Annotated in this window: 52 protein-coding genes, 1 riboswitch and 2 other annotated features; of the genes, 19 read left to right on the top strand and 33 right to left on the bottom strand. The window is 32.5% G+C overall.

Features of this window, described 5'->3' with window-relative positions; genetic code table 11:
• Positions 1-190: 190 nt before the first annotated feature.
• The 15 genes from LQ668_RS08095 to hutP form a co-directional block, all read right to left on the bottom strand.
• Complete coding sequence (locus tag LQ668_RS08095; RefSeq protein WP_078357209.1) at positions 191-1,477, bottom strand: adenylosuccinate synthase; 1,287 nt, start codon at positions 1,475-1,477, stop codon at positions 191-193.
• Positions 1,478-1,762: 285 nt separating this feature from the next.
• Entirely contained in the window at positions 1,763-3,163 is a 1,401-nt protein-coding gene (gene dnaB, locus LQ668_RS08100; RefSeq protein ID WP_174221873.1) for a replicative DNA helicase, read from the bottom strand.
• A gap of 99 nt (positions 3,164-3,262) precedes the next feature.
• Positions 3,263-3,709: a 50S ribosomal protein L9 gene (gene rplI / locus LQ668_RS08105; RefSeq protein ID WP_078357207.1), complete on the bottom strand. Its 447-nt coding sequence runs from the start codon at positions 3,707-3,709 to the stop codon at positions 3,263-3,265.
• Complete coding sequence (locus tag LQ668_RS08110; protein ID WP_115336937.1) at positions 3,709-5,673, bottom strand: DHH family phosphoesterase; 1,965 nt, start codon at positions 5,671-5,673, stop codon at positions 3,709-3,711. Before LQ668_RS08110 ends, rplI begins: the two co-directional genes overlap by 1 nt.
• Before the next feature lie 14 nt (positions 5,674-5,687).
• Positions 5,688-6,605 (bottom strand): DUF2232 domain-containing protein, encoded by a 918-nt coding sequence (locus tag LQ668_RS08115; protein WP_239732741.1) that lies wholly within the window; start codon positions 6,603-6,605, stop codon positions 5,688-5,690.
• 81 nt (positions 6,606-6,686) lie between these two features.
• Entirely contained in the window at positions 6,687-7,658 is a 972-nt protein-coding gene (metX, locus tag LQ668_RS08120) for a homoserine O-acetyltransferase MetX (RefSeq protein ID WP_239710572.1), read from the bottom strand.
• Positions 7,659-7,725: 67 nt separating this feature from the next.
• A riboswitch (SAM riboswitch) is annotated at positions 7,726-7,827 on the bottom strand.
• A 66-nt stretch (positions 7,828-7,893) separates the two neighbouring features.
• A complete protein-coding gene (locus LQ668_RS08125; RefSeq protein ID WP_078357204.1) occupies positions 7,894-8,220 on the bottom strand; it encodes an AzlD domain-containing protein in 327 nt (108 codons plus the stop codon).
• Positions 8,217-8,912, bottom strand: a complete 696-nt coding sequence (locus LQ668_RS08130; protein WP_078357203.1) for an AzlC family ABC transporter permease — start codon at positions 8,910-8,912, stop codon at positions 8,217-8,219. Before LQ668_RS08130 ends, LQ668_RS08125 begins: the two co-directional genes overlap by 4 nt.
• Before the next feature lie 646 nt (positions 8,913-9,558).
• Positions 9,559-10,074, bottom strand: a complete 516-nt coding sequence (locus LQ668_RS08135; RefSeq protein WP_078357202.1) for a YceI family protein — start codon at positions 10,072-10,074, stop codon at positions 9,559-9,561.
• Between the two features lie 124 nt (positions 10,075-10,198).
• Positions 10,199-11,476 (bottom strand): serine--tRNA ligase, encoded by a 1,278-nt coding sequence (gene serS / locus LQ668_RS08140; RefSeq protein WP_078357201.1) that lies wholly within the window; start codon positions 11,474-11,476, stop codon positions 10,199-10,201.
• A gap of 64 nt (positions 11,477-11,540) precedes the next feature.
• Positions 11,541-11,729: a binding site (T-box leader), on the bottom strand.
• A gap of 54 nt (positions 11,730-11,783) precedes the next feature.
• Complete coding sequence (gene hutI, locus LQ668_RS08145; RefSeq protein WP_239775971.1) at positions 11,784-13,025, bottom strand: imidazolonepropionase; 1,242 nt, start codon at positions 13,023-13,025, stop codon at positions 11,784-11,786.
• The gene (hutU, locus tag LQ668_RS08150; protein ID WP_239775972.1) at positions 13,018-14,685 is read right to left on the bottom strand and encodes a urocanate hydratase; all 1,668 of its coding nucleotides are present in this window, start codon (positions 14,683-14,685) and stop codon (positions 13,018-13,020) included. Before hutU ends, hutI begins: the two co-directional genes overlap by 8 nt.
• Positions 14,686-14,702: 17 nt before the next feature.
• Entirely contained in the window at positions 14,703-16,016 is a 1,314-nt protein-coding gene (locus LQ668_RS08155) for a YjiH family protein (protein ID WP_239749735.1), read from the bottom strand.
• 24 nt (positions 16,017-16,040) lie between these two features.
• Positions 16,041-17,525 carry a histidine ammonia-lyase gene (hutH, locus tag LQ668_RS08160; protein ID WP_239749734.1) on the bottom strand — a complete coding sequence of 495 codons (1,485 nt, stop codon included), beginning with the start codon at positions 17,523-17,525 and terminating at the stop codon, positions 16,041-16,043.
• Between the two features lie 94 nt (positions 17,526-17,619).
• A complete protein-coding gene (gene hutP / locus LQ668_RS08165) occupies positions 17,620-18,057 on the bottom strand; it encodes a hut operon transcriptional regulator HutP (RefSeq protein ID WP_078357196.1) in 438 nt (145 codons plus the stop codon).
• Positions 18,058-18,279: 222 nt separating this feature from the next.
• Here hutP and LQ668_RS08170 point away from each other — a divergent pair, with 222 nt between their 5' ends.
• Positions 18,280-19,089, top strand: a complete 810-nt coding sequence (locus LQ668_RS08170) for an NAD(P)H-hydrate dehydratase (protein WP_078357195.1) — start codon at positions 18,280-18,282, stop codon at positions 19,087-19,089.
• A gap of 82 nt (positions 19,090-19,171) precedes the next feature.
• On the opposite strand, the gene gyrA is transcribed toward LQ668_RS08170, so the two are convergent.
• The 11 genes from gyrA to dnaA all read right to left on the bottom strand — a co-directional run bounded on the left by gyrA (position 19,172) and on the right by dnaA (position 31,723).
• The gene (gyrA, locus tag LQ668_RS08175; protein WP_239775973.1) at positions 19,172-21,769 is read right to left on the bottom strand and encodes a DNA gyrase subunit A; all 2,598 of its coding nucleotides are present in this window, start codon (positions 21,767-21,769) and stop codon (positions 19,172-19,174) included.
• Between the two features lie 33 nt (positions 21,770-21,802).
• Positions 21,803-23,725, bottom strand: coding sequence for a DNA topoisomerase (ATP-hydrolyzing) subunit B (gene gyrB, locus LQ668_RS08180; RefSeq protein WP_078357193.1), 1,923 nt, complete (start codon positions 23,723-23,725; stop codon positions 21,803-21,805).
• A 22-nt stretch (positions 23,726-23,747) separates the two neighbouring features.
• The gene (recF, locus tag LQ668_RS08185) at positions 23,748-24,863 is read right to left on the bottom strand and encodes a DNA replication/repair protein RecF (RefSeq protein WP_078357192.1); all 1,116 of its coding nucleotides are present in this window, start codon (positions 24,861-24,863) and stop codon (positions 23,748-23,750) included.
• A 3-nt stretch (positions 24,864-24,866) separates the two neighbouring features.
• Entirely contained in the window at positions 24,867-25,097 is a 231-nt protein-coding gene (gene yaaA, locus LQ668_RS08190) for a S4 domain-containing protein YaaA (protein WP_239701244.1), read from the bottom strand.
• 192 nt (positions 25,098-25,289) lie between these two features.
• Positions 25,290-25,703, bottom strand: a complete 414-nt coding sequence (locus tag LQ668_RS08195; protein ID WP_239701242.1) for a disulfide oxidoreductase — start codon at positions 25,701-25,703, stop codon at positions 25,290-25,292.
• 15 nt (positions 25,704-25,718) lie between these two features.
• On the bottom strand, positions 25,719-26,450 hold the full coding sequence (locus LQ668_RS08200; protein WP_107509107.1) for a DsbA family protein: 732 nt from the start codon (positions 26,448-26,450) through the stop codon (positions 25,719-25,721).
• 126 nt (positions 26,451-26,576) lie between these two features.
• A complete protein-coding gene (locus LQ668_RS08205; protein WP_078357188.1) occupies positions 26,577-27,821 on the bottom strand; it encodes an ABC transporter permease in 1,245 nt (414 codons plus the stop codon).
• Positions 27,814-28,713: an ABC transporter ATP-binding protein gene (locus LQ668_RS08210; RefSeq protein ID WP_115336933.1), complete on the bottom strand. Its 900-nt coding sequence runs from the start codon at positions 28,711-28,713 to the stop codon at positions 27,814-27,816. Before LQ668_RS08210 ends, LQ668_RS08205 begins: the two co-directional genes overlap by 8 nt.
• 5 nt (positions 28,714-28,718) lie before the next feature.
• Positions 28,719-28,958 (bottom strand): helix-turn-helix transcriptional regulator, encoded by a 240-nt coding sequence (locus tag LQ668_RS08215; protein WP_078357186.1) that lies wholly within the window; start codon positions 28,956-28,958, stop codon positions 28,719-28,721.
• A 124-nt stretch (positions 28,959-29,082) separates the two neighbouring features.
• Positions 29,083-30,216: a DNA polymerase III subunit beta gene (dnaN, locus tag LQ668_RS08220; RefSeq protein WP_078357185.1), complete on the bottom strand. Its 1,134-nt coding sequence runs from the start codon at positions 30,214-30,216 to the stop codon at positions 29,083-29,085.
• A gap of 166 nt (positions 30,217-30,382) precedes the next feature.
• The gene (dnaA, locus tag LQ668_RS08225) at positions 30,383-31,723 is read right to left on the bottom strand and encodes a chromosomal replication initiator protein DnaA (protein WP_078357184.1); all 1,341 of its coding nucleotides are present in this window, start codon (positions 31,721-31,723) and stop codon (positions 30,383-30,385) included.
• Positions 31,724-32,281: 558 nt separating this feature from the next.
• Here dnaA and rpmH point away from each other — a divergent pair.
• The 8 genes from rpmH (at position 32,282) to LQ668_RS08265 (ending at position 40,280) form a co-directional block, all read left to right on the top strand.
• Positions 32,282-32,419 (top strand): 50S ribosomal protein L34, encoded by a 138-nt coding sequence (gene rpmH / locus LQ668_RS08230; RefSeq protein WP_016999186.1) that lies wholly within the window; start codon positions 32,282-32,284, stop codon positions 32,417-32,419.
• 97 nt (positions 32,420-32,516) lie between these two features.
• Positions 32,517-32,861, top strand: coding sequence for a ribonuclease P protein component (rnpA, locus tag LQ668_RS08235; RefSeq protein ID WP_078357183.1), 345 nt, complete (start codon positions 32,517-32,519; stop codon positions 32,859-32,861).
• Between the two features lie 29 nt (positions 32,862-32,890).
• Complete coding sequence (gene jag / locus LQ668_RS08240; RefSeq protein WP_239775974.1) at positions 32,891-33,703, top strand: RNA-binding cell elongation regulator Jag/EloR; 813 nt, start codon at positions 32,891-32,893, stop codon at positions 33,701-33,703.
• Between the two features lie 113 nt (positions 33,704-33,816).
• Positions 33,817-35,196, top strand: coding sequence for a tRNA uridine-5-carboxymethylaminomethyl(34) synthesis GTPase MnmE (mnmE, locus tag LQ668_RS08245; protein WP_107509102.1), 1,380 nt, complete (start codon positions 33,817-33,819; stop codon positions 35,194-35,196).
• Between the two features lie 15 nt (positions 35,197-35,211).
• Entirely contained in the window at positions 35,212-37,086 is a 1,875-nt protein-coding gene (gene mnmG / locus LQ668_RS08250) for a tRNA uridine-5-carboxymethylaminomethyl(34) synthesis enzyme MnmG (protein ID WP_078357180.1), read from the top strand.
• Positions 37,087-37,803: a 16S rRNA (guanine(527)-N(7))-methyltransferase RsmG gene (rsmG, locus tag LQ668_RS08255; protein ID WP_107509101.1), complete on the top strand. Its 717-nt coding sequence runs from the start codon at positions 37,087-37,089 to the stop codon at positions 37,801-37,803.
• A gap of 40 nt (positions 37,804-37,843) precedes the next feature.
• Positions 37,844-38,683, top strand: coding sequence for a nucleoid occlusion protein (gene noc, locus LQ668_RS08260; protein ID WP_107509100.1), 840 nt, complete (start codon positions 37,844-37,846; stop codon positions 38,681-38,683).
• Between the two features lie 142 nt (positions 38,684-38,825).
• Positions 38,826-40,280, top strand: coding sequence for a carbon starvation CstA family protein (locus tag LQ668_RS08265; protein ID WP_078357174.1), 1,455 nt, complete (start codon positions 38,826-38,828; stop codon positions 40,278-40,280).
• Between the two features lie 167 nt (positions 40,281-40,447).
• On the opposite strand, the gene metE is transcribed toward LQ668_RS08265, so the two are convergent.
• The 4 genes from metE to LQ668_RS08285 are packed head-to-tail and all read right to left on the bottom strand — an operon-like array spanning position 40,448 to position 46,761.
• Positions 40,448-42,697 (bottom strand): 5-methyltetrahydropteroyltriglutamate--homocysteine S-methyltransferase, encoded by a 2,250-nt coding sequence (gene metE / locus LQ668_RS08270; RefSeq protein ID WP_107509099.1) that lies wholly within the window; start codon positions 42,695-42,697, stop codon positions 40,448-40,450.
• Positions 42,691-44,529: a bifunctional homocysteine S-methyltransferase/methylenetetrahydrofolate reductase gene (locus LQ668_RS08275; protein WP_107509098.1), complete on the bottom strand. Its 1,839-nt coding sequence runs from the start codon at positions 44,527-44,529 to the stop codon at positions 42,691-42,693. Before LQ668_RS08275 ends, metE begins: the two co-directional genes overlap by 7 nt.
• Positions 44,486-45,658, bottom strand: coding sequence for a cystathionine beta-lyase MetC (metC, locus tag LQ668_RS08280; RefSeq protein WP_107509097.1), 1,173 nt, complete (start codon positions 45,656-45,658; stop codon positions 44,486-44,488). Before metC ends, LQ668_RS08275 begins: the two co-directional genes overlap by 44 nt.
• Positions 45,655-46,761 carry an aminotransferase class I/II-fold pyridoxal phosphate-dependent enzyme gene (locus LQ668_RS08285; protein ID WP_107509096.1) on the bottom strand — a complete coding sequence of 369 codons (1,107 nt, stop codon included), beginning with the start codon at positions 46,759-46,761 and terminating at the stop codon, positions 45,655-45,657. Before LQ668_RS08285 ends, metC begins: the two co-directional genes overlap by 4 nt.
• Before the next feature lie 71 nt (positions 46,762-46,832).
• Positions 46,833-47,145: a binding site (T-box leader), on the bottom strand.
• Between the two features lie 182 nt (positions 47,146-47,327).
• Here LQ668_RS08285 and LQ668_RS08290 point away from each other — a divergent pair.
• From LQ668_RS08290 to LQ668_RS08335, 10 genes are all read left to right on the top strand, one after another.
• Complete coding sequence (locus LQ668_RS08290; protein WP_107509095.1) at positions 47,328-48,164, top strand: ParB/RepB/Spo0J family partition protein; 837 nt, start codon at positions 47,328-47,330, stop codon at positions 48,162-48,164.
• Between the two features lie 11 nt (positions 48,165-48,175).
• On the top strand, positions 48,176-49,060 hold the full coding sequence (locus LQ668_RS08295) for a mechanosensitive ion channel family protein (protein WP_078357168.1): 885 nt from the start codon (positions 48,176-48,178) through the stop codon (positions 49,058-49,060).
• A gap of 23 nt (positions 49,061-49,083) precedes the next feature.
• The gene (locus tag LQ668_RS08300; protein WP_078357167.1) at positions 49,084-49,281 is read left to right on the top strand and encodes a DUF951 domain-containing protein; all 198 of its coding nucleotides are present in this window, start codon (positions 49,084-49,086) and stop codon (positions 49,279-49,281) included.
• Between the two features lie 3 nt (positions 49,282-49,284).
• On the top strand, positions 49,285-50,385 hold the full coding sequence (ychF, locus tag LQ668_RS08305) for a redox-regulated ATPase YchF (protein ID WP_107509094.1): 1,101 nt from the start codon (positions 49,285-49,287) through the stop codon (positions 50,383-50,385).
• Positions 50,386-50,862: 477 nt separating this feature from the next.
• A complete protein-coding gene (locus LQ668_RS08310) occupies positions 50,863-51,480 on the top strand; it encodes a DUF5780 domain-containing protein (RefSeq protein ID WP_107509093.1) in 618 nt (205 codons plus the stop codon).
• Positions 51,481-51,495: 15 nt separating this feature from the next.
• Positions 51,496-51,726: a hypothetical protein gene (locus LQ668_RS08315; RefSeq protein WP_107509092.1), complete on the top strand. Its 231-nt coding sequence runs from the start codon at positions 51,496-51,498 to the stop codon at positions 51,724-51,726.
• A 182-nt stretch (positions 51,727-51,908) separates the two neighbouring features.
• Positions 51,909-52,202, top strand: coding sequence for a 30S ribosomal protein S6 (gene rpsF / locus LQ668_RS08320; protein WP_078357165.1), 294 nt, complete (start codon positions 51,909-51,911; stop codon positions 52,200-52,202).
• A 29-nt stretch (positions 52,203-52,231) separates the two neighbouring features.
• Complete coding sequence (gene ssb, locus LQ668_RS08325) at positions 52,232-52,762, top strand: single-stranded DNA-binding protein (RefSeq protein WP_078357164.1); 531 nt, start codon at positions 52,232-52,234, stop codon at positions 52,760-52,762.
• A gap of 57 nt (positions 52,763-52,819) precedes the next feature.
• A complete protein-coding gene (gene rpsR, locus LQ668_RS08330; RefSeq protein ID WP_078357163.1) occupies positions 52,820-53,062 on the top strand; it encodes a 30S ribosomal protein S18 in 243 nt (80 codons plus the stop codon).
• Between the two features lie 870 nt (positions 53,063-53,932).
• Entirely contained in the window at positions 53,933-54,763 is an 831-nt protein-coding gene (locus LQ668_RS08335; protein WP_157946486.1) for a DUF2785 domain-containing protein, read from the top strand.
• A 172-nt stretch (positions 54,764-54,935) separates the two neighbouring features.
• On the opposite strand, the gene LQ668_RS08340 is transcribed toward LQ668_RS08335, so the two are convergent.
• The 3 genes from LQ668_RS08340 to LQ668_RS08350 all read right to left on the bottom strand — a co-directional run bounded on the left by LQ668_RS08340 (position 54,936) and on the right by LQ668_RS08350 (position 57,625).
• Positions 54,936-55,730 carry a hypothetical protein gene (locus LQ668_RS08340; protein ID WP_119634102.1) on the bottom strand — a complete coding sequence of 265 codons (795 nt, stop codon included), beginning with the start codon at positions 55,728-55,730 and terminating at the stop codon, positions 54,936-54,938.
• Between the two features lie 22 nt (positions 55,731-55,752).
• Positions 55,753-56,655, bottom strand: coding sequence for a type I pantothenate kinase (coaA, locus tag LQ668_RS08345; RefSeq protein WP_119634101.1), 903 nt, complete (start codon positions 56,653-56,655; stop codon positions 55,753-55,755).
• A gap of 148 nt (positions 56,656-56,803) precedes the next feature.
• Positions 56,804-57,625, bottom strand: coding sequence for a prolyl oligopeptidase family serine peptidase (locus LQ668_RS08350; protein ID WP_107509088.1), 822 nt, complete (start codon positions 57,623-57,625; stop codon positions 56,804-56,806).
• Positions 57,626-57,671 lie beyond the last annotated feature (46 nt).

Below are 57,671 nucleotides of genomic sequence, written 5' to 3' on the forward strand. Positions count from 1 at the left end.
TAAAAACCAAGCATATATATTTTGTTAATACCATAGAAAAACCAATGGTTGATTACATCTAAAGATATTACACAAAATTATGGACTTGACTTTTTTATCGGTCCAGAAACACTAAATACGTCTTATCCAAACAAAAAAGAAGCAATTCAGCTATATGCTGAATTGCCTCCTACTTTATCTATATAAAAACTTAGTTCCATAAGTTTTCTAATAAGTTTGTTTGGTTTCTATCTGGTCCTACTGAGAAGATAGAAATTTTCACGTTACATAATTCAGAGATGCGTTCTAAGTAACGACGTGCGTTATCTGGTAGTTCATCTAATGAACGACAACTTGTAATGTCTTCTTCCCAACCTGGTAGTTCTTCGAAGATTGGTTTACAACGTTCTAATTCGTTTAAGTTTGCTGGGTATTCTGTAATTTCTACGCCATCAATTTCATATGCTGTACAAATTTTAACTGTTTTAAGTCCTGTTAATACATCAATTGAGTTGATTGATAAGTCTGTAATACCACTTACACGACGTGAGTGACGTAATACTACTGAGTCAAACCAACCTACACGACGAGGACGTCCTGTTGTTGTACCGTATTCACGACCTACTTCACGGATATGATGACCATCTTCATCAAATAGTTCTGTTGGGAATGGACCGTCTCCTACACGTGATGTATAAGCTTTACATACACCGATAACTTTTGATACGTATGTTGGACCAACTCCGCCACCTACTGTAACGTTACCAGCAATTGGATTACTTGAAGTTACGAATGGATATGTACCATGATCGATGTCTAACATAACACCTTGTGCACCTTCAAATAAAACTTTTTCTTCGTTTACGAAAGCATCGTCTAATAATTTAGCTGTGTCAGTAACGTAATCTTTCAAACGTTGACCTGCAGCAAAATATGTTTCAAAGATTTCTTCAAAAGTGAAACCTTCAGCATTGAACATTTTTTCAAATAGTTCATTTTTATATTCAAGATTATTTTTTAAAAGCTTTTCAAATGTTTCTTTATCTAATAAATCAGCCATACGAATACCGATACGTTGTGCTTTGTCTACATAAGCTGGACCGATACCTTTTTTAGTTGTACCAATTTTGTTATCACCGCGTTTTTCTTCTTCTAGTTCATCTTGTTTTAAATGATATGGCAAGATTACTTGTGCACGGTTAGAAATTCTCAAGTTGTTTGTTTCAACTCCGCGTTCGTTTAAAGCATCTAATTCTTTTAATAAAGCTACTGGATCAACTACTACGCCATTACCGATAACACTTGATTTCTCTTTATAAAATATACCTGATGGTACTAAGTGTAATTTATAAGTTTCTCCATCAAATTTTATTGTATGACCTGCATTGTTACCGCCTGAAAAACGTGCAATAACGTTTGCATCCTCTGCTAAGAAATCTGTAATTTTACCTTTACCTTCGTCTCCCCATTGCGTCCCAACTACTACGATTGATGACATGTGAGCACCTCCGCTTTTTCTCATTAACCATTAAGTATTCTATCAGTCCTATAACTAAATTGCAAACTAAAAACGAACATTAGTCATGAGTGTTTTTTTACATTTTGTAATCACATCACAATGTCTAATAAACGCCTTAACCATAGTAATTAAAAGGTTTTTAACCAAAATCACTAACTATAAAAACACAAACATAAAGAAATAATAGTGTCTTTACACAAAACAAAAGACGTACATTATAATAGAAAGTTCTATAAATGTACGTTTTTAAGCCTAAAAACTTTTTTATCCAAATTCCATTCCTGCATGTTGATAATCGATATCTGTGAATTTGTTGTATTGTTTCATGAAATGCAGTTTAACTGTGCCGGTTGGACCGTTACGTTGTTTAGCAATGATAATTTCTATTTCACCATTATCATCTTGTGCACCAGCATCAACTGCTTCACCATCTTCGTCTTCTCCGCCTCTTGAATAATAATCATCTCTATACAAGAAGGCAACAATATCAGCATCTTGCTCAATAGAACCTGATTCACGAATATCACTCATCATCGGTCTCTTATCTTGTCTTTGCTCAACGCCACGAGATAACTGACTTAATGCGATAACTGGACACTCTAATTCCCTTGCTATTGCTTTAAGCATACGAGATATTTCAGATACTTCTTGTTGTCTATTATCTGAACTTCGTGAACCACTACCTTGAATTAACTGTAAGTAGTCAATCACAATCATATCTAAGCCATGCTCTTGTTTCAGTCTACGACATTTTGCACGAATATCCGTTATACGAATACCTGGTGTATCATCAATAAATATTTTTGTACGAGACAATTTACCTACTGCAACTGTAAATCTGCTCCAGTCTTCTTCTGTCATAGAACCTGTACGCAATCTATTTGAATCAACATTACCCGTACTACAAATCATACGTGTTGCCAGCTGATCTGCACCCATTTCGAGTGAGAAGATTCCAACAGAGTATAAATCTTGATGTGTTGCTACTTGTTGAGCAATATTTAATGCGAAGGCAGTCTTACCGACAGAAGGACGTGCCGCAATAATAATTAAATCATTGCGGTTAAATCCTGCTGTCATTTGGTCTAAATCTCTATATCCTGTTGGTATTCCTGGCGTTTGACCACTGTTTTGGTCTAGTTGCTCAGCATTATCAAATACTATACTTAAGACATCTTTTATGTCTTTGAATCCTTCTGTACCTCTTGAAGCAGAAATTTCTAATATTCTTTTTTCTGCGTCACCTAACAACGATTCTAAATCAAGCTCTGGATTATACCCATCTTCAGCAATACTATCTGCTACACGAATCAATTGACGTTTCACTGCATGTTTAAACACTATATCTATGTAGAAATGAATATTTCTAGTTGTTGGGACATTGTTTGCTAATTCAGCTAAGTATGCTGGGCCACCCGCTTCTTCTAACAAAGATTCAGCTGCTAACTCATCCATCAGTGTTACCGAATCAATTTCTTTATTCTGCTCACTTAACATCAACATTGCTCTAAAGATATGTTGGTGATTTGCACGATAGAAAGCTTCAGGTATTAATGTTTCACCTGTTGAGTTAATCAGTTCAGGATCAATCAAGATTGCACCGATAACAGATTGTTCAGCCTCTATACTATGGGGCATTTGTTTCGCATTCATCATATTATCCATACCATCCATACTGATTACTCCTTTCCGTTTTTAATATTTTTTATTATAACGCATTAAAATAGGTCGGTAAATCAAATACCGACCATTTTAATGGATTACTTAAGCTTCAACAACGTGTACTTTTAATGTTCCAGAAACTTTATTATGAAGTTTAATAGGAACATTTGTATAACCTAAACTATGAATGCCATTAGGTAAGTCCATTTTGCGTTTATCTACTTTAATTTGGTGTTGTTTTTCTAATGCTTGTGTAATTTGTTTAGTACTTACTGAACCAAACAATTTACCACCTTCACCTGTTTTAGCAGAAATTTCAACTTCTAATTCTTTTAATTTTTCTGCAAGTGCTTTTGCATCATCTATTTCTTGTTGTTTCAACTCTTCTTGGCGTTTATTTTGTTGTTCTAATTGTTTCATATTACCTGGAGTTGCTTCAACAGCAAAATTATTTTTTATTAAGTAATTTTGACCATAGCCTACTGGTACGTCTTTTACTTCGCCTTTTTTACCTTTACCTTTAACGTCTTGTGTGAAAATAACTTTCATTATTCTTCCACTCCTTTTTCGTCTGATTCAACAACCTTAATTAATTCTTCGATTGCTTTCTCTACTGATGTATTTTTAATTTGTGTTGCGGCATTTGATAAATGACCGCCTCCACCTAATGCTTCCATTGTTAATTGTACATTCACTTCACCTAACGAGCGTGCGGAAATACCAATTGTATCTTCAGATCGTCTTGCTACTACGTAAGATGCTTCCACACCTTCTAAGCCTAGCAACTCATCTGCAGCCTGTGCAACTGTAACAGGGTGATAAGTTTGATGATCTTCTCCATGAGCAATTGCGACACCATTGCGTAACAGTTTAACTGTCTTAATTAAATCCGAACGTTTAATGTACGTATCTATATCATCTTTTAAGAAATGCTGACAAAGAATTGTATCTGCGCCATGACTTCTTAAAAAGCTTGCTGCATCAAATGTTCGTGATCCAGTTCTTAACGTAAAGTTACGTGTATCAACTATAATACCTGCTAACATGATGGTTGATTCTATTCTTGTTAAACGATGTTCTGTTGGTTGATATTCAAGCAATTCAGTTACAAGTTCAGCAGTTGAACTTGCGTAAGGCTCCATATAAACAAGTAGCGGACTAGATATAATGCTTTCTCCTCGACGATGATGGTCGATCACTACTTTTCTATTTGCTTTATTCAACAAATTCTCATCTATTACTAGTTCTGGTTTATGCGTGTCTACAACTACTAGCGTTGTGCGTGGTGTCATTTCATGCCATGCTTCTTCTGAAGTAATAAATCTTTCCTTAAGGTCAGGCTTCTCGTCTATTTCAGTCATAACACGTTCTAATGTACTATCAATATCAGAGTCATTCAACACAATATAAGACTCTAAATTATTCATTTTGGCTATACGAGAAACACCGATTGCTGCACCGATTGCATCCATATCAGGTGATTTATGACCCATAATAATAACCTTGTCACCTTCAATTAAGATATCTCTTAATGCATGTGAAATAACACGGGCACGGACTCTTGTTCTTTTTTCCATTGGGTCTGTTTTACCGCCATAAAATCTCACATTACCATTACTATTCTTAATTGCAACTTGGTCTCCACCACGTCCGAGCGCTAAGTCTAAACTTGATTGTGATAGTTCACCTAATTCAATTAAGTTCTCACTACCTTCACCAATACCGATACTCAATGTTAACTGGTGTCCAATTTCTCTTGTTCTATCTCTTAAGTCATCTAATAAATTGAACTTCAATGTTTCAATATCTTCTAGAATACTGTTATTTAATAATGCTATAAATTGATCAGAACTATATCGTTTAATAAATAGTTGATAACGTGATGACCAATCGTCTACAACACGTGTAATGATACTATTGACTTCAGAACGTTGAGAATCATTCATGTTCTGAGTAATTTCGTCATAGTTATCTAAGAAAATTGTCGCTATGATCGGTTTTTCATTTTCATATAATTCATATACATGTGAAGACTCTGTTATATCAAACAGATAAATAGCTTTTTCATCTTCAGTATATGTAACCTTATATTTATAAGAACCTTCTTCAATCTCTACTTCATGTGTGTTTTCTAATCTTTTTAAAATATTTGGAAAAACTTCATTAATTGGTTCGTCTAAAACATCTCGTTCTATACGTTTATTTATAAAATTATTAATCCATTCGATATGATCTTTTTTATCTAATAGTATTACACCTATTGGTAAGTCACTGACAGCACTCGTTTTACTTTTAGTAATTCTTCCGGCTAAACTCCCAATATATAAATCTAATTTTAAGAAGCTCTTTCTAATAAAAAATATGCTCACTGCAATTAGAATTACTGTAACAACCGTCGAAATAATCGCCCAATATATAGAATTAAAAAAACTGAATACAAGTATCACTAAAGCTAATATCATCATAATTATGTACGGAAATATTAGGGCTTTCTTAACTGATTGACGGTTCATAAACTCACCTCAATTTACTTTTTTATGCGTTGTTTTAAATTAAACCAAATATCCATCAATCCAAATAAGTACGCAAATGGTTTAAACACAAATGCCAATACAAATATCAAAACTCCCACAACAACAGGTAGTTTTTTCACTTTTACAAATAAATGGAACAACGATAATGCTTGAATAAATATAACCCATTCTAACACAAATTGTAAGTTAGTGACTATGCCATACATCACAACATTTTCTTTCGTTACAAACAAACTTATCAGCACGGTTATCACAAATACAAAAGCTACACTTCTATTAATTTGCCACATAAATAATGGTCTAAATACTGGTGTCGCTACTTTGAATTTTCTTAGTATAGGGAATGTCACAAGTAAATTAACAAATACTAATAAAAATACCCATAATACTATATACCCAGGAATACTTGCTTGTAATATTTCTAATGAAGTTTGTAATGTTTCTTCAATTTCAGTCGTTAAATTTCCACCCATTTCAAAGTAAGAAATTAAAACATCATGATACTGACTGAAAAACTTGCTTGTTAAAGGTAGGTTTCCCGTAATTTGTAAAATTAATACACTACCTATTGTTAAAATACTCATAAACGTTGTCACTAAGTATAGAATACGTTCTTTTGATGTACGTTCAACGAGCAATTGACCTATGAAAACACTCATAAATATCATAAGCGTCATGACTGTTAATAAAAATACATTATTAAATAATACGGTCGCACATAAGGTCACGACGACTGTCACAAAAAATGACGGTTTAGATCGATACCAGAGTATTGTTCCGGGTATCGTAATGAACGGTAATATAATAATCGCTAAATATGGTACAAGACTCATGACAACCACACTAAGCACAAGTACTAATGTTGCAATAATTGTCGCTTTTATATCGACTTTAAAAGACAAATTTTTCACTTCCCAATCTAATTTAAACATCTTTCTCTATTTTACAGATTTTTAACGCTTAAAACAACGTACGTGACTTTTCAGATGATATTAACGCGCTTTAAATTTATGTAATTTTAAGAAGTGATATACGTAAGGTGCCCAATCTCCAAAGTTTAATAGAAATCCATCATGGCCAACATTGTCTGGTACGAAGAAATGTCTATGATATTTAAAGAATTTACCTAAAGCTCTAACTTGATCATCTGGATACAATAAATCATCAGCGAACCCTAAAGTTAATACTTTCGTTTCGAGTTGTTGTAACCTTTCTTCGACATCATCACGACCTTTAAATATGTCATGACTATCTAATACATCTAACAATGTTAAATAACAATCTTTATTGAAGACATCTTTAAATTTATTACCTTGATATTTTTGGTAACTCACTACATCATCCGCTGAAAATCTCGATTCATAATCTTTACTTGAACGGTAAGTTAAGAAGCCTATCTGTCTTGCGATACTTAAGCCATCTTGTCCATTCATATTTATAACTTGTCTAGCAATCTCATTAAACGCTCTACTATATGATGAAGTCTTCTCTGTAGCTGCTAATATAACTGCTTTTTTAACTTCAATAGATCCGTCATAAAGCATTTCTAAAGTTTGCATTCCACCTAGAGAACCACCAATTAATACATCTATTTTTTCGTAGCCAAAATGTTTTAACGCTAAAATATTTGCTTTAGAAATATCTCTCATAGACAATCTCTCAGGAAAGTCGGGCGTATTCAATTTAGAGCTTGAACCATAAGGGCTACCAATCACATTGAATGTTATAAACTGATAATCATTGATTGAAAGATAACCACCATCAATAATTTCTCTCCACCAACCTGGATTTTCATCATCTCCATAAGTAAGATGATTCCCTGTTAAAGCATGACAAACAACAACTAAAGGCTGTCCTTTGTGACCTACATATTCATATTGAAGCTTTAAATTATCTATCACTTCACCAGATTCTGTTTCGAAATGTCCTAGTTCAACTAAACCTGTGTCTCGAGAAATAAGCATATTAGAACCTCCTTGTTATTAAATAGAAAGACTTCTTACTCGTTAAAGAAGTAAGAAGTCCTCATCATCCTTATTATGCGAGTAAACTCGTTGGTAGTAGCACCGTATCTTAAACGACCGGTTGCTGAAGTGTCATCGGGCCAAATCCCTTAACTTCTCTGAATAAGCTTTGCTATATAATTTATATTAAGAATACTAGAAAAGTGCATTTCTTTCAATAAGTTAACGAATGAAATTAAAAGACTAATCGAACAATCGCCATGATGAACATTCCTGCTATAACTGATATCGTTAAACTTCTAGAAATTAAAGCTATCATCAATGTTGGAATGGCAACGAAAATACTTTCGTAGTTGAATGTGAACCCAGAATGACCTTCTTGATTTAACATACCTTCAACAATCAATGCTGTAAATAAACATACAGGCACATATTGCAGCCATTTAATCACACTTTTAGGAAATTCAACCTTTGATAAAAATGCAAAGGGCGATACCCTTATAACCCACGTTAAAATAAAACAACCCAAAATAATAAGCATTAAATACATTGAAATACTCATTTATCAAACACCACCCCTGCGACTGAAGCAATGATCGTCGCTAAAATAATAGATAAATAAGTCGGCATAAAACATGTAAGAATTATCATACAAATGGTTGTTAAGACAATTAAAAATATATAAAAGAAAACTTTGGTTTTATGTATTGTTTCAAACTGTGCGACGAGTAAAAATATAAACATCGCTGTTAAAGCGTAATCTAAACCAAAAGCTTCAGGCTTCGGAATCAAGTTTCCTACTAAACCACCTATTATTGAAGTCAATATCCACAATAAATAAGCAGAAATATTTAAACCGTGCATCCACGTAGCATTTAAAGCTTTTTCTTTAGCATATTTTGTTATTGCAACACCAAATGATTCGTCGGTCACGAGTGTTCCTATACCGATATTAGACCAAAATCCATTACCTTTAAACGCTGGGACTAACGCTAAACTTTGAAGAAACATTCTAGAATTAACAAAGAATACAGTTAATAAAATAGCTGATATAGGAGATTGAATTGCAACTAACGCACAAATAATAAATTGAGCCGCACCTGCATATACAAAGATAGATAACAAAGCAATTTCTAAAATAGATAAGCCTGATGAAACACCTACAATTCCAAATGCTAATGCAACACTAAAATATCCAAGCATCGTAGGTATACAATCTTTAACACCTTGAAGAAATAAAGTTTTATTCGTCATACTAGAACTGGTCAATTGCCTACCTCCAAACTACATAACGTCATTCAGGTTAGTCTAACGTTTGTCTAACCTCAGTCTGACTTACCTCTTTTTTTATTTTTAAATATGTCTTATTTTTATCATACATACCGCACTTTAGCAATAAGACCTGATTGTATATTAAATCCATTTTCATAACCTTTCTTGCCTAAAAAAAGACACCTGAAGAAAAAATATGCGTGAGAAACTACAGAATCGCACCCTACCCTAGACAAGCATGCACGTACAAAATCGTAAGATTTAAAAAAATAGATATATGTAACGATTTTGTGAAGTGCGGACGCCTGAGGGAATAGTATGTGTGAGAGACTACAGGCTCAAGCCATACCCCTAGGCAAGCATGCACTTTACAAAATCGTAAGATTTTATAAAAACAGATTATTAGTAACGATTTTGTATAGTGCGGACGCCTGAGGGAATAGTATGTGTGAGAAACTACAGAATCGTACCCTACCCTAGGCAAGCATGCACGTACAAAATCGTAAGTTTGTATAAAAAATAAGCATATCACTGTAACCTATATAAAATCAGTTACGTGATATGCTTATTTATTTTGAGTTAGGATTCATGTCCTAAACTCTCTAATCATTAAATAATCTATTTTAAATTATTCGCTTAAACCGAATTCTGCACTTGCTTCGAATTTAACTTCTCTACCGATCATTACGCCACCAGTTTCTAGTGCTTGGTTAAATGATACGCCATATTTTTCACGATCAATTTTACCGTTAACTACGAAACCTGTAACTGTTTCACCGTTTAATGGGTTTTTACTAACGCCATTGAAGTCAACATCGAATGTTTCTTCATGAGTTGTACCAGCCATTGTTAAATCACCAGTGATTGAATCTTCACTAATAGATTTTGTTTCAAACGTAATGTTTGGATTATCATCTGCACTGAAGAAATCTGCTGATTTTAAGTGTGCGTCACGGTCAGGATTTTTAGTGTTAATTGAGTTTGATTTAATTGTTACTGTTGCTTTTAATGATGAAAGATCATTTATATCTCCTGATACTGCTACATCATAATCTTCAAAAGTACCTTTTACGCGAGATACCATTAAATGTTTTACTGTAAATTCTAAACTACTGTGTGCTTTGTCAAAATTGAAATTAGTCATGTGTCAAAACTCCCTTTATTTATATTGTATACTTAGTATATCAGATATAAAAAGTATATTCAAGCATTAAATCTAAAAAAAGGTAACCAATATATGATTACCCTTTTTCAAAGTTTTAATTCAATTATAATTCAATTATTTTTTGTCCACCCATAAATGGTACTAATGCTTCAGGGACTGTGATTGATCCATCTTCATTTTGATAATTTTCAACGATTGCTGCAAATGTACGACCAACTGCTAAACCACTACCATTTAATGTGTGTACATATTCAGGTTTCGCATCTTTATCACGTTTAAATCTAATATTTGATCTTCTTGCTTGGAAATCAGTCATATTTGAACATGAGCTAATTTCTTTGTAATCATTGTAGCTTGGTAACCATACTTCTATATCGTATGTTTTAGTACTTCCAAAGCCTATATCACCTGTACATAGATTAACTGTTCTATATGGTAATTCTAACGTTTTAAGGATATTCTCAGCATGCTCTGTAAGCTCTTCTAATGCTTTAAATGAATCTTCAGGTCTTTCATATCTTACCATCTCTACTTTGTTAAACTGATGTAATCTAATTAAGCCTCTTGTATCTCTACCAGCTGAACCTGCTTCACTTCTGAAACATGCTGACTGCCCTGTAAATTTAATAGGAAATTGTTCATTTTGTAGTACTTCATTACGATAGAAATTCGTTAACGGTACTTCTGCTGTAGGAATTGTATATAATCCTTCTTTTTCAACTTTGAATAAATCTTCTTCAAATTTAGGTAGTTGACCAGTTCCAAACATAGAATCAGCATTTACAAGTTGTGGCACCATCATTTCAGTATAACCATGTTGTGTTGTATGCATCGTTACCATGAAATTCATAAGTGCTCTTTCAAGTTGTGCACCTTTACCAGTTAAAAATACGAAACGTGCACCAGAGACTTTAGCAGCTCTTTCGAAATCTGCCATTTTCAAGCTTTCAACTAAATCCCAATGTGCTTTAGATTCGAAATCAAATGTTCTAGGTGTACCCCATTTACGAACTTCTACATTGTCATTTTCATCTTTACCAACTGGTGTTTCGTCACTAATTAAATTAGGGATTCTAACTAATTTATAAGTAACATCATCATTTAATTGATTTAAAGTTTGATCTATTTCTTTAATTTGGTCTCCAACTTGACGCATTTCTAAAATAACATCATCCGCATTTTCTTTATTACGTTTTTTCTGAGCGATTTCTCCACTTACTTTATTACGACGAGATTTAAGTTCTTCTGTTTGAGCAATTAACTCACGACGTTTTTTATCAAGTTCTAGAATTTCATCGATGACTTTTGGGTCATCACCTCTTTTTGCTACTTTGTCTTTAACGAATTCTGGTTCAGATCTAATTAACCTAATGTCTAACATAATATTTCCTCCCTCTTATTCCAATATTGTTTAAGAAAAAAAGCACCACGTTCCTTGTTATTACACAAGGGACGTGGTGCTTACGCGTTGCCACCCTATTTAACAGTCACTAAGACTGCACTCTAAGTCATATAACGGTTTAAACCGATTGTTATTTTTAAAAGGATAGATTCATTTAAGTTTCATGTCTTGTTTCCACCAACCACAAGCTCTCTTTACATTACGCCTTAAATTACTTATTCCTAAACAATATGGATATTAAATTAACCTAAATATATCAAATCGACATCACATTTTCAAGATATACTTATGATTCAGTTAATAAGCCTTTATTTTCGTACACTTTTTTACCATTGATAATAACGGTTTGAGCATGATTAACTCCGTAATGATAAGGTAAATATTCATGGTTTGGAATATCCCAAACGACAACATCAGCTTGATCGCCTTTTTCAAGAGTTCCTGCATCAGCATCTATTGCTTTAGAAGCATTCACTGTAACAGCATTCCATATTTCATTAGGCGTAAGCTTTAATTTTAAAGCAGCAATACTCATCACTAGTTGAAGGTTATCTGTTACACAACTACCCGGATTGAAGTCTGTCGCAATTGCAATTGCACCATTTTGATCAATCATCCCTCTAGCATCTGCATATTGATCTTTGCCTAAATAGAATGTTGTACCAGGTAATAATACAGCAACTGTATTACTATCTTTTAAAGCAGCTTTATCTTCTTCACTTGAAGCAACAAGATGGTCTGCTGAAATTGCACCTTCATCAATTGCTAGTCCTAATCCACCAAGAGGATCAATTTCATCAGCATGGATTTTAACTTTTAATCCTTTTTCTTTTGCTGCTTTCATATAACGTCTTGATTCTTCAATTGTGAATACACCAGTTTCACAGAATATATCTGCAAAATCAGCTTTATCTTTCACATCATCTAATAAATCTATCATTTCTTGTAAAAATGTAGCATTATCTTTAGCATCTTTAGGAACTGCGTGTGGTCCGAGGAAAGTGTGTTTCATTCTGATAGGTGTATCTTTATCCAATTGATGCGCAACATTTAATTGTTTTAATTCGGTTTCTTTATCCAATCCATAACCGCTTTTAGCTTCAACTGTCGTTGTGCCAAATTGGATCATTCTAACAATTTCTTTTTTAGATTTATTGTAAAGTTCTTCTTCAGTTGATTTGCGCGTTGATTCAACTGTACTTAAAATACCGCCACCTTGTTTCAATATATCTAAGTAACTCACACCTTGTTGTTTAAGCGCCATTTCATGCTCTCTAGACCCACCGAACACTAAATGTGTATGTGCATCTATTAAACCTGGAGAGACAACTTTGTTTGAAGCATCTATTACTTCTTTTGCTTCATATTCTTCAGAATGCTCCCCTGCATATATAACTTTGCCATCTTTAACAGCTACAGTACCATTTTTAATTACTGTTAATTCGTTTAATTTTTTACCTTTAAGAGGTCGGTCAGTCTTTTTTGGTAAAATTAATTCGCCTATGTTTTGAATTAAAATATCATTCATTGTTATCTTTCTCCTTTAACATTGGAATATCTACATTTTTTTCTTTTGCAGTATCGATTGCAATGTCATAACCTGCATCTGCATGTCTTACTACACCCATACCCGGATCTGTTGTTAATACTCTTCCTAGACGTCTATCAGCACGTTCACTACCATCTGCTACAACTACCATACCAGCATGTAATGAATAACCCATACCTACGCCACCACCATGGTGAATTGAAATCCAAGAGCCACCTGCCGCAGTATTAACAAGTGCATTTAATATTGCCCAGTCACCTACAGCGTCTGATCCGTCTTTCATTGATTCTGTTTCTCTGTTTGGAGATGCTACAGATCCAGAATCTAAGTGGTCACGACCAATTACAATTGGAGCTGAAATTTCACCATTTCTAACAAGTTCATTTAAAGCTAAGCCCATTTTTGCACGTTCTCCATATCCTAACCATGCAATTCTAGAAGGTAACCCTTGGAAGGCGATTTTTTCTGCTGCCATGTCTAACCAACGCATTAATTTTTCATCTTCTGGGAATAACTCTCTCATTAGTTGATCTGCTCTTTCAATATCTTTTGGATCTCCACTTAATGCTGCAAATCTAAATGGACCTTTACCTTCACAGAACAATGGACGAATATAAGCAGGTACAAATCCTGGGAAGTCAAAAGCATTTTCTAAACCTTCATCAAATGCTACTTGTCGGATATTATTTCCATAGTCAAAAGCTACTGAACCTTTTTCTTGGAATTTCAACATTGCATCGACATGTTTTTTCATAGATGCTGAAGATAATTTAACGTATTTTTTAGGATCACTTTCTCGTAATTTGTCCGCTTCTTCTAATGAATAACCTTCTGGAACATATCCATTTAAAGGATCATGTGCTGAAGTTTGGTCTGTTACGATATCAATCTTAAATCCTCTATTTAAGATTTCATGATGTACTTCAGCTGCATTACCTACTAAACCTATTGCAAGTGGTTTGCCTGCTTTTTTAGCTTCTTCAGCTTTTTCTAAAGCTTCATCTAAAGATTCCGTAATAATATCACAGTATCTAGTCTCAATTCTCTTTTCGATTCTTGAAGGATCGACGTCTACACCAATTACTACCCCTTCATTCATTGTTACTGCTAATGGTTGAGCACCGCCCATTCCACCTAATCCAGCAGTTAAAGTGATTGTACCTTTTAATGAACCACCAAAATGTTGATTTGCAAGTTCTGCAAATGTTTCAAAAGTACCTTGAACGATACCTTGAGAACCGATATAAATCCAACTACCTGCAGTCATTTGACCATACATCATAAGCCCTTTTTTATCTAATTCATGGAAATGTTCCCAATTTGCCCATTTAGGTACAAGTACAGAGTTTGATAATAATACTCTTGGTGCTTCTTCATGAGTTTTGAATACAGCTACTGGCTTACCTGATTGTACAAGCATTGTTTCATCGCTTTCTAATCTTCTTAACGTTTCAACAATCGCATCAAAGCTTTCCCAGTTACGAGCCGCTTTACCAATACCACCATACACAACTAATTTCTCTGGATGTTCTGCCACTTCAGGATCAAGGTTGTTATATAACATTCTAAGTACCGCTTCTTGTTCCCAACCTTTACATTCAATTTCTAAACCTTTTTTAGCTTTAATTTCTCTAGACATTTGTCATTTCCCCTTTTCTAAAAAATTAATAAACTGAACGGTATCGCAATTAATAATGTGAGTGCGACACGAATAAACCAAATTACTACCAATTTCCAAATTGGAATTTTGATATCTGTTGCCAAAATACAAGGTACCAAAGCAGAGAAGAATATAATTGCTGAGATACTTGTAATAGCTGTAACAAACTTAACTTCTATCGCTGCTTTCACAACAAGTAATGATGGTAAGAACATTTCTATGATTGATATTGTAGAAGCTTTTGCTAATAATGCTTTATCATCGATTGGGAACAGATATATAAACGGATAGAATATATAACTTAACCAGTCAATAATAGGCGTAAAATTAGCTAACACTAATCCTAAAAATCCAATTGATAAGATTGAAGGTAATATTGCCATTGTCATTTCTATACCATCTTTTAAATTTGCCATGATGTTTTTAAATAATGTTAATGATTGATGTGATTGAAGCTTTGCTTCTCTGTAAGCTGCCTTAAAATAATTGCCTTTAACTTTAACTTCTTTTTGACCTTCTTGATTATTATAATAAGCTTCTGACTCACCTGAAATTGGTGGTAAGTGTGCAGAAATTGCCGTTACAATAAAAGTAATAACCAATGTACTCCAGAAGAATAAATTCCACATACTCATTAAATCTAAAGTATTAGCTACGATAACCATAAATGTAGCCGATACAGTTGAAAATCCAGTTGCAATAATAACCGCTTCTTTTTTGTTATACATTCCGTCTTTATAAACTCTATTTGTAATGAGTAATCCTAAAGAATAACTTCCTACAAATGAAGCAACTGCATCGACGGCAGACTTACCAGGCGTCTTAAATATTGGTCTCATAATTGGTTGCATCAGCACACCGATAAATTCTAATAGTCCATAACCAACTAAGAATGATAAAGCAATTGCACCAACAGGTATAAGTACACTAAGTGGTAACATTAATTTATCAAAAAGAAACGGCCCATAATCCGGTTTAAAGAGTAATTGTGGTCCTACCTTAAAGACATACATACACCCAATTACTGCTCCCATAACTTTAAACAATAATAATATAAAGTCAGTTATAGATTTCTTAAAGTCCATACGTACAATTGGTAATATCGCACCTATTAAAATAATGATGAGTGCATAATAAGCCATAAAATCACCAAGTAAACTGCGTATACCTAGATGTATATGATCGACTAAAATCGTACTCTGTCCACCAATCTCCATCGGTATAAAGAACAACACAATTCCTAATAAGCTAAATACATAAAATCTCCACATATCCTTACCTTTGTTGTCTAATTTCTGATTATTCACCATAACACCCCTTTGTTTGTTCAATAATTATCTTAAATATTCACAAACTTTTTCTATATCATGATGGAATACTCTATCGTGTGTGATGGAAGGAACGACTACTCTTAGTTCGTCGTATTTCGCTTTTGTCTTAGGTGATAATTTATCCACACCTTTGATTTCTACAGCTTGTAATGCAATGATGCACTCTATAGAAATCACTCTTCTTACATTCTGAATGATTTGATAAGCATGTCTTGCTCCAATAGTCCCCATAGAAACATGATCTTCTTGATTTGCTGAAGAAGGAATTGAATCTACACTTGCTGGGTGAGCTAATGTTTTATTTTCTGATACTAATGAAGCAGCTGCATATTGCATAATCATCGCGCCACTTTGTAATCCTGGTTCTGGACTTAAGAAGGCTGGTAGACCACCATTCAACTGAGGGTTTACAAGTCTCTCAAGTCTTCTTTCTGATACATTAGCTAACTCTGCAACACCAATTTTTAAGAAATCGACTGCAAATGCAATTGGTTGACCATGGAAGTTACCACCTGAAATAACAAGTGTTTCATCATCATTATCAAAGATAAGAGGATTGTCGTTTGCTGCATTCATTTCTAGTTCTAATTTTTCTTTTACGTAATTAAGTACTTGGAAGCTTGCCCCATGAATTTGTGGAATACATCTTAATGTATAAGCATCTTGGACGCGAACTTCACCTTGACGGGTTGTTAACTTAGATCCTTCCAACCAGTCTCTCATTCTTTCGGCTACTTCAACTTGTTCTTCAAAATTTCTCACAATATGCACATGTTCATCATAAGCATCTACAATACCGTTAAGTGCTTGATGTGTTAATGAAGAAATCCATTCAGCATTGTAAGCAATATTTTCTGCTTCTATATAAGCAATTACCCCTTGTGATGTCATTGCTTGTGTCCCATTAATAAGTGCTAATCCTTCTTTAGCTTGTAATGAATGAGGTTCTAGTCCAACTTCATGTAACACTTCTTTCGCATTACGCGTTACACCTTCGTATTGAACATCTCCTTCACCAATCAATGCCAATGCTAAGTGAGATAACGGCGCTAAATCTCCAGAAGCACCTAGTGAACCTTGCTCTGGTATAACAGGTATAATTCTTCGATTGATAAATTCTACAAGTAATTCCACGAGTGATTCTGTAACACCAGAGTGTCCCTTTAACATTGTGTTTAGCCTTAAGACCATCATGACTAATGACACATCGTTAGGAAATGCTTTACCAATACCACATGAATGTGAACGAATTAAGTTTACTTGTAAATCGTTATATTTTTCTTTTTCTATTAATACATCACTAAACAATCCAAATCCAGTTGTGATACCATAGATCGTTTCTTTATTTTTAATGATTCTTTCAACTGTTTCACGACTTTTTCTAACATTTACTAATGCTTCTTCTGAAATCGTAATTTGACCATTTTCTTTTAAAAATTCTTTAATATCTTGAATTGTTAAATCTTTACCATTTAGTACTAAAGCCATTTAAAACACTCCTTTTTCAGGACACAAAAAAATACAACAAATAACCATTTGTTGCACCTTTCTTATAGCTAATGTCTAGTAGGTGTTTCTATGTCTATATATGATTTATACCTAATCCGATTGTTTCATGTTCTTTACCTTTGATAGGTGCACCAATTGTACCGTATAAGCTAACTGCTATCCATTCACCTTCTCCAACATCTTTATATGGATAACCACGTACAATAGCAAATCTTAAGCCAACTGTTCGCATGATTTCACCTATAGATAATTCACCTCTCGTTATACCATTAACTGCTTCTAAAATTGCATGATATAAAGCATGAGTTTCTCTATAATGACTTTCTGAAATAATACCTTCTCTTCTAGCCGCTGTTTCAACCGATGCAATAATTTTGTTCAACGACATTGTTCCAATTTTGCCTACTAAAAATTGCATTTCTTTACACTGAGGCATCAGCTGTTTAGCAGTCTGCTCATCTGTAATAGTTAATAATGTAGCGTACTTTCCAATCGATATCTGTTCAGTCATGTAGAAGCTCCTATCTCGTCTAATATCTAATGTCTATATTTATATTTAGTATACGCTTTCAAAATTTTTATGACAATAGTTTTTAATACATCCGTAATTCAGTGATTGATTAATATATTAGCTTGTTAAAGTGATTTCTTTGTAATGTTTTAGAAATTACACTGTTCAATTTCAACTTTAAGTGGCATAATAAGTCGTACAATTATTTGAAGGTGGGTTAATATGAAGACAATTTCATCTGTCACAATTCCAAAAAGAGAACAAGAGTCTCACAAAGGGGATTATGGTAGGATATTATTAATCGGTGGTAACGCTAATTTAGGTGGCGCAATTATGTTAGCTGCAAGAGCTTGTGTATTTAGTGGTAGTGGTCTTATCACAGTTTCCACACATTCATCAAACTTTGCTGCTTTACATTCACGTTGTCCTGAAGCAATGGTTTCAGATATAACTGATTTAAAAAAGCTATCTAAATTAATCGAACTATCGGACTGTATTTTAATTGGTCCAGGACTCGGTTTAGATTTTAAAGGGAATAATACATTAACATTTCTATTCCAAAATATTCAGCCACACCAAACTTTAATTATTGATGGAGATGCTATTACAATTTTGAGTAAATTAAAGCATACTTTACCAGAATGTGAAATTATCTTCACTCCTCATCAAAAAGAATGGGAAAGACTGAGCAATATTCCTATAGAAGAACAAACATATGAAAAAAATAAAGAAGCAGTCGAAGCTTTGAATGCGACTGTAGTATTAAAAAAGCATGGTACAGAGTTGTTCTTTAAAGACCATGAATATAAATTATCAATTGGTACCCCAGCTATGGCTACAGGTGGAATGGGAGATACATTAGCAGGCATGATCACAAGTTTCGTAGGACAATTTGATTTAGAAGAAGCGGTTATAAATGCGTGTTATATACACAGCTATATCGGTGAAAAATTAGCTAAAGACATGTATATCGTCCCACCATCCAAACTTATAGATGAAATCCCATATGCTATGAAATCATTTGAGTCTTAGAAACAGACCATAAATTCTATATTTAAATGCAAAAAGAGGCTGAGACAAGTTAATTGTCTCAGCCTTTTATCATTATTATATATTATTCTTCGTCGTTATCTTGTTCTTCGATATCTTCATTTACTCGTTCTATGAAGTCTTCTCTTAAATCTTCTTTACCTTCATTCTCTTCTTCAGTAACTTCTGTATCTACAGTTTCTTCTGATACACCTTCTACTGGAGTTTCTGCTATTTCTTCTTCGTCTGGTTCAACTTTTGCAACTGTTGCAACATGTTGGTTATCGCCTAAACGGATTAATCTAACACCTTGAGCGCTTCGTCCGTTTTGAGAAATATCTGAGACATGAAGTCTTATGATTACGCCTGAGTTTGTAACGATCATCAAGTCTTCATCACCTGCAACTGTTGTGATACAAACGAGATCACCATTTTTCTCATTTAAGGTAGCAGTCTTAATACCTTTACCACCTCTATTAGAGATACGGTATTGGTCTGCTGATGTACGTTTACCATAACCATTTTCAGTTACGATCAGGATTTCATCTTGTTGTTCTTCATCTGTGATGTCTAGTCCTATTACTTCGTCACCATCTCGTAATGAAATACCTCTTACACCCGCTGCTGTTCTACCTAATGGACGTAACTTAGTTTCATCAAATCTAATTAATGAAGCATGTTTAGTACCAATAATAATTTCTTTAGTACCGTCCGTCAGTCTAACCGCTATAAGTTCATCACCTTCTTTAAAGTTGATTGCGATTTTACCATTTTTATTTATACGAGAGAAATTAGATAGTTTAGATCGTTTAACAGTACAATGTTTAGTAGCAAATACTAAGAAGTCTTCTTCACTTGATAGATCTTTGACTGCTATCATTGTACTAATCATTTCATCTTTATCTATTTCTAAAGCATTCACAATTGGTAACCCTTTAGACTGTCTAGACATCTCTGGAATTTCATAGCCTTTAAGTTTGTATACACGGCCTTTATTCGTAAAGAATAAGACATTATCGTGCGTACTTAATGTTACTAACTGACTAACAAAGTCGTCTTCTATAGTATTCATACCTTGTACACCACGACCACCTCTATTTTGAGAGCGATATGTAGAAACTGGTAATCGTTTAATATAGTTATTATGACTTAATGAAATAACAATTTGTTCTTCAGGAATTAAGTCTTCATCTTCTATTTGATCAAGACCGGCTGCAGTAATTTCAGTACGACGTTTGTCGCCATATTTATCTCTTATTTCAATAATTTCTTCTCTAATGATTTCAAGTAACTTTTCTTCATCTTTAAGAATCTCTATTAACTCTTCGATCAGTTTAAGTAACTCTTGATATTCATTTTCGATTTTGCCACGTTCTAATCCAGTTAATCGGCGTAAACGCATATCTAATATCGCTTGTGCTTGTCTTTCTGATAAATTAAAGCGATTTTGTAATCCATCCATAGCTTCTGAATCACTTTGTGACTCACGAATTAATGCAATGATTTCATCGATATGGTCTAACGCTATTCTTAAACCTTCAAGAATATGTGCTCTATCTTGTGCTTTTTTAAGGTTATATTTAGTACGTCTTGTTACGACTTCTTTTTGATGTTCTAAATAGTGGAATAGTACTGGACGTAATCCTAATAATTTAGGCTTACCATTTACTAAAGCAATCATATTTACACCAAATGAAGTTTGTAATGGCGTTTGTTTATATAAATTATTTAAAATAACATTCGCATTAGCATCTTTTCTTACTTCAATAACGATACGAACGCCGACTTTTAAGCTTGTTTCATCTCTTAAGTCTGTAATACCTTCGATTTTCTTATCACGTGCTAACTCAGCAATTTTTTCAATTAATCTTGCTTTGTTAACTTGGTAAGGAATTTCACTTACTACGATACGCTCTTTACCGTTCTTCATAACTTCTATTTCAGAACGAGCTCTCATTATGATGGAACCACGACCTGTTTCATAAGCGCGTCTAATTCCGCTTCTTCCCATAATTAAACCAGAAGTTGGAAAATCAGGACCTTGAACGATATCCATTAACTCATTCGTTGTAATTTCTGGATTATGACTTAATGCCAATACTCCGTCAATGACCTCATTTAAGTTATGTGGTGGAATGTTTGTAGCCATACCAACAGCTATACCTGAAGTACCATTTACTAATAAGTTAGGAAATCTTGCAGGTAAGACTACTGGCTCTCTTTCATTACCATCATAGTTATCTTGAAAATCAATTGTATCTTTGTTTATATCTCTCAATAATTCGCCTGTAATTTTAGACATACGTGCTTCAGTATAACGCATTGCAGCAGCACCATCACCATCCATAGAACCAAAGTTACCTTGGCCATCTACTAATGGATATCTATAACTAAAGTCTTGTGCCATACGTACCATTGCTTCATAAATAGATGAGTCACCATGAGGGTGATACTTACCCATTACGTCACCAACAATACGTGCAGATTTTTTGTATGGTTTATCTGAAGTCATACCTTGATCATTCATACCATATAAAATACGTCTATGAACTGGTTTCAAACCGTCTCTAACATCTGGTAAAGCACGAGATACAATTACGCTCATTGCATAATCTAAAAATGATTCTTTCATTTCTTTACTGATGTTACGTTCACTAACTCTTGATTGTGGTATTTCAGCCATTAATCATATCCTCCTTAAATCGTAAATGGTGCTTTATATATCTAACGTTGCGTATTCGGCATTTTCTTCAATAAATTGACGACGAAACTCAACAACATCTCCCATAAGCATTTCAAAAGTTTCGTCAGCTTCTATCGCATCAGTTAGTGTTACTTGAAGCATTGAACGATGTTCAGGATTCATTGTTGTATCCCACAATTGATCAGCATTCATCTCTCCAAGACCTTTATAACGTGCTATAGATAATTTTGGTGTTGAGCTAAGTTCTTCTTTTAATTTATCTAATTCTCTATCGTTAAATACGTAATATTTTTTCTTACCTTGTTCGACTTTATATAAAGGTGGTTGTGCAATATACACATATCCCGCTTCAATAAGTGGTCTCATAAATCTATAGAAGAATGTTAATAATAACGTTCTAATATGAGCACCATCAACGTCAGCATCTGTCATAATAACTAGTTTATGATATCTAGCTTTACTAATATCAAATTCTCCACCAATACCTGTACCAAGACCCGTAATCATTGCACGGATTTCATTGTTGCCTAGAATTCTATCTAGACGTGCTTTTTCAACATTCAAAATTTTACCACGTAAAGGTAAGATGGCTTGTGTTCTAGAGTCTCTACCTAATTTCGCAGACCCACCAGCAGAGTCACCCTCAACGATATATAATTCACATTCGTCAGGCTTCTTACTTGAACAGTCAGCAAGTTTACCCGGTAAACTTGAAACTTCTAAAGCTGATTTACGTCTCGTTACTTCTCTTGCTTTCTTAGCAGCAAGACGAGCTCTAGATGCCATAACACCTTTATCAACAATAATTCTTGCTACGTTTGGATTTTCTAATAAGAATCTTTCAAATAGTTCAGAGAAAAGTTTATCAACAATTTGACGTACTTCTGAATTACCTAATTTAGTCTTAGTTTGACCTTCGAACTGAGGATCACTATGTTTGATAGATACAACAGCTGTCATACCTTCACGCACATCTTCACCAGAAAGCTTTTCTTCGTTTTCTTTAAGAAGTTTGTTCTTCAGTCCGTAGCTATTAATCACACGTGTTAAAGCACGTTTAAATCCATCCTCATGTGTACCACCTTCATAAGTATGAATGTTATTGGCATACGTAAGTAATGTTGTAGCAAAACCACCGTTATATTGAATTGCAATTTCAACTTCTACATCTTCTTTTGAATCGTGAATATAAATTGGCTCATCATATAATACATCTTTAGATTTATTTAACATTTCAACGTAAGATTTAATACCACCTTCGTAATGGTAAGAATCTTCTTGAATATTCTCTTCGTCTCTTTCATCTTTCAATGAAATTTGAATACCTTTATTTAAAAATGCTAATTCACGTATACGCTTTTGTAATGTTTCATAGTCGTATTCAGTTGTTTCAGTGAAGATTTCACTGTCTGCTTTAAAACGAATAGTCGTACCTGTATGTTCTGTTTCGCCAATGACTTTTAAATCAAATGCTGGTACGCCTCTTTCGTATGCTTGATGATATATTTTATTATTAAGGTGAACGTAAACTTCTAGTTCAGAAGATAGTGCGTTTACGACAGATGAACCTACACCATGTAGGCCACCAGATACTTTGTATCCGCCACCGCCAAATTTACCACCAGCATGTAGAACGGTTAATATAACTTCTACAGCAGGACGACCCATTTTCTCTTGAATATCTACAGGTATTCCTCTACCGTTATCCGTTACTTTAATCCAATTATCTTTTTCAATCACAAGTTCTACATGATCTGCATACCCAGCTAAAGCTTCGTCAATACTATTATCAACAATTTCCCAAACTAGATGATGTAAACCTCTTGCAGCTGTAGAACCAATATACATACCAGGGCGTTTACGGACTGCCTCTAAACCTTCTAATACTTGTATCTGATCTGCACCATAACTTGTACCGTTATTTTGTTCTGACACGTATTTCCACCTTCACTTTCATCTACTCAATAATGTTGCCTTTAGATACATTAAATACCTTGGCATCTTTCATAATCTCATGTTCAATTCCATCAACAGATGTTGTCGTAACAAAAGTTTGAACCTTTTCTTGAATTGTACTTAATAAATGGGTTTGTCGTTTATCATCAAGTTCACTCAACACATCATCTAATAATAAAATTGGATATTCTCCAACAACTTGATTAATTAACTCAATCTCTGCAAGCTTTATAGATAATGCTGTTGTACGTTGCTGTCCTTGTGAACCATAAATCTGTACATTCATATCATTAACATGAAAACTAATGTCGTCTCTATGTGGTCCAAACCTTGCACTTCCACGCTCAATCTCTTTATCCATAGATTCATTAAGCAACTCACAAAAAGCATTCTTTAAATCAGCTACATTGTGATGTGTTTCAGCAAGCTTAATGTTAGGTTCGTAATGAACCATTAAACTTTCCTTATCACTCGTTATACCTTGATGAATCACTTCTGCAATCTTTTCTAATTCACTAATAAAGTGTGCACGTTTCAAAGTCACATTTGCTGCCGCTTCTGAAAATTGATCGTTGAATACTTCTAACATTGTTCGATCTTTCATTCTCCCAATTTGTAACATTTTGAGGTAATGATTTTTTTGTTTAAGTAATCTCTGATAATTAGATAAATGATTTAAATAGACCGCAGACATCTGACCGAGTTCCATATCAATAAAACGTCGTCTTATTTGCGGGCTACCCTTTACAATATTTAAATCTTCTGGTGCGAACAATACCACATTTAAATGGCCAATATATTGCGTTAAACGACTCTGTTCTAGATGATTGACTTTCGCCTTTTTGCCTTTTTTCGTAATGATTAAAGAAATAGGCATCGATCCATGGCGATAACTTAGTTCACCTTCTATTTTACCATACTCTTCACCAAACTGTATGAGTTCTTTGTCATTTGAAGTCCTATGACTTTTAGCTAATGCCAAAGTATAAATAGATTCTAATAAATTCGTCTTACCTTGAGCGTTCTCACCGATCAAAATATTCACATTTGGATTAAATTGAAGTGTGCATTTATCATAATTTCTGTAATTAGTTAAAGTAAGCTTTTGTAGTATCATAATTTATTCACTTTGATGGTTAATACGAAATTTGCCCTCTGAAGGAATTTCAATTAAGTCACCATCATGTAATTTTTTTCCACGACGAATCTCACGTTCACCATTTATTAATACTTCTTCATCTTGGAGGAACCATTTAGCTTGACCACCCGTTCCAATGACGCCTTCATTTTTTAGGAATTGACCTAAAGTTATATCGTCTTCAACTGAGATATCTTGTACCACTATCTTCACTCCAATCTTAATTAGTCATCTCTATATTATACCTTTTTTTCACTAAAAAATCATGTTTTATGTACAATTCATTTTAAGATAAATAAATCTTCAAAAAATTTATATTCAAACTAAAAAAATATCCCAATCCGAAATTAAATTTTAACGGATTGGGATATTTTTGATAATAGAAATTTGTCTAGACTTACGTCATTAAATTTCTTTATCTTTTTTAGAGAATATTAATAACAAGCTGATTGATAAGAATGCTATTACTGCTAAAAACGGTATTGTTATGAATCCAAATATATTTATATATTCTGATGAACACGGAACACCTTGCGTACATGGTTTAATTTCAGCAAAGCCAGGTACTTTTTGTTCTAAGTAGTGCCATGTTGAGATTAATAGTCCAATTATTGAAAATGGAAGTGCTATTTTCTTAACGCTATAATCGTTTTGGAACGATCCGATTCCTAAAATAATGACTAAAGGATACATACATATTCTTTGATACCAACAAAGCGTACATGGTATAAATCCTTGTATTTCACTGAAATATAAACTACCTAACATAGCTAATAAAGCTATAACCCAGGAAATAAATAGTGCATATTGCTGCTTCAAATATATCACCTATTTTTATTTATTTTTCTTTTCGATTGCTTGATCGATTGCTTTAGATACTTTGTCATAATCCATTGGGTCTGACAACACTTTACCATCTATGACAACTGTAGGCGTGATATCTACATCATATTTATTTGTTAAGTCTGAATCATTCTTCATTTGTTTATACGGTTCTGAATTTCTATCTTCTACTAGTTTCATGATTTGATCTTTTTTACTTTGATCAATATCTAAACCATCTACTGCTTTTTTAACTACCTTCAAATCTAACCATTCGTCATCAGTTTCAGCATTATGATCATCTGGTTGAGCTTCAAATAATGCTCTATGATAATCCCAATATGCATCTGGTGCTACTTTATACACAGCGTGTGCTGAAGCACCTCCTAATTCTGAACCTTCACCATGAAATGGTGCATTAACGAATCTATATTCAACTTTATCTTTATCGATATAGTCTTTTTCTATTTGATCCATGTAGTTTGTTTCGAATGCTTTACATGCTGGACATTTAAAGTCTCCAAATTCAATAATTTGAACTTTAGCTTTATCTTTTTTCTGTGTTGGATTATCTTTTGTATCTTTTGATAAATCTGTTGCTTTAACAGTCCTATCAAATAGACTTTCTTCTTTATTGTCACTGCCGCTTCCACCAAACACAACTAGTAATACAATACCTACTACCACTACAAGTATTGCTATCATCAGAAACATAATATTACTATTACTATTTTTATTCGCCATATTTACCCCTCAATCTCTTATGTTGATAATATAAATTTTATACTATCATACAAAGAAATTCTATATTATTCACTAAAAATTCATTAAGGTTTTGTGACAAATTGGCTTTTTATATGGTTTTTAACGTTATTTAGTAATATTTAATGCATTCTTTAGATTTTTAATAATACCTTTTTCATACGTAAGTACACTGCCTCGATATGTTCTAGCTGCGAATAAAAGTAAAATAATGCAAGTAACGATTGAAATCACAATTCCTAAAATTAAGTGCCATTCAGGTGTGCTTTCAGAAGTTGTTCTTAGCAACATTACCATTGGCGATAGCATTGGAATGAAGCTCGTTATTTTAACAAGCATTGTATCAGGATTAGATATGCTGAATATTGCAATATAGAAAGCGCCTAATGATATAAATGTGACAGGCATCATAGATTGAGCAAGATCTTCTATACGGCTCGTTAATGCCCCTAGAATAGCCGCTAATGAAATATAGGATATTACCCCTAAAATTAAGAATATAGCTCCATATACGATGATTCTAGTTGTCTCAGGACCATATTCAACACCAGCTGACTCGAATAGACCTTTTAAATCAAATGCAAAGATACTAATTACGATTGCGAGAACAATAAAGAATATTTGAGTGAATGCGACAGATATAATAGCTAATATCTTAGCTGTAACGTGTACTGAAGGCTTCACACTCGTTACAATCATTTCAATTACGCGAGTAGTCTTCTCAGTCGCAATCTCTGAACCTATTTGGTTAGCATAATTTATAGTTATAAAGAATGATAAGAAGATGATGATATAAACAACAGCTGAATTTAACGCTTGAACTTTCGGGTTAACATCACTCGATTGTTTATCTTTGTCAGATTTAATTTCTTCTGTTTTTACATCACTAGGTGTATTCAATGTTTTTAAATCATCTTCTGATAAATTTAATTTTTGAGCTGTTAATGATGATTGCATTTGGCTAAGTGTTGATTGCAAAGTCATTTTTTCACTTTCACTAACATTACCTTTTTCGTAAATCTTACCGTCTACTTTTTCACCTTTTACCTTAACTTCAATAAGACGTTTATACTTTTCATCTTTAACGCCCTTCTTACCTTTTTCAAGAGTTACTTTTTCGACTTTTTCTATATCATCATTTTGTTTATATTGTTTTTCCAGTACTTTATAAATCATATCGTTATCTGATTGAATCGCTACTGTTTTACTATCGTTGTCGAAGAAATCAATAATTTTATCGACATTACTTAATGCAAATACAAAAATCATAAAAATCGCTGTCATTATGATAAAAGATTTACTTTTCACTTTTTGCATATACGTTAAATTAAATGTTGTCCAAAATTTATTCATGTTTCTCACCCACCTTAGCAATAAATATATCGTTTAGTGATGGTTCAGCAACTTGGAATCGTTTAAGATATCCTAATTTTGTAACACTTTGATATATATTTTCTGCGTATGATTCATCAGAAATTGTGATTTTAACGCCTTTTTTAGTCTCTTTGAAATCTTCGACACCTTCAAATTCTTTTAAAAATTCAAAATTATGAGCACCTTCAATGAAAATATCTTTCTTTCCGAAATCATCTTTAACTTTGTCTATAGAACCTGAGACAATCGCTTTCCCTTTACTCATAATGCAAATGTAATCACAAAGTTCTTCAACATGCTCCATTCTGTGAGAACTAAATATAATCGTTGTGCCTTGGTCTTTAAGATCTTTAACTGCCGACTTAAGTAATTCAACATTTACAGGATCTAGACCACTAAATGGTTCATCAAGAATTAGTAATTCTGGCTTATGAATAATAGCTGCGATTAATTGAACTTTTTGCTGATTACCTTTTGATAATGCTTCGATCTTTTTTTCTTTATTTTCAAATGCATCAAATCTTTTCAACCAATAATCTAGCTCTTTTTCGATGTCTTTTTTTCTCATACCTTTTAATTCTGCTAAATATTGCACTTGTTCCCAAACTTTAAGTTTCGGGTGTAGACCTCTTTCTTCAGGCAAATAACCAACTGTATTAGTCATAGAATAATCAATCGGTTTGTCATCAAAAGAAACGACACCAGTTGTTTTAGGTAATAAACCTAGAATCATACGGAAAGTAGTTGTTTTACCTGCACCATTTCCACCTAAAAATCCATACATTTTCCCTTTTGGAACTTCCAAATTAACATCATGTACAGCTACAAAGTCATTAAATTTTTTAGAAACATTTTTAATTAGTAATGTCATAACTTTTACTCCTTTTTGTTGGATTTTATTTCTGAAATGTCTATATTTTCATCATTTTCAAAAATAAATAATTCATCAATGGAAATTTCAAATACTTGAGAAAGCTTATGTGCTAATACTAATGTCGGATTAAATTTATAACGCTCAATAGAATTAATCGTTTGTCTCGACACATTGACCAATCGAGATAATTCACTTTGAGTCATTTTTCTACTCGTTCGATATTCATAAACTTTATTTTTCAATTCATCACTTCCTGTCAAGTTAACTTCACAATAAAATATTTAGTACTCTATGTCAAGTTTACTTGACAATTAACGACAAAAAAATAAGAAACTCACTAATTAAAGTGAGTTTCTTAAAAAATTATTAGTATGTTCTAATCGGTAAAATTAGTTGAATTAATGTTTCATCATCTTTTGGTTTAAGAATAAATGGTCTCATCGTTCCAAAAAATTCTACTTGTACTTCATCATTATCAATTGCTTTTAATGCATCCATCATATATTTAGAGTTGAACGAAATCTTTAACGATTCACCTTCAACGTTATCTGTAGACACATCTTCTTTTACAGTACCAATTTCTGGTGAAGTTGATGATAATTCTAATTTATCTACATCAGTTGATAATTTAATAACATTATTTCCACCTTCACGTGCTAATAATGATGCACGATCAATAGCGTGATAGAACTCACTATTATCCAAAGTTAATTTAGTTTCATAGTTTTCAGGGAATAATCTTGTCGTATCTGGATAATTGCCTTCAAGTAAACGTGAAATAAAGTTTATATGACCTACTTTGAATAAAACTTGGTTGCTTGCAAAGAATATATTGATATCTTCTTCAGAATCCGAAACTATTTTATTTAATTCAGATAAAGCTTTACCTGGAATAATAACATTTTTATCTTCTATTTCTTCATCTTCAAGTTTTAATTTTCTTAATGCAAGTCTGTGTGAATCTGTTGCAGTACAGGTTAATTCATTATTTTGTATCAACCAGTTTACACCTGTTAACACTGGGCGTGTTTCTGACGTGGACACTGCAAAGTTTGTTTGCGCGATTATATTTTTTAATACCTTGATTGGTAATTTGATTGCATCATCTTCGGATACTTGTGGCAATAAAGGATATTGATCTGGATCTAAACCACTAACGTTAAATTCTGAATGTCCTGAAGTGATAAGTGTTTTGAATTGATCGTTTGTTGATAGATTAACTGTTTTACCTGGTAATTTTTTAACGATATCTACAAAGAAACGTCCTGGAAGTACTACAGAACCTTTTTCTTCAATATCTACAATTTTTTCACCATCAATATTTTGATTTATTGTTATTTCTATCGATATCTCAGAGTCTGATCCTGTTAATATGATGCCTCTATCGGTAGCATCGATTTTTATACCTGTAAGTATTGGTAATGTTGTTCTTGGTGAAATTGCTTTTAATGTGTCATTCAATTGATTAAGAAAGTAATCTCGTTGAATAGTAAATTTCATAACTTATAAAACTCCTTCCAGTCGTTATATATTTAATTATATATCTTTTAAAATCATAGTAATAGTCATAGGGGCTGTGGATTGGTGGATAAGTGGTTTAAAAACGTGATACAAAAGTTATTCACATGTTAATAAACTGTGTATGGATGTGCACAACTTATCCACATTATCCACGGATTTGTTTTTCTAGTTGTTCTAAATCAGATTTGAGTTCTGGATTGTTTACTAAATCTTTTTTAATCTTTTCATGCGCATGAATTACTGTTGTATGATCTCGACCACCAAACTCTTCACCAATTTTTGGTAATGAGAAATCTGTAAGTTCGCGAGAAAGATACATCGCAATTTGTCTAGGATATGCAATAGATTTTGTACGTTTTTTGGCAGCAAAGTCTTCTATACGGATATTATACATTTTACCAACTATTTGCTGAATGTCTTGAATAGTAATTTTAGTGGATCTAGGTGTAGAAATAATATCTTTAAGCGCTTCTGCTACTAAATCAGTATTAATTGGTTTATTTCTAAGCTTAGAATAGGCTAACACTCTTGTTAAAGCACCTTCTAATTCACGAATATTAGATTGAATTGAATTTGCGATATAAGTCAGAGCTTCTACCGGTAAATCTAAGTTTTCTTCTTCAATTTTCTTTTGTAGAATAGCCATTCGTGTTTCAAAATCAGGCGGTGTAATATCTACAATTAAACCCCATTCAAAGCGTGTTCTTAAACGATCTTCTAAAGTAGGAATTTCTTTAGGTGGACGATCACTTGAGATAACAATTTGCTTTTTATTTTGGTGTAAATCATTAAATGTGTGGAAAAATTCTTCTTGAGTTTGTTCTTTCTTTTGAATGAATTGAATATCGTCTATTAGTAGAACATCTATATTACGATACTTGTCTCTAAAGCTTTCAGTATCATTTTTTCTTATAGACTTAATAAATTCATTTGTAAATTTTTCACTAGATGTATATAGTACATTTGCATTTGGATTCTGTTCAAGTACGTAGTGACCAATCGCATGCATTAAATGTGTCTTACCTAAACCAACACCACCATATATAAACAGTGGATTATAAGCATTGGCTGGTTCTTCAGCAACAGCTAATGAAGCAGCGTGTGGAAACTGGTTACCAGGTCCAATAACAAATGTATCAAACGTGTTGTTACTATTAAGTTGGCTGTTTATTACTTCTTCATGCTCTTCGATTTCTTTTGATTTTTTCGGTTGCACAGCGAAATCTTCACTTTGCAAATCTTCTTCTGAAATAAATTTAACTTGAACTTTGTCGCCAATGACATCATAGATGAAATTAATGACATGTTCATGATATTTATTGGTTAACCACTCAGCAACAAAAGGACTTTGTGCAACGATTATTGCACGATTACTATCTATTTGATGTAAGTAAGTGCCTTTGAACCAAGTATTATAACCAGCAGAAGCGATTTGATCTTCAGCAATGGATAACACTTGCTCCCAGATTTCTTCTTTTGAATTCATAAAAGTCCTCTTTCTAATTTAAATTTATTGAGTTATACACATAAAATAAGACTGTTGATAAAGAAAACCACAAGGTGTGAATAATTATCCACAACTTACACACAAACGGTGGATAACTCAACTTTATAATTCTCTTGTCCACAATCTTTACACTAATATTTTCATGTAGTAATCATAGTAGTATCAATACTTTGTATAACTTATCCACACAATTATACTTTTAAACAAAACAAGTTGTCAAATACATGTGAATATGTGTAGAAAGATAATATTATGCTGTGAATAAGAAAAAATAGTTATATGATTATCCACAAAATGTTTGTGATGCATTGTGAATAAGTGGATAACTCGATTTTTTGATTACGATAAATTTCTTCTTGATTTTTAAAAACTGTTTTGTTATAGTTTAGTAGTTATTGAAATTGTGACAAATCACATGTATGGTATAAATAATTTTGAAACTAATCTTCTGATCTGATATATATAAATGAATATCATACAAACAATTATCTAACTATAAATTAGATACTAACGAATAAATAATGGAGGTGCTCTTAAATGGTAAAACGTACGTATCAACCAAATAAGCGTAAACACAGTAAAGTACACGGTTTCCGTGCACGCATGAGTTCTAAAAACGGTCGTAAAGTATTAGCTCGCCGTCGTCGTAAAGGTAGAAAAGTATTATCAGCTTAAGATCACTGAAGAGCAGTGGTCTTTTTTTTGTTTAAATTGATGTAATTGTTTTGTATAATGAACAATAATTAAGTGATGTATTGTGGAGTGGATGTTTGTGGAAAAGGCTTATCGTATTAAGAGAAATAATGATTTTCAAAGAATTTATAAAAAAGGTAAGTCAGTTGCTAATAGACAGTTTGTTATTTATACAGCAGAAAATGATAATGAACATTTCAGATTAGGCATAAGTGTTTCAAAGAAATTAGGAAATGCTGTTACTAGAAATAGAATAAAAAGGTCTATTAGAGAATGTTTTAAGAATCATAAAGAAAATATTATTCCTAAAGACATCATTGTTATCGCTCGAAACCAAGCTGTTGATTTAGATGTACTTGAAACACAGAAGAGTTTAGAGCATGTATTGAAGATTGCTAAAGTTTTTAATAAACGTATTCCTTAAGTATTGAAATATTACTAGGAGGTTGCAGGATGCTTAAATCACGCTATGAAGGACAATCAGTAGAACAAGCACTACAACAAGGTTTAGAAGATTTGGATGTTCAAGAACAACAAGTAAGAATTGATGTTATTAAAGAAGGTAAAAAAGGTATTTTTGGATTTATGAAACAGGATGCACAAATTGAATTAACTGTAATTGATCCAGAACTTAAACAGTTTGAATCAATTGAAGCATTAAAAAATCGTCATCAACAACTTGAAGAGGTTGATGAATCATCAAATAATGTTCATATTCAGCAAGAAGAAACGGTTCAAGAGCGTGATGATGATGTTCAAAATGATATTCAGTCAGAAGAAGATATACATGAACACAGTAATCAGAAAAAAGATTCATTAAATGAAGTAGCACAAGATACATTAGAATATGTACTTAAAATAGTAAGAGAAATGAATATTGATGTAGATGGTTCGTATGAAGTTAAGTCTCATACAATTTATATTAATATGACTTCAAATAATGCTGCTTATATAATAGGTAAGCGTGGACAAATTTTAAATGCGCTTCAAATTGTAGGACAAAATTATATGCATCAATTCGTGAAAGGTTATTATACGCTTATATTAGATATAGAATCTTATAGAGAAAAGCGTAAAGAAACTTTAGAACAGTTGGCAATTAATATGGCTAAAAAGGCTATCCAGACAAAGAAACCTGTTAAATTAGAGCCTATGCCAAATTTCGAACGAAAAATAATGCATCAAGCAGTTAGTAAGATTGAAAATATCGAAACGTACTCTGAAGGAAGAGAACCACATCGATATTTAGTCATTAAGAATAAATGATAATAGTCGGAGTGAGTGATCTCGCTCCGCATTTTTTCGAACAATATATTCGAAAAATAGAACAAAACCATTTACAATCAATAGAATAGTTACTAATGGTGGAGGAGAAAAACATGGAATTAGATACAATTACAAGTATCTCAACGCCTATGGGTGAAGGTGCAATAGCAATAGTACGATTAAGTGGCCCGGATGCCTTAAATATTGCTGATCGTATTTATAAAGGAAAGAAACAACTCAATGAAGTAGCATCGCATACAATAAATTATGGTCATATTATTGATCCTGATTCAGAAGAAGTTGTTGAAGAAGTAATGGTAGCCGTAATGAAAGCACCCAAGACTTTTACAAGAGAAGATATCGTTGAAATTAACTGTCATGGTGGTCTTGTAACTGTTAATCGTGTACTTGAATTAACTTTATCAAATGGTGCAAGAATGGCTGAACCAGGTGAATTCACAAAGAGAGCATTTTTACACGGACGTATTGATTTATCACAAGCAGAAGCGGTCATGGATTTCATAAGATCTAAGACGGAACGCGCATCGAAGGTAGCCTTAGGGCAGATGGAAGGGCGTCTAAGTAATCTAATTAAAGGTCTAAGACAATCTATTTTAGAAATCCTTGCACAAGTGGAAGTAAATATAGACTATCCAGAGTATGATGATGTCGAAGAAGCAACTGCGCAATTCCTTTTAAAGGAATCTAGGCATATTGAGAATGAAATTGATCAATTATTAAGAACTGGCCAACAAGGAAAAATCATGCGTGAAGGTCTATCTACAGTAATAGTAGGGAAGCCTAATGTAGGTAAAAGTTCGATGCTTAATAACTTAATTCAAGATAATAAAGCTATCGTGACTGAAGTTGCAGGAACTACACGTGATGTATTAGAAGAATATGTTAATGTTCGTGGTGTACCGCTAAGACTTGTAGACACAGCTGGTATTCGTGAAACTGAAGATATAGTAGAAAAAATCGGTGTCGAAAGATCTAGAAAAGCATTATCAGAAGCAGATTTAATTTTATTTGTACTTAATTACAATGAGGCATTAACAGAAAATGATTATCAATTATTTGATGTCATTAAAGATGAAGATGTTATTGTTATAATAAATAAAATGGACTTAGAACAAAACTTAGACATGGATCAATTAAAAGACATGATAGGTGACCATCCATTAGTACAAACGTCGATGATAGAACAACAAGGAATAGAAGAACTTGAACAAAAAATTTCAGAACTATTCTTTGGTGGACAAGTTCAGTCTCAAGATATGACATATGTCTCTAATTCTAGGCACATTGCACTTTTAAAAGATGCGAAAAGTTCAATTAATGATGCAATTCAGTCAGCTGAAGACGGCGTACCTATAGATATCGTACAAATTGATTTAATTAAAACATGGGAATTGCTAGGAGAAGTAATAGGTGAAGAGGCGAGTGATTCGCTAATCGATCAACTATTTAGTCAATTCTGTTTAGGAAAATAAAAAGGAGGAAAAATTTTGACACAAAAATATGACGTTATTGTTGTCGGAGCAGGGCATGCTGGGGTAGAAGCAGGATTAGCTTCAGCTAGACGTGGCGCAAAAACACTTATGCTTACAATCAATTTAGATAGTGTAGCATTTATGCCATGTAACCCATCAGTAGGTGGACCAGCTAAAGGTATAGTAGTGAGAGAAATCGATGCACTTGGTGGTCAAATGGCTAAGACAATTGATAGAACACATATTCAAATGCGTATGTTAAACACTGGTAAAGGTCCAGCTGTTAGAGCATTGCGTGCACAAGCTGATAAAGTGTTATATCAACAAGAAATGAAACGTGTGATAGAAGACGAACCTAACCTTGATATTATGCAAGGTATGGTAGAGCGTTTAATTATAGAAGATAATAAAATTAAAGGCGTTGAAATGGTTATTGGATCAACTTATGAAGCTGATGCAGTTGTATTAACTACAGGTACGTTCTTACGTGGCGAAATCATTTTAGGAAATTTAAAATATTCAAGTGGTCCAAATCATCAAATGCCATCACTAAAATTAGCTGATCATTTGAAAGAATTAGGCTTTGAAATAGTTCGTTTCAAAACAGGAACACCACCACGTGTAAATGGAAATACTATAGATTACAGCAAGACTGAAATTCAACCAGGTGATGATGTCGGACGAGCATTTAGTTATGAAACGACAGAATATATTTTAGATCAATTACCTTGTTGGTTAACTTATACTAATGAACATACACATAAAGTTATTGATGATAATTTACATTTATCTGCAATGTACTCAGGTATGATTAAAGGAACTGGTCCAAGATATTGTCCATCAATTGAAGACAAATTCGTAAGATTTAACGATAAACCAAGACATCAATTGTTCTTAGAACCAGAAGGACGCCAAACTCAAGAAGTTTATGTACAAGGCTTATCTACAAGCTTACCGGAAGACGTTCAACGCAAAATGTTAGAGACAATCCCAGGTCTTGAAAAAGCAGATATGATGCGTGCAGGATACGCAATTGAATATGATGCAATTGTTCCAACTCAATTATGGCCAACATTAGAAACGAAACTTGTAACTAATTTATTCACTGCAGGCCAAATTAATGGTACTTCAGGTTATGAAGAAGCGGCTGGTCAAGGATTAATGGCTGGTATTAATGCTGCAGGTAAAGTACAAGGTAAAGAGGATGTTGTTTTACGTCGTTCAGATGCATATATTGGTGTATTAATTGATGATTTAGTGACGAAAGGTACAAATGAACCTTATCGTTTATTAACTTCACGTGCTGAACACCGTCTATTATTAAGACATGACAATGCAGATTTAAGACTAACGGATATTGGTTATGAATTAGGCATGATTTCTGAAGAACGTTATGCTAAATTTAACCAAAAACGTGATGCGATCAGCGGAGAACAAGACAGATTAAAAGGTATTCGTATTAAACCGAATGAACACACACAAAGTGTTATTGAAAGTCGTGGAGGCGCAGCACTTAAAGATGGTATTTTAGCATTAGATTTATTACGTAGACCAGAAATGGACTATGATGCTATTATGGAAATCTTAGAAGAAGAATCTCCAGTAAGTGCAGATGTTCAAGAACAAGTTGAAATTCAAACTAAATACGAAGGTTACATCCAAAAATCATTAGCACAAGTTGAAAAAATGAAACGTATGGAAGATAAAAAAATACCTGAAAATATAGATTATGATGCAATTAACAGTTTAGCTACTGAAGCACGTCAAAAACTTAAAGAAGTAAACCCATTAGATATTGCACAAGCTTCACGTATTTCAGGTGTTAATCCTGCAGACATTTCAATATTGCTTGTTTATATTGAACAAGGTAAAATTCAGAAGGTGAAATAGATGAACGAACAAACATTTATTAATTCATTAAAAGAATCAGGTATAGAAATTACAGATAAACAATTAAAACAATTTGAAATTTATTTTGAAACGCTAGTAGAGTGGAATGAAAAAATTAATTTAACAGCAGTGACTGAAAAAGAAGAAGTCTATTTGAAGCACTTTTTTGATTCTGTTTCACCTAGCTTTTATATAGATTTCAATAAAATTAAGTCTGTATGTGATGTAGGTGCAGGAGCAGGATTTCCAAGCATTCCATTAAAAATAATTTATCCGCATTTGCAAATTACAATAGTAGATTCATTAAATAAACGAATTAAATTTTTAAATGAATTAGCAGCTGCCTTGGACTTAGACAAAGTAAACTTTGTTCATGATAGAGCTGAAACATTTGGAAAAAGTAATTATCGTGAAAGTTTTGATCTTGTAACAGCTCGTGCAGTCGCAAGATTATCAGTACTAAGTGAACTTTGCATACCTTTAGTTAAAAAAGGTGGCCAATTTGTAGCTCTCAAAGGTGCACAAGGCAATGAAGAGTTAGAAGATGCACAATTTGCTATTTCTGTCCTAGGTGGTCAAGTGAATGAAGTATATGACTTCACTTTACCTTTAGAAGAAAGTATGAGACAAATTATTACGATAGATAAGTTAAGACAAACACCTAAGAAATATCCAAGAAAACCAGGAACACCAAACAAAGAACCTATAACAAAATAATTCCTGGGAAATATGTATGAACGAAAGTAGGTATATTGAGATGAAAAAGCCTTTTTCTAAATTATTTGGACTTAAAGACAAAGAATTAGAACATATAGAAGAAGCTAGAGCTGAAGGTAATGTAGCGATAATTTCAACAGAAAGAATTGTGCCAAACCGTTACCAACCGAGAAAAGTATTTGATGAATCAAAAATTAAAGAATTGGCACAATCTATAAGAAAACATGGATTATTACAGCCTATTGTAGTTCGTCCAATTGAAGAAGGTATGTATGAAATCATTGCTGGAGAGCGAAGATTTCGTGCAATAAAACATAACGATTTACCTGAGACTGAAGTAATCATTAAACCGTTAAACGATAAAGAAACAGCAGCAGTTGCATTGATTGAAAATATTCAACGAGAAAATTTATCAGCTATAGAAGAAGCGGAAGCATATAAAAAACTGCTTGATCTAGAAGGTATAACACAACAAGATTTAGCCGCAAGCATGGGAAAAAGTCAATCATTCATAGCGAACAAATTAAGATTGCTTAAATTATCAGAACCAATCATTATTTCATTACAAAAAGGTGAAATAACTGAAAGACATGCAAGAGCAATGTTAGGTTTAGATGACGATGGTCAACAAGATGTCTTAACAGCAATTCAATCACAAAATTTAAACGTAAAACAAACAGAAGATCGTGTTAAAAAAATACGAGGATCAGAAAAAGTAAAAGCTAAACAATTTCAATTCGAACAAGATATTACAGAAGCACTTGATACACTCGGACAAAGCATTAAAAATGTTGAAAAAGAAGGTATTAAAGTAAAACGAATCGATGAAGAACATAAAGACTTTTACGAAATTACGATTAAAGTGTATAAAAGAAAATAATGAAAAAGTCTAAGACAATTATTTTGTCTTAGATTTTTTTTATTTATTTACAAGTGCGAAATCATTACAGATGTAGCATTGTATTTCCTAAAAAACTCATTTATAATTATGTAAACGCTTGCACTTACAAAGGGGGATTTCAATGATTACATTTTTAGTTTCAATAGTATTATTGATTGTAGGGTATTTTACATATGGTAAGTATATCGAAAAGATGTTTGGTGTTAAGGATGAACGTCCGACACCGGCTCATGATCAAAGGGATAATATTGATTATGTTCCAATGACGACGAATAAGAATTCATTGATTCAATTATTGAATATCGCTGGTGTTGGACCTATTTTTGGTCCAATTATGGGTGCTTTATATGGTCCGGTTGCTTTTTTATGGATTGTATTAGGTTCTATATTTGCTGGTGCTGTTCACGATTATTTAACGGGTATGATTTCAATTCGTAACAAAGGGGCTCACTTACCTGAATTAGCTGGTAAATTCTTAGGTAATGTGATGAAACATTTGGTTAATGTGTTTACGTTATTACTACTTTTATTGACTGGTACTGTGTTTGTTACTAGTCCAGCATTACTTCTACATTCACTAATGGATGGAAAAATTGCTTTAGGTATTATTATCTTTGTTATTTTCTTATATTATTTCTTATCTACAATTTTACCGATTGATAAAATTATTGGTAAGGTATATCCGATATTTGGTTTAATTCTCATGATTTCAGCAGTAGGTATTTTCGTGAGGTTATTGATGACAGGAGCAGAGATTCCAGAATTAACTTTAAAGAATATGCATCCTGATTCTGCACCGATATTCCCATTATTATTCTTTACTATCACGTGTGGTGCTTTATCTGGTTTCCATGCGACGCAATCGCCAATTATTTCTAGAACGACAAATAATGAAAAGAATGGCCGTAAAATATTTTATGGCATGATGATTGCTGAAGGTATTATCGCTATGGTTTGGGCTGCAGCGGCAATGAGTTTATTCGGTGGTTATGGCGGACTTCAAGAAGTATTAGCTAAAGGTGAAGCGGCTCTTGTAGTTAGTGAAGCATCTACAATGTTATTAGGCTCAGTGTTTGGTACATTAGCAATTCTTGGTGTTATTGTATTACCAATTACGAGTGGTGATACGTCATTTAGAAGTGCTAGAATGATTCTTGCAGATTACTTTAAATTTGGTCAAAAGAAAATGTGGAAACGATTTGCAATAGCAATACCAATGTTTATTATTAGTTTCATTTTAACAACAGTGGACTTTACAATCTTATGGAGATACTTCTCTTGGGCAAACCAAACTACAGCTACAATAGCGCTGTGGATAGGTGCAATGTATCTATTGTTATCTAAAAAGAATTTCTACGTAGCATTGATTCCTGCATTGTTTATGACATGGAATATATTCACTTATATTTTAAGTCAGCCGATTGGTTTTGGAATGGATTTATCTCTAAGCTACTGGTTATCAGTAGGTCTTACAATTTTATGGAGTATGTATTTCTATTATTTATATCGTAAAAACAGTGAAAATGCGATTGAAATCGATCATCAAATTGGATCTGCAACAGTTTCAAAATACTAAACATCATAATAAGAACCTTTCGGTCTCCACCGAAAGGTTCTTATTTTATATATTTAATATAGGGAAGGAAGTCTGCCATATAGTACTCGCTCAAAAATATTATATGGCAGTGTTATTAGATTTGGAACTAATGGCTAATATAACTGAACTGTGTGTTGGCAGTTCGTTTAATTTGGTTGTTTTACTGTGCTGTCTTTACGTAATTTTTCTACTGATTTTACTAGTACAGTTAAAGCTTGTTTAACTTCATCTTCTTGTCTTGTTTTCAATCCGCAGTCAGGGTTTACCCAGAATAGAGAACGGTCAATTTCTTTAAGTGCTCTATCGATTGCTACAGTAATTTCTTCTTCTGTTGGTATACGCGGACTATGAATGTCATATACACCTAAACCAATTCCTAAATCGTATGTGATATCTTCAAAGTCTTGGATTAAATCGCCATGGCTTCTTGATGTTTCAATTGAAATAACATCAGCATCAAGTGATTTGATTGCATGGATGATTTGTCCAAATTGAGAGTAACACATATGCGTATGAATTTGTGTTGAATCTTGGACTGAAGATGTTGATAATCTGAATGAACGAACAGCTTTATCTAAGTAATCTTCATGATATTCTGAACGTAAAGGTAAGCCTTCGCGCAATGCTGGTTCGTCTACTTGAATCACTTTAATGCCTGATTCTTCAAGTGCTAATACTTCTTCGTTTATAGCTAAAGCGATTTGATCTTGAACTTCGCTACGAGGAATATCAACACGTTCGAATGACCAGTTTAAGATTGTAACTGGACCTGTAAGCATACCTTTAACAGGTTTGCCAGTTAAGCTTTGAGCATATAGTGTTTCTTTAACTGTTAGTGGAGCTGTCCATTTAACATCACCATAGATGATTGGTGGTTTAACAGCACGAGAACCGTATGATTGAACCCAACCGAACTTAGTTACTAAGAATCCATTTAATTTTTCACCGAAGAATTCTACCATGTCATTACGTTCGAATTCACCATGTACTAATACATCTAAACCAATATCTTCTTGAATATCAATCCAACGCTTAATTTCATTTTGTACAAATTCTTCATATTTTTCGTCTGAAATTCTATTGTTTTTCCAATCTGCACGATATTTTCTTACTTCTCTTGATTGAGGGAATGAACCTATCGTCGTTGTTGGTAAATCAGGTAAGTTTAATACTTCATCTTGTAAAACTTTTCTCTCTTTAAATGGTGTTGTACGTTCTGATTTCACGGAATCATAATCGTATTCAAGTTGTTTGAATGATTGACTTTCAAATCGTTCAAATTGAGTTTTTAATTCATTGTATAAAGTGTCATCATTTTCATTAAATAATTGCTTTAAAGCATATAGTTCATCTAATTTCTCAGTGGCAAAGCTTAAACCTTCTCGAACTGAATCATCTAATGTTTCTTCTTCTAAGGTAACTGGTACATGTAATAATGAAGAAGAAGGCTGAATAACTAATTCATTTGTATATGGTTGTAAAGAGGCGATTAGTTCTTTTTTAGCTTCAATGTTAGTTGCCCAAACATTTCTACCATCAACAATACCAGCAAATAGTGCCTTTTCTTTAGGGAATAAACCATCTTTAATTTGTTGTAAGTTAAATCCATTATCATGGACGAAATCTAAACCAAGACCATAGACAGGCAATTGTCCTACAAAGTTTAAATCAACACGTTCGAAGTATGTTTGTAATACTAAGTTTGTAGATGGAACTTCTTTATTAAAGAATTCATATGCTTCTTTAGTAATATCTTGAAGTTCTTTAGCTTCGTCAGTTACTAAAATTGGTTCATCTACTTGGATATATTCTGCACCAGCTTCAGTTAAACTTTCGAATACTTCTTTATATAATGGTAACAGTGTTCTAACTTTTTCCTCAAAACTTTGGTCTCCGCCTTTTGATAAAGCAACATAAGTCACAGGTCCTACGATTACTGGATGAGATGTTACACCAGTTTCTTTAGAAAAGTTGAATTTTTCTAGTAACACATTGTTATTTAATTTAGGAGTAACGTTATCCCATTCAGGTACGATATAGTGATAGTTTGTGTTAAACCATTTGATAAGTGCACTTGCAACGTGTTCTTTATTACCTCTTGCAATATCAAATAATAATTCATCATCAACAGGACGTCCTTGGAAACGCTCTGGAATGATATTAAATAATAATGATGTATCAAGTACATGGTCATATAATGAGAAATCACCAGCAGGAATTTGATCGACATGATGTTCTTTTTGAATTGTTAAAATTTCTTTATGTAGATCTTGCAATGTTTGATCTAATTCAGCTTTATCTATTTTCTTAGCCCAGTAGCTTTCAATGGCTTTCTTCCATTCTCTTTTTTTACCTAGTCTTGGAAATCCTAAATTTGCTGTTTTAATTGTCATAATATTGCCTCCTTGGATTGTGTTTCAGTTTTTGATTTTGAATAATTTGCTAATTCAACGGATAAATCATATTTTAAAAATGGTGTAACGATGTACAGACCATTAAAATATTGGTGTATCGCATCAATCAATTGCTTGCTCAAGTTAATACTGAGCTTACGAGTTGCGTCTCGATCGTCTTTAACTTTTTCAAAAGCGTTGAGAACAGTTTCTGATAATTTAATACCGGGAACTTCATTGTGTAAAAATAGGGCGTTATTATAGTTTGTAATTGGCATGATGCCAATAAAGATTGGTGCATCTATATGTTTTGTTGCTTCATATATTTCTTTAACTCTTTCAGGTTCATAGATAGGTTGTGTAATGAAGTATTCCATTCCAGACTCTATCTTTTTTTCTAATCTTTTAACTGCTGGTTCAAGACGTCTTACATTTGGATTAAAAGCGCCTGCTACAGAGAAGTTAGTATTACTTCTTAATGTGTCTCCATCTGCGTTAATACCTTGATTAAATTGGGTAATCATTTCAGCTAATCCACTAGAATTTACATCGAATACACTTGTTGCACCAGGGAAATTACCAACTTTTGATGGATCACCTGTAATAGTTAAAATATCATTAATACCTAGTAACGAAAGTCCCATTAGATGTGACTGAAGACCAATTAAATTTCTATCTCGACATGCTAAGTGTACGAGGGGTCTAATTTTATATTGTTGCTTTATAATGCTAGCTGCTGCTATGTTAGAAATTCTAACGCTTGCTAATGAGTTGTCAGCAAGTGTTACAGCTTCAACACCCGCGTCTTCTAGAGCTTGTATACCATCGAAAAATTTATTCGTATCTAAATGTTTTGGTGTATCAAGTTCAACAATAACGGTCGGTCTTTGTTGAACGAGTTCTTTAATGCTAGGTTCATTTTTATTTTGCTTTTTATACTGTTTTGTCTCTATTGGAATAACATTTTTTTGCTTGATAGGCTTTAAATCTTTAACGACATTTTTGATTTTTTTAATATGTTCTGGTGTTGTACCACAGCAACCACCTATTAATCTGACGCCTTGATTGACAAGTTCTTTAGCTGCGTCAGAAAAGTATTCCGAATTGTTATTGTATTTCAAGTCATTGTCTTCTAAATCCAGCAAACTTGCATTAGGGTAACAAGAAAGATATGCACTGTTAGGAATTTCAATATGTTTATACGTCTTTATCATATGATAAGGTCCGTGGTGACAGTTTAAACCAACAACATCTGCGCCTTCTCTTAGTAATGCCTCTAATGCGTCAGGTATAGGTGTACCATTTCTTAAATAATTAGTATTACTTGCTGTAAGTTGAGCAATAATCGGAATGTCATATTTCGCTTTTGCATCTTTTAAGACGGTAAGCAGCTCTTCTAAATCATAGTAAGTTTCAAATAGAATGCCATCTACACCTTCATTTACAAGTGTTTCAATTTGAATTTCTGTATGATACTGAATAGCCTCTATAGATAAGTCACTCTTTTTTATGTTACGAAAGCCACCTACAGTACCTAATATAAACGTATCTTTATTGCTTGCTTTTTTAGCGATTTGAACAGCTTCACGATGTATTTCTTTGACGCGATGCTCTAAATTGAAGTCTTTTAGCTTTTCGAAATTAGCACCGTAAGTGTTCGTTTGAATGATATCAGCACCTGCTTCTATATATGAGCGGTGTATTTGTTCTACTTTTTTAGGATGAGTAAGGTTATAACTTTCTGGGCAAGTGTCTAATCCTTCTGAGTAAAAGATTGTTCCAATTGCACCGTCAGCCACTAAAATGCGGTTCTTCAATGCTTCTTTCAGATTCATATATAGCCTCCTTTAATGCCCAATCGATATCTGTAATCAATTCTCTGACATCTTCCAATCCTACTGATAGTCTAAATAAGCCGTTTGTAATACCACGTTCAGCTCTAATGCTTTCAGGTATAGCTGCGTGACTCATTGTAGCTGGGTGAGAAAGAATGGTTTCAACACCACCTAAACTTACAGAAACTAAAGGTATATTTAGATGGTCAACAAATGCTTGTGCTTTTGATTCATCTTTAAGTCTGAATCCTAATACGGCACCACCATTTTTAGCTTGTCTTAAATGTGTGTCATTTGTTATTGGATAGTAAACAGTTTCAATTGCTTCATTTTCAATTAAATATCTATAAATTTGTTCAGTATTGCTAACAGATTGTTTAAATCTAATTGGTAATGTTTTTAAATGCTTAGCAAGTGTCCATGAATCATAGACGCTTAATCCTGAGCCAGTTCCATTTTGAATTAAGTAAATATCATTTTTAAGTTGGGGATCATTTACGATAACAGCGCCAGCAATCAGGTCACTATGACCTCCTAAGAATTTCGTTGCAGAATGAATGACAATATCTGCTCCAAGTTTCAAAGGAGACTGTCCTAATGGTGTCATGAATGTATTATCTACGGCTAAAAGTGCTTCATTTCTACGAGCAATTTGTCCAACACCATCAATATCAGTTACTTTAAATAGCGGGTTAGATGGTGTTTCTACATAGATAAGCTTTGTATTATCCTGTACAGCGTCTTCTACTTGTTGTAAGTCTGTTTGGTCGACAGTTGTAAATTCGATTTTGAATTTTTTTAGTATTTGTTCTGTTAATCTGAAAGTACCTCCGTATACATCATCAGGAAGTATAACGTGATCTCCAGGTTCTAATGTAAGGAATACAGCCGTTACTGCAGCTATCCCAGAACTGAATGCAAATCCATAATTACCGCCTTCTAAATCGGCTAACTTTTCTTCGAGTAACTTTCTGTTAGGATTACCACTTCTTGCGTAATCAAATTCAGTATTACCACCTAATGTTTGTTGGTGATATGTTGATGAATAATATAATGGTTGGTTGCTTGATAAATGTTCATTACCTCTAGTGGAGTCTAATATTAATGACGTTTCTTTTGAATAACTCATAATGACACCCCTTCTTTCTTTGATTTTTTTAGAGCTTGAAGTATATCTGCGTAAATATCTTCATAGTCTTCAATTCCGATTGATAGACGAAGTAGATATTCGTCGATACCACGTTTATCTTTTTCTTCATCGGCCATGTCTACATGTGTTTGTGTATATGGAAAAGTGATGAATGTTTCAGTGCCACCAAGACTTTCGGCAAATATACATAAATCAATATTTTGTAAAAAACGATCTACACTGTAAGCTTTGTTTAATCTAATGCTTAACATGCCTGTTTGCCCTGAATAAAGTACTTCATCAATGCTTTCAATTGACTGAAAAGAAGCGGCTAATTTTTGGGCATTTTCGGTAGCACGATCAAGTCGTATGTGTAATGTTTTTAAACCTCTTAGTAATAAATAACTGTCGAAAGGTGATAGTGTTGCACCAATCATATTGTGAAATTGAGCAAGTAGTTCACCTAAATAATCGTCTGATACGGTTACAATGCCTGCTAATACATCATTATGACCACTTATGTATTTTGTAGCAGAATGTAATACAATGTCAGCTCCATCTTTTAATGGTGTAGAAAAGTAAGGTGTTAAGAATGTATTATCAATAATTGTTAAAATATTTTTAGACTTCGCTATTGCATACAATGGTTCTAATTCCACTGTGAACATTAATGGATTTGATACGGGTTCTATAAAGAAAGCTCTCGTATGCTCATTGATAGATGCATTGACCTCTTCAATATTTGAAAAATCGATGTATTTAAACTTAATGTTGTATTGTTTTTCATAAAATTCAAAGATTCTAAATGTGCCACCATATAAATCATATGAAACGAGAATTTCATCATTTGGTTTAAATAAGTTACATATTAATTGAATACTTGCCATACCACTAGAAGTTGCAAATGCGTATTTTCCACCTTCTAATTTGGCAAATGCTTCTTCGAATTGTGAGCGAGTTGGATTCTTAGTCCTCGTATAATCGAAGCCAGTTGAACATCCTAATTTTTCATGTTGATAGGCTGTTGAAAGATATATAGGATTTGTGGTTGCACCTGTATGATCTTTAGTTAATGAAATTTGAGCGAGTTGAGTAGATTTCATAATAGCCTTCCTCCCTAATGTATTTAAAAATAAAAAAAGCTTCCGTCCTTTAAACCCGATATTAATCGGATGTAAAGGACGAAAGCTTAGCTCGCGGTACCACCTTTGTTCGTAATGACATTACTGACACTACCTCTATAAGTACGTGGTCTCTTGTAAAAGAGTATATAATGGCAGTAAAAATATGAACAAATTCCAGTACGCCATCAACACTAAAGAGACTTTAATACTGTATCGCTATAACGGGCGATCCCGTTGACACCTCAATATCGATGTCACCACTCCAAGGCCATTTTCAATCTTTCTTTCAATATTCCCTTTCAGCAAATGGGAACTCTCTGATAATTGCAGTTTAAGATTTACTTTCCTTTTTATCGTGCTTTTAATTAATATTTCGTTGTTGATATATTACACAATACTATGGGCATATTTTTTTGTCAACAACTTTTCTGAATATTTTAATTTATCGGTCAATTATTCTTTTGTGCATATCATCTTCAAAATTGTTATAATCTAATTTGGATGTTTTACGTGAAACAAATTAGAATATATAACGTGGTGATGAAATGAAAGAAAGAAATCACGAACTTGTTGAAAAGATTTCTTATAACTTTAGTCATGATAAAATTGTTGAGATTCCTTTAGACAAATTAAGAAGAAATCCATATCAACCTAGAGATTATTTTGATGAAGAAGCTTTAAAAGATTTAACGCAGTCTATTTCACAACATGGTGTATTACAACCAATAGTAGTAAGAGAAACAATTAAAGGATATGACATTGTGGTTGGCGAAAGAAGATTCAGAGCAAGTCAATTAGCTGAGAAAGACACAGTACCAGCAATTATTAAAGTGCTAACTGATGAAGAAATGTTAGAACTCGCTATAATTGAGAATCTTCAACGTGAGAATCTTAAACCATTAGAAGAAGCAAAGAGTTATGCCACAATGATGGCAGAACTAAATTTAAAGCAACAAGACGTAGCAGATAGATTAGGTAAATCAAGATCTTATATTGCTAATGTCTTAAGATTACTAAATCTACCTCCAAGCGTGAAAAGTTTAATCAACGAAGAAAAATTATCAAGTGCACATGGCAGAACTTTGCTTGGAATAGAGAAAAAGCATCAAATCAATCAAGTTGCTAAAAAAGTGATTAAAGAAAATATGAGCGTTAGAGCGTTAGAAGAATATATAAAATTTTTGAATGCTAACGGTCAAGAGAAACCAAAACAACCAAAACAAAATAAACCAAGCTTTTTAGTTAAACATGAATATCAGTTGAAAGAGAAATATGGAACGAACATTGATATTTCAAAGACAAAAAAAGCAGGTAAAATTTCACTTGAATTTAATTCTGAAGCAGAATACAAAAGAATTATGGAATTATTGTTAGAAGAATAAGAGGTGTGAAAATGAATAAAATTATGAGCGTCATTCATAAACTAATCGATCCTTTTATGGATCCAGATAATTGGCAAAAATGGATAGAACAAATTTTCATCGGGATATTTTATATTATATTAGCGTTTATTATAATTAAGATACTTCATAAATTAGTCGAGAAATTCTTTACTACGAAATACGGAACTAAGAGGGTAGGGAAGTCTAACAAGCGTGCTAAAACAATGGTAAACCTACTACAAAACATTATTTCATATGTTGTGTGGTTCATTGTTGCTACGACAATATTAAGCAATGTAGGAATAAGAGTTGAAAGTATTATTGCAGGTGCTGGAGTTGCAGGTTTAGCAATTGGTTTTGGTGCTCAAACTTTAGTTAAAGATGTCATAACTGGTTTCTTTATTATTTTTGAGAATCAATTTGATGTTGGAGACTATGTAAAAATTAATACTACGGGTACAACTGTTGCTGAAGGTACTGTACAATCAATAGGGATGAGATCTACGAGAATTTTATCATTTGCAGGAGATTTAACGATTCTTCCAAATGGTACAATGAATGAGATTGTAAACTTCTCAATTCATAATGGTATGGCTATTGTGGAAGTACCTGTATCCATAAAAGAAGACTTAGATGAATTAGAAAGTAAATTATATAAATTTTTACCTACACTAAAAGAAAAATATCAAATTTTCATAAAAGACCCTGAAATTTTAGGTGTAGAAAATGTTACAGCAGGAGAAGCAACGATAAAAATCGCAGGCGAAACAGAACCTAACGAACATGCTACAGGTGCAAGAATATTAAGAAGAGAAATCAAATCGTTCTTTGATAAAGAAGGTATTCAAGCACCAATACCAACTATGGTTTCTTATAATCCTAATAACATTCAATAATCATCTAATCGGGAGGCTGTAATATGATTAAATCGTATAATTTAAATGATATCGTTGAAATGAAGAAGCAGCATGCATGTGGTTATAATAAATTTAAAATCATAAGACTTGGTGCAGATGTTAGAATTAAATGTGAAGAATGTTCTCGTAGCATTATGCTACCTAGACAAGAATTTAATAAAAAAATCAAAAAAATAATCGAAAAAGGACAAGGTGAATAACATATGGCATTAACAGCTGGCATAGTAGGATTACCTAACGTAGGTAAATCAACACTATTTAACGCAATTACTAAAGCAGGAGCATTAGCAGCGAACTATCCATTCGCAACAATCGATCCAAACGTAGGAATCGTAGAAGTACCAGATCATCGTTTACAAGAATTAACGAAATTAGTTAAACCTAAGAAGACAGTTCCAACAGCTTTCGAATTTACAGATATAGCAGGTATCGTAAAAGGCGCATCTAAAGGTGAAGGATTAGGGAATAAATTCTTATCACATATCCGTGAAGTAGATGCAATTTGCCAAGTTGTACGTGCATTCGAAGACGAAAATGTAACACATGTATCTGGTAAAGTAGATCCAATAGATGATATTGAAGTAATTAATATGGAATTAGTGTTAGCAGATTTAGAATCAGTAGAAAAACGCTATGATAGAGTAGCAAAAATGGCTAAACAGAAAGATAAAGATGCAGTAGCAGAAGAAAAAGTATTAGCAAAAATAAAAGAAACATTAGAAAACAATGAACCAGTAAGAAGCTTAGAATTCTCATCAGATGAAAAATCAATCGTGAAACATTTAAGCTTATTAACATCAAAACCAATGTTATACGTAGCAAACGTAGCAGAAGATGAAGTAGCAAGTCCAGAAGACAATGAATATGTACAAAAAATAGAAGAATACGCAAATAACGAAGGATCAGAAGTAATCGTTATTTCAGCTAAAATCGAAGAAGAATTAGCAACATTAGACGATGAAGACCGTGAAATGTTCTTAGAAGATTTAGGCGTAGAAGAAGCAGGATTAGACAAATTAATCCGCGCATCATATAACCTGTTAGGACTAGCAACATACTTTACAGCAGGAGAACAAGAAGTAAGAGCATGGACATTTATAGAAGGCATGACAGCACCACAATGTGCCGGAATCATCCATACAGACTTCGAAAGAGGCTTCATTAGAGCAGAAACAGTAAGCTATGATGATTTATTGAATAATAACGGTATGAACGGTGCAAAAGAAGCGGGTAAAGTAAGATTAGAAGGAAAAGACTATCTAATGAAAGACGGAGACGTTGTACACTTTAGATTTAATGTGTAAGAGTAATAGATAGAATTTTAAAGAGGCTGAGACATTGTGTCTCGGCCTCTTTTGTCGTTGTATTTGCTATTTGGATATGAAGGTATGAATTAGATAGGTAGGAAAATCGCACGATGAGTTTGTAGTCTTCGTGCGAATTGATTGTATTTCTGCTTTTACTGAACCTCTAAAAGCATGTACTCGGAAGGCTTGCATAAAAAGATACGAACTAAGTTAGAGACATTACCGACACACTAAGGCTGAGACACATTTATGTCCCAAGCCTTTTTTGTTTATTTTAATAATACAAGAAAAAGCATAAAAAAGGTCTAGCCAAGTTAACTTTAAATTTTCATCATAAATATTTTTATAATTAGACTCGAAAAATTACTTTTTTTCAATGAAATAATTAAACACAATAAAATTAAGTACATTTTTATTTAAAAATGTAATATAATATTTTTATAAAAATGGAAGGTGGATTTTGAGATAAGTAATTTGAAAAAAGCTTTAATAATTATATTTGCAGTACTTTACTTATACGGTTGTGAAAATAAGGGAAGTAATGCAGATAGTTCTGAATCAACAGCAGAAGATATGACTGAGTCAAAAGTAAAACGAGAGCATAAATCTATGAACGCTAATTCATTAGAAAATAATCTTGATAAACAAGATTTAGTTATTGAAGATGGTAAATACTTAATACGAAGTGAAGACGCAAAATCTTTATATCCTGACGCACTTCAGGCTTTTATTAGAAATAATACATATAAAGATATCAAGGACATTACTTTTGGTTTTGTTGCTTGGGATAAAAATGGACTTCCAGTAAAAATTAAACAATCTATAGACTTTTCAGATGGTGAATATTTTAGAGGTGTAAAAGGAGAAGCAGTAAATATAGCTTCTGGTGATTTGTTTGGTGAAGAAAGTGGAATGGAAATAAAAGAAGGAATCGATGTAGAATTTTTTAAACCTATAGTCGTTAGTTATGAAGATTTTGAAGGAAACACATGGGAAAATAAAGAATTAAAAAACTTTTTAAAAGTTTATGAAGGAAAACGTTTAAAAGATATTGTGGGTTATGAAAACCACGTATACAACAAAAACAATTAGAGAAGAGGAATCATCATGATAAAAACATCATTAATTACAATAAATTTAATTTCTGCATTACATTTAAATCCTGCTACTGATATTTCAGAAAAAGCTAAAGAATTTTATAATCAAACTTCAAATTGTAATCTCAAGGTATTAAAGACTAGCCCTGCATTAGATATTAGTTTAAGTGTTGAAAGGGAATTGAAAAAATCTCAAATTGAAAATAATAAATTATGTAAAAATTCAAGTGATAAAAAATAGAATAAATTAAAACCATTTATATTTTAAATGATATAATCACTACTTAATAGTTGCAGTATTGACTAAAAAACATTGTAAAAAGTAATACTCTATGCTATAATTCTTGATTGTGAGTAATGAAAATTATTCCTTGCTTAATACTAAGTTATTAGGCCGCATAGACCACAAGGAGGTGTAAATTGATGAGAACATATGAAGTAATGTACGTAGTACGTCCAAATATCGAAGACGAAGCTAGAAAAGCTGTCGTTGAACGTTTTAAAGGAATCTTAGCTTCAAACGGTTCAGAAATCGTCGAAGAAAAGGATTGGGGTAAACGTCGTTTAGCTTATGAAATCCAAGACTTCACTGAAGGTTTCTACAATATCGTTAGAGTTAAGTCTGAAAATGACGAATCAATCAGCGAATTCGATCGTTTAGCGAAAATCACTGATGATATCATTCGTCACATCGTTGTACGTGAAGAAGAAAAATAATTTAACTTTTAAGATATGGGGGAGATTAAATGATTAATCGTGTTGTATTAGTCGGTCGATTAACTAAAGATCCGGAATACAGAGTAACACCCTCAGGCGTTCAAGTTGCTACTTTTACCTTAGCTATCAATCGTACTTTTACGAATCAGCAAGGTGAAAGAGAAGCTGACTTTATCAACTGTGTTGTATTTAGACGTCCCGCAGAGAATGTAAACAATTACTTATCTAAAGGTAGTCTTGCAGGTGTTGAAGGTCGTCTACAATCTCGTAGCTACGAGAACCAAGAAGGTCGTCGTGTTTATGTAACTGAAGTTGTTTGTGACAGTGTTCAATTCCTTGAACCTAAAGGCGCAAATCAACGTCAATCTGGTAATGATAACCAATCATATAACCAAAATAATAACGAGTTCCAAAATTATGGACAAGACTTTGGTGGTAACCAACAACAAGGACAAAAAGCACCTTCAAATCAACAGTCAAACAATAATCAACAATCAAGTAACCCATTTGCAAATGCTAATGGACCAATTGATATCAGTGATGATGATTTGCCGTTCTAATAGTTGATTGAAACGAATATAAATAAAAAAATTTAAAAAGAAGGGAGGAACACAATCATGGCAGGTGGACCAAGAAGAGGTGGTCGTCGTCGTAAAAAAGTTTGTTATTTCACAGCAAACGGTATTACACATATCGACTACAAAGATACTGATTTACTTAAAAAGTTTATCTCAGAAAGAGGTAAAATTTTACCACGTCGTGTAACTGGTACTTCAGCGAAATACCAACGTTTGCTTACTATAGCTATTAAACGTTCACGTCACATGGCTTTATTACCATACGTTAAAGAAGAACAATAATCTATAATGTATGACAAAACCCTCTAGCAATCAGGCTAGAGGGTTATTTTTATATAATATTTACATTTAAACTAAATATCCTAATAATATTAAAATGATCAAAGAGATAAAGAGAATACTCAAAGTAACGATCCATATCAATCGATAATTTATGTTCATTTCATATAATTTTAGAATTTTAAATATAGTCAATATTGATATGAGAACTAAAGCAAAGCAACTAAGCCCGAATAATATATATAAACTAATTATTATAATTTCCATTTAAAATTTTAACTCCTAAATCTTGATAATAATCTTCACTTTTCATTTCAGTATTAACAGGATTAGAAAAAATACTAGAAACAAAAATAAATAATGCCATGAAACTTCAAAATACTTTAAACTTATCTAAAAATATCATTAAAGATTGTATTTTGAATACAAGTTTATTATAGTATAGCTAAATTCAGAAATGTTTAATATTCCTTAACTGTTAACTATTTGTTCTTAAGTGTATTAATTATTTAAAACAAATTATATTATCTCAACAATACAATCCATACTCAATTTAATCATATAATATTGTTAGATAACTTTGAACAAGTTTTAAGGCGATTTAAAATCACATTACTAATGATGTCATAAGCCGACTTAATGAATCATTATGGCAGGTCAAAGGTAAATATTATATCTTACAACTTTTAGACTAACCCTTTATAACTATTGATATTAAAGGGTTTTAAATATATGTGAGTGTGTCTAAAATTAGGTATAGCAAAGAATAATAATATATAACGTATAACAAAACAAACATTTATAAATGAAATTGTAATTTAATTCCTATTTGATTTATACTAATATATAATTACTTTGTCAGGTGGGATGGGAATGAATATAAAAGAAGTATTAAATTTATTTGAAAATAATTTAATTCATGAGAATATTCCAGATTCGATGTTAACTGAATTAATGAGCAATATAGGTAATGTAGATTCTGATATTCGTGAAAAGACTACAGAAACTATTTGTTTATTGATTTTAAATAATAAATTAACTGATATTCAAGTTGAGAAAATATTGTATAGAAGTTTAAAAAATTTAAATATAGATTTAGGGAATAACGATTCTGATAGTGTATTTTTAAGAAGCTTTAGCTCTTTAATACTTGCCTCTATAGTAGAAAATGATATAAAAAATAAACATTTTGAAAAAGGTATTTACAATAAAATTTTTAATGCAGCGATTTTTTATTATGAAAAAGAGCAAGATATTAGAGGTTATATACTTAATAAAGGGTGGGCACATAGCATTGCGCATGGATCAGACTTAATTTCTATTTGTATAGAATCTGACTTTTATTTAAATACGCATAACACTACGATTATGAATTTAATTAGTAATAATCTCTTCAAATTAACGAAGGATTCTCTACCATATATTGATAATGAAGATGAGAGACAAGTATTCATAATTGAATCTTTATTAGAAAAAGGGTTATCTGATATAGACCTAATTAACTGGATAAATGACATACAAGTTAAATTAAATCAAATAGATTCTGAAGGGGTAAAATATTATAGAATTCTAAAGAATATAACTGACATGTATGAAACTTTGTATTTTAGATTAAAGTTTAAAAATCAATGTAAAAAAACACAATTAACAATTGAATCGAAACTTGAAGAGCTTTTTCTTAAAACTTATTTTAAAGATATATAGTAGAAATAGGTTAATAAAAATATATGTAAAACCCTCTAGCACTCAGGCTAGAGGGTTATTTGTGTCTGAATTTATAAAAAAGAGGTAACTGTAAGTAAGAGTTAACCTCAAATGCATTCTGTAGATATGAACCACTATTTAAATGCAATTTCAGACTATTTTAAGATTAAAATCAATGTTGTTGGCGATAGACATGCTTGTTATACATCCCCCAATTTTTTTCTAAGTCAGCAATGGTGATTAATTTATATGGATTAAAAATCGTTTGCCCATTTTTATTGATGAAAAGTTCATCTTCAACCTGATAGGATGCATGGATTATAGATTTATTATTAGAGTAGACAATGATGTCACCTTTTTTGCTTGGTTCCGATGATTTAGTATAGCCTAATATATTAAGTGTATTTAAAAAAGAATCTTCTTTTATCCATTGGTCCAATATATCGAGGTCTTCAGTAATAGCATAAAGAACTGTTGAAAGACAATTGGAACCTTGATGAAGAGGAAATGTATTAACAATTGAATTGAGATAATCTGGTAATGTTACCTTTAGATGTAATGGCACTACATTATCTTGATATTCTTCAATTCGGTCATTAAAAAATTGAACTTTAAAGGGCTTACTAAGTTGATACCAACTATTTAAAGTAATGAGATTGGTTTTGAAAAAAAGTGGATTATTTACTCTACATTGTTCTTTTATTATATATTCTTGTATTTCACATTCTAATTGTTCAAACCATCCTTTTGTTGATTGGATAACATAGTTATAATCATTTAAGTTCCAAAATTCATATAGATTATTTGTCTTAATATCAAATGAACTAGATTCTTTGAAAGAATCTTTAGAAGTAATGGATGCGTGTTCATTTTTAAAAGGAATATTGTTTACAAAAAATAAGTCAAAATCAGTAAAATAATTTTGACTCCAAAATTCTAATGTTTGGTTTGAAGGATAAATTTTCATTATTATACCTCTAGATTTTTTTCTAAAATTTATTAAACTTCAACTGCTCAATTACGTGATCGTGGTTTTTATAGAGTACTAGGTCTGATCTGTTTTTGGTTGGTAAAATATTTTTTATCAGATTGACTTCGTTTATATTGTCCCAGAGGTCTTTTGCTATCGTGATGGCTTCGTCTTGCGGGATGTCTCGATATTTATAGAAATGTGAGTCTGGCTTCTGGAAGGCTTCTTCTTGCAAGAGTAAGAAGCGATTGATATACCATTTTTTCATATTTTCTATTGTTGAGTCTAGATATATTTTGTAGTCGATATAATCACTTACAAGTTCTTCTTCATGTGGGCTTACTTGGAATATGTTCACGCCTTCTATGATAAGGATGTCAGGACAATCTATGTTGTGATATTGATCTTTAAGTCGATCATAAGTGATATGAGAGTATGTGTAAGTTGGTATATTTCTTTCATTGTTTTTTATTTGTTTTAAGTGACTGATTAATGTTTTAGTATCATAACTTTCAGGGAAGCCTTTTTTAGAAAGTAAATCTTTATCAATCAATTCTTGTTTAGGCATAATATAACCATCTGTAGTGATAAGATCGACTTTCCAGTCTGTATTGTACTCTTGAAGTAGGTTTAAGAGCAGTCTTGATACTGTACTTTTTCCTACAGAAACACCACCTGAAATACCGATGATAAATGGTGTAGTATTATTTCTGTTCTGTAATTTGTTGTTTATATCCGATGAATAATCTTTATGGAATTTAACTTTGTTAGTTAAAAAGTTAATGAGTGGCAAATAAACTTCATTAATTTCAGAGTTTGTTAAGTAATCATTTAGACTGATGATTTCTTCTAAATTTAAATGACTCGTATCCATATCTAATTTAAAATTTGTATTTCGCCATTCTTCTTTTGTGAATTTCATAATGAGTTCCTTTGCTATAAGAGTTTATCAGTTTTTTACAGTACTCGTATAGGGTAACATAAAAGTTAATGAAAGTGCTTTATTAATTTTTAAATTTCTTTTCAAAAGCCTAAAAAAGCCCTCAGGATATATTCCTAAGGGCTTTTACTTAAAAACCTGACATTGCTATTCTGTTCTCTAATACTTGATTAACAAAATCTACTGTGGACTCTCGAGATATAGGGTTATGACCCATTTTTTTATTGTTATAGAGGATAAATTTAATGTTGGTACTATTGATATTATATTTATCTAGAAAACTACAGAATGGCGTGTAGTGTCTATTCATATCTGTCTTACATAATCTGTTCTGTATATAGTAAATCTTTGGTACGTACTTTTGAATTCTGAAAAGACTTGTAATAGATATTCTAACTGCAAATTGTTTTTTTATGTAGTCTCTTGAGTAATCAGGGAATATGTTTTTATATAGTTTCTCGACATTTGTTTTGTCATATCGATCAACATAACATTGTGGATTATTTACAACTGCAGTAGATTCTTTGTGTAAAGTAGCAAGATACATCGACATAAATCCACCTGCAGATGAACCACAATAGACGACTTTGTTATTCTCTATATTGAGTTGTTCTGTAATTGTTTTGGCAATCTCAGAATAGTCCCTTAGATAATGACGTTCTTTAGTACCTACACCCCAACCTAATCTTAATTGCGTATTATGAATCGTTCGATCGTCTATATACAAGCAATTTGCATTAAAGTCTTCATGCCATTTACTTCTCATAAAAACAGGTGGATTACTTTTAGCAGGGTCATATGCGCCATTTGAAAATACAACTAATTTATCGTTGTTTTCTTTAAGGTTTAATTTGATATAAAAATCTAAATCTTCTTTTATAATTTTTACAACTTGATTGTTATGTTTCCATAACGCTTTAGTATTAATATCTTCGTAATTTAATGTTTCCATAATGTGAAACACTCCCAATTGTTAATGTTAATTAAACGAGTTAATA

The sequence above is a fragment of the Mammaliicoccus sp. K-M42 genome, assembly GCF_022386375.1.
GTDB classification, from domain to species: domain Bacteria; phylum Bacillota; class Bacilli; order Staphylococcales; family Staphylococcaceae; genus Mammaliicoccus; species Mammaliicoccus fleurettii.

Excerpts from the sequence above, each read along its gene's own strand:
- LQ668_RS08095 (WP_078357209.1), bottom strand. The coding sequence starts at position 1,477 with ATGTCATCAATCGTAGTAGTTGGGACGCAATGGGGAGACGAAGGTAAA.
- dnaB (WP_174221873.1), bottom strand. The coding sequence starts at position 3,163 with ATGGATAATATGATGAATGCGAAACAAATGCCCCATAGTATAGAGGCT.
- rplI (WP_078357207.1), bottom strand. The coding sequence starts at position 3,709 with ATGAAAGTTATTTTCACACAAGACGTTAAAGGTAAAGGTAAAAAAGGC.
- LQ668_RS08110 (WP_115336937.1), bottom strand. The coding sequence starts at position 5,673 with ATGAACCGTCAATCAGTTAAGAAAGCCCTAATATTTCCGTACATAATT.
- metX (WP_239710572.1), bottom strand. The coding sequence starts at position 7,658 with ATGCTTATTTCTCGAGACACAGGTTTAGTTGAACTAGGACATTTCGAA.
- LQ668_RS08125 (WP_078357204.1), bottom strand. The coding sequence starts at position 8,220 with ATGAGTATTTCAATGTATTTAATGCTTATTATTTTGGGTTGTTTTATT.
- LQ668_RS08130 (WP_078357203.1), bottom strand. The coding sequence starts at position 8,912 with ATGACGAATAAAACTTTATTTCTTCAAGGTGTTAAAGATTGTATACCT.
- LQ668_RS08135 (WP_078357202.1), bottom strand. The coding sequence starts at position 10,074 with ATGACTAATTTCAATTTTGACAAAGCACACAGTAGTTTAGAATTTACA.
- serS (WP_078357201.1), bottom strand. The coding sequence starts at position 11,476 with ATGTTAGACATTAGGTTAATTAGATCTGAACCAGAATTCGTTAAAGAC.
- hutI (WP_239775971.1), bottom strand. The coding sequence starts at position 13,025 with ATGAATGATATTTTAATTCAAAACATAGGCGAATTAATTTTACCAAAA.
- hutU (WP_239775972.1), bottom strand. The coding sequence starts at position 14,685 with ATGTCTAGAGAAATTAAAGCTAAAAAAGGTTTAGAAATTGAATGTAAA.
- LQ668_RS08155 (WP_239749735.1), bottom strand. The coding sequence starts at position 16,016 with ATGGTGAATAATCAGAAATTAGACAACAAAGGTAAGGATATGTGGAGA.
- hutH (WP_239749734.1), bottom strand. The coding sequence starts at position 17,525 with ATGGCTTTAGTACTAAATGGTAAAGATTTAACAATTCAAGATATTAAA.
- hutP (WP_078357196.1), bottom strand. The coding sequence starts at position 18,057 with ATGACTGAACAGATATCGATTGGAAAGTACGCTACATTATTAACTATT.
- LQ668_RS08170 (WP_078357195.1), top strand. The coding sequence starts at position 18,280 with ATGAAGACAATTTCATCTGTCACAATTCCAAAAAGAGAACAAGAGTCT.
- gyrA (WP_239775973.1), bottom strand. The coding sequence starts at position 21,769 with ATGGCTGAAATACCACAATCAAGAGTTAGTGAACGTAACATCAGTAAA.
- recF (WP_078357192.1), bottom strand. The coding sequence starts at position 24,863 with ATGATACTACAAAAGCTTACTTTAACTAATTACAGAAATTATGATAAA.
- LQ668_RS08200 (WP_107509107.1), bottom strand. The coding sequence starts at position 26,450 with ATGGCGAATAAAAATAGTAATAGTAATATTATGTTTCTGATGATAGCA.
- LQ668_RS08205 (WP_078357188.1), bottom strand. The coding sequence starts at position 27,821 with ATGAATAAATTTTGGACAACATTTAATTTAACGTATATGCAAAAAGTG.
- LQ668_RS08210 (WP_115336933.1), bottom strand. The coding sequence starts at position 28,713 with ATGACATTACTAATTAAAAATGTTTCTAAAAAATTTAATGACTTTGTA.
- dnaN (WP_078357185.1), bottom strand. The coding sequence starts at position 30,216 with ATGAAATTTACTATTCAACGAGATTACTTTCTTAATCAATTGAATGAC.
- dnaA (WP_078357184.1), bottom strand. The coding sequence starts at position 31,723 with ATGAATTCAAAAGAAGAAATCTGGGAGCAAGTGTTATCCATTGCTGAA.
- rpmH (WP_016999186.1), top strand. The coding sequence starts at position 32,282 with ATGGTAAAACGTACGTATCAACCAAATAAGCGTAAACACAGTAAAGTA.
- jag (WP_239775974.1), top strand. The coding sequence starts at position 32,891 with ATGCTTAAATCACGCTATGAAGGACAATCAGTAGAACAAGCACTACAA.
- mnmE (WP_107509102.1), top strand. The coding sequence starts at position 33,817 with ATGGAATTAGATACAATTACAAGTATCTCAACGCCTATGGGTGAAGGT.
- rsmG (WP_107509101.1), top strand. The coding sequence starts at position 37,087 with ATGAACGAACAAACATTTATTAATTCATTAAAAGAATCAGGTATAGAA.
- noc (WP_107509100.1), top strand. The coding sequence starts at position 37,844 with ATGAAAAAGCCTTTTTCTAAATTATTTGGACTTAAAGACAAAGAATTA.
- LQ668_RS08265 (WP_078357174.1), top strand. The coding sequence starts at position 38,826 with ATGATTACATTTTTAGTTTCAATAGTATTATTGATTGTAGGGTATTTT.
- LQ668_RS08275 (WP_107509098.1), bottom strand. The coding sequence starts at position 44,529 with ATGAATCTGAAAGAAGCATTGAAGAACCGCATTTTAGTGGCTGACGGT.
- metC (WP_107509097.1), bottom strand. The coding sequence starts at position 45,658 with ATGAGTTATTCAAAAGAAACGTCATTAATATTAGACTCCACTAGAGGT.
- LQ668_RS08285 (WP_107509096.1), bottom strand. The coding sequence starts at position 46,761 with ATGAAATCTACTCAACTCGCTCAAATTTCATTAACTAAAGATCATACA.
- LQ668_RS08290 (WP_107509095.1), top strand. The coding sequence starts at position 47,328 with ATGAAAGAAAGAAATCACGAACTTGTTGAAAAGATTTCTTATAACTTT.
- LQ668_RS08295 (WP_078357168.1), top strand. The coding sequence starts at position 48,176 with ATGAATAAAATTATGAGCGTCATTCATAAACTAATCGATCCTTTTATG.
- LQ668_RS08300 (WP_078357167.1), top strand. The coding sequence starts at position 49,084 with ATGATTAAATCGTATAATTTAAATGATATCGTTGAAATGAAGAAGCAG.
- ychF (WP_107509094.1), top strand. The coding sequence starts at position 49,285 with ATGGCATTAACAGCTGGCATAGTAGGATTACCTAACGTAGGTAAATCA.
- LQ668_RS08315 (WP_107509092.1), top strand. The coding sequence starts at position 51,496 with ATGATAAAAACATCATTAATTACAATAAATTTAATTTCTGCATTACAT.
- rpsF (WP_078357165.1), top strand. The coding sequence starts at position 51,909 with ATGAGAACATATGAAGTAATGTACGTAGTACGTCCAAATATCGAAGAC.
- ssb (WP_078357164.1), top strand. The coding sequence starts at position 52,232 with ATGATTAATCGTGTTGTATTAGTCGGTCGATTAACTAAAGATCCGGAA.
- rpsR (WP_078357163.1), top strand. The coding sequence starts at position 52,820 with ATGGCAGGTGGACCAAGAAGAGGTGGTCGTCGTCGTAAAAAAGTTTGT.
- LQ668_RS08335 (WP_157946486.1), top strand. The coding sequence starts at position 53,933 with ATGAATATAAAAGAAGTATTAAATTTATTTGAAAATAATTTAATTCAT.
- LQ668_RS08340 (WP_119634102.1), bottom strand. The coding sequence starts at position 55,730 with ATGAAAATTTATCCTTCAAACCAAACATTAGAATTTTGGAGTCAAAAT.
- coaA (WP_119634101.1), bottom strand. The coding sequence starts at position 56,655 with ATGAAATTCACAAAAGAAGAATGGCGAAATACAAATTTTAAATTAGAT.
- LQ668_RS08350 (WP_107509088.1), bottom strand. The coding sequence starts at position 57,625 with ATGGAAACATTAAATTACGAAGATATTAATACTAAAGCGTTATGGAAA.